This window comes from Aeromonas sp. R1-1, from assembly GCF_040908495.1.
Taxonomy (GTDB): Bacteria; Pseudomonadota; Gammaproteobacteria; order Enterobacterales; family Aeromonadaceae; genus Aeromonas; species Aeromonas veronii.
Genome location: NZ_JBFODV010000208.1, coordinates 1 through 55,778 on the forward strand (window position 1 = coordinate 1; position 55,778 = coordinate 55,778).

Sequence of the window (55,778 nt, forward strand, 5' to 3'; positions counted from 1 at the left end):
GATGCAGGCGGGATTCGGGAATGCGCCACTCGCCCCGCACCGCCTGCCGCTTGTCCCAGGCGTAGGCGGCGACCGTGAGCAGACTCATGAAGAGCAACACGGCCAGCGGCCACCACTGCTGCTCGCCGAGGCCGAGCCAGAGGGCGGCGCCCAGTGGCAGCAGCGCCAGCGCCATCACTGGGCCAGCTCCCAGCAGCGCTCCTCGTCCTGCTTGAGGGTGCGGATCACCTTGGCCGGATTTCCCACCGCCACCGAGTCGGCCGGGATGTCGCGGGTGACCACTGCGCCTGCGCCAATGATGGAGCGCGGCCCTATGGTGACGCCGGGGCAGATGATGGCACCGCCGCCAATCCAGCAGTCGTCACCGATCCGCACCGGCTTGTTGTAGGCGGTCCAGTTGCGTCGCTCCAGATAGTTCATGGTGTGGGTGGCGGTGTAGATCTGCACGTTGGGGGCCAGCAGCACATGGCTGCCGATATGCACTTCACCCAGATCGAGAATGGTGACGTTGAAGTTGAAGAAGGTCTTCTCGCCGATATGGATGTTGCGGCCAAACTCGCAGGTGAAGGGCGTGCTGATCCAGCAGGAGTCGGGGCAGTGGCCGAACAGCTCGCGGCAAATCTGCTGGCGCAGAGGGGCATCGCCTGCAGGTGAACCATTAAGCTGGGCCAGCAGCGCCTGACCGCGGATCCGGTCGTTCGCTATCTCCTCGCTCTGGCCATCCAGCGCCCCGCCTGCCAGTACCTTGTCCCAGTCGCTCGCCATTGCTACCTCCTCATGCTGCAAGAGAGGGCAGTATACGTGACAAGCGCGAGAGGCGTCAGTCTGTCACTTGTTGCAGGTGATCCCGGTCATCCTGCTGGCCAGAGGAGGGGCAGGATCAGCAGGGCCGAGACGAAGTAGGGGAGCAGCACCCGCAGCCCGAGACTGCGGCCGCCAATGCCGAGGGCCAGCAACCCCTTCACCAGCGAGTTGACCAGCCCGGCGAGCAGGATGCCGCGGGCGGCCACCTCCAGCGCCAGCTCCTTGTGGGAGAGCTGGGAGAGCGACAAGGTGATGGCGTCCACGTCGGTGATCCCCGACACCAGCGCCAGCAGATAGACCCCCGAGTTGCCCACCCTGTCTTGCAGCAGGGTGGCCATAAAGCCGATCAGCGCCAGCAGCAGGCCGAACTTGATGGCGGTGGCAAGATCGAGCGGGTTGCTGGTTTCCGGCTTTACTGGGCCGTCAATCAGCTCCTCACGCTGACGCCAGAACCAGAGGGCAAAGCCATAGACCGTGGCCGCCAGCAATACGAACGGGGCGGCGAGGCGCATCGCCAGTTCGCTGTGAATCAGCAGCACCAGTACCAGCAGCCGCAGCCACATGGTGGCCCCCGCCAGCAGGATGCCGGTGGCCAGCAGTCGCTCCAGCCCCCCCTGCTCCTTGTTGAGGCGGGCAAACTGCAGGGTGAGGGCGGTGGAGGAGGCCAATCCCGCCAGTATGCTGGTGAGCACCAGCCCGGCGCGGGTGCCGAGCAGACGTACTGCGAAGTGGCCACAAAACGAGATGCCGGCGATCACCACCACCATCAGCCAGATTTTGAAGGGATTGAAAGCATCGAGGGGCCCCATCTCCTCGTTGGGCAGCACCGGCAGCAGCACCAGCGAGATAAGCAGAAAGCGCAGGGTTGCGTGGAATTCGGTTTCGCTCAGAAACAGCATCCCCTGCTGGATCTGTCCCTTCAAGCCCATCAACAGGGCAGCCAGCACAGCGCAGGCCACCGCCTCGCTCGGGCTCAGCAGTACCGACATCAGCCCCAGCAGATAGGTGAGCAGCATGGCTACCGAGCTGGTGAGACCGAACTCCCCTTGCCAGCGCTGGGCCAGCCAGACCGAGAGGCCGCAGCCGGTCACCACCGCCAGCAGGCCGAGCAGCGGCAGCCAGGGGCCTAGGGTTGGCAGCAGCAAGCCGCAGACCCCGCCGAGCAGGCCGATAAGGCCGTAGGTCCGCATCCCGGCGATGCGCTGGTTATCCCCCAGCTGGCGCACCTGCCAGCCCCGCTCCAGCCCGATGATAAGGCCGATGGCCAGCGAGACCAGGGCTCCGTTGACCGGTTCTGCATTGATCCACATAACGACTTCCTTTTCGTCATCTGCCTGCCTTGTTCCCATGATGGCACAGCGAGCAAGGGGCCAGAGGGGCATGGCTCACAGAGTCTGCGTCCGGCTCCCGGTGCGGGTGGCTGAGCTGATATGAGCAAAAGAGATAAGCAAAGAGTTATTTCTTTCTTCTGGGCATAACAACTCCACGGCATGCTGTTCTCAACCCAACAAGATATGGAGTATCACCATGAAACTGCGAATGACCGCCCTGACCCTGCTCTCTCTGCTGGCATTTGGCCAGGCCAATGCCGCCGAGATCCGCCTGCTCAACGTCTCTTACGATCCGACCCGCGAGCTGTTTCAGGAGTACAACGCCGCCTTTGCCAAGGAGTGGAAGGCCAAAACCGGCGACGACGTGGTGGTGAGCCAGTCTCACGGTGGCTCCGGCAAGCAGGCCCGCGCTGTGGTGGATGGACTGGAGGCCGACGTGGTATCGCTGGCGCTGGCCTACGATGTCAACGCCATCGCCAAGGAGGGGCTGACCGCTGCCGACTGGCAGAGTCGCCTCGGCAACAACGCCTCGCCCTATACCTCCACCATTGTCTTCCTGGTGCGCAAGGGCAATCCCAAGCAGATCAAGGATTGGGATGATCTGGTGCGCAAGGATGTCGCCATCGTGACTCCCAACCCCAAGACCTCCGGCGGGGCACGCTGGAACTATCTGGCCGCCTGGGGCTATGCCCTGAAGAAGAGCGGCAGTGAAGAGGGGGCCAAGCAGTTTGTTGGCGATCTATTCAAGAACGTGAAGGTGCTGGACTCAGGCGCCCGCGGTGCCACCACCAGCTTTACCGAGCGCGGTCTCGGTGACGTGCTGCTGGCGTGGGAGAACGAAGCCTTGCTGGTGCTTGGTCAGGCGGGTGCCAGCGACAAGTTCGAGCTGGTGGTGCCTTCGGTCTCCATTCTGGCGGAGCCGCCGGTCGCGGTGGTGGACAAGGTGGCCAAGAAGCACGGTACCGAAGTGGTGGCCAAGGCCTATCTCGATTATCTCTACTCTGACGAGGGGCAGCATATCGTCGCCAAACATCACTATCGCCCCAGCAACCCGGCGATCCTGAAGGAGACGGCAGCCCAGTTCCCACAGCTTGCCTTCTTTACCGTCAAGGATCTGGAAGGGGATTGGGAGAAAGCCCAGAAGAAACACTTCGCCCAGGGTGGTTTGTTTGACCAGATCTATCAGCCGGGTCGTTGATAGCTTCGTTATCCATCACTGAACTGGCCCCTGTGCCAGCCGATAGGAGCACCAAGATGAACAAGATCCTCCTGGTTCCCGGTCTGCACAACAGTGGGCCGGATCACTGGCAGAGCCGCTGGCACGATCATTTTCCCCAATGGCAGCTGATGACCGGGCTGCCGTGGGACAAGCCGGACCTCAGGGTCTGGAGTGCCAAGCTGGCGAGCAAGCTGAAACGTCGCCGCAGCCGGGTCCATCTGGTGGCCCACTCTTTCGGCGCCCTGACCGCCATCGCGGCGGCCCGCTTGCAGCCGGAGAAGGTGGCCTCGATCTTTCTGGTGGCGCCCGCCGATCCCGCCCGTTTTGGCATTGCGGATGAGGCCTTGGCCGGGCCGCTGCAGGTGTCGGCCCAGCTTGTGGCCAGCCGCAACGATCCCTGGATGAGCTTTGAACGGGCCGAGTACTGGAGCCGTCAGTGGCAGGTGCCGCTGTTCGATGCCGGTGAGGCGGGCCATATCAATGCCCAGTCCGGTCATGGGGATTGGCATCAGGGGCTGCATTTGCTGGGGGCACTCTACCGCCGTGGTGAGCTGGTAGTGGCACCGGTCAAGACCGCATCGCCCCGGCCGGTCGTACTGGGCTTTCGCTAGGTATCTGTGAAGTGGTTGGAGGGTTGGCGAGCGCGCTGTTCGCTGGCTACTCCATGCCCCCGTTCTTTGAATGCTCCGCTCCGTATTGCTCCATTTCTTAGGTCTTTTATTTATATAAAAGACCTTTTTTTATTTGGAGTGCCCCAAGAGCCTTGTGACTCTGCGGTTAGACAAAAAAGTGATTAGCAAAGTCGCAATTGATGTTTGTTGCCGATGAGGGGAGTGCGCAGAATCACCATATCGAAAATTCTTCATAACAGATGGATGTGTTATGCGATTTGGTTCTTATTCTGTCCTGCCCGGTTTTGGCCCCACCTTGGGGTTCAGCCTGCTCTATCTGGGCCTGCTGGTGCTGTTGCCGCTCTCGGCCCTGGTACTGTTTGCGATCAACAACCTGACCGCCGCCGAGTTCTGGCAGGTGATCGGTTCCCCCCGGGTGCTCGCCTCCTTTCGCCTGAGCTTCGGTGCGGCCTTTGTTGCGGCGCTGCTCAACAGCCTGTTTGGCCTGATCCTGGCCTGGATCCTGGTGCGCTACACCTTCCCCGGTCGTCGTCTGGTGGATGCGCTGATCGACCTGCCATTCGCCATGCCGACCGCCGTCTCCGGCATCGCCCTGTGCGCCATCTTCGCCCCCAACGGCTGGATCGGCCAGTTGCTGGCGCCGCTCGGCATCCAGCTCGCCTATAACCCCATTGGGGTGGTGATTGCCCTCACCTTTATCGGATTGCCGTTTGTGGTGCGTACCCTGCAGCCGGTGCTGCGGGAGGCTGAAACCGAGCAAGAGAAGGCGGCCGCCAGCCTCGGCGCCGATCGCTGGCAGACCTTTCTGCGAGTGCTCTGGCCCACCCTGGTGCCTGCCCTGCTGACCGGTTTTGCGCTGGCGTTTGCCCGCGGGGTGGGGGAGTACGGCTCCGTCATCTTCATCGCCGGCAACCTGCCGATGGTCTCGGAAATCGCGCCGCTGATGATCATGAGCCACCTGGAGGAGTATGACTACGCCGGTGCCTCCGCCATCGCAGTGGTGATGCTGCTGATCTCATTCATTTTGTTACTGCTAATCAACAAGTTGCAGGCCTGGAGCTGGTCTCGCATCGGAGGGAGCCGGATATGAGTTCATCTGCTATCGCCATTGAGGCGGCCTCTGTAGAGGCGACCCCCGCTCGCAAGGCACCGGTCGTGATCCGTGAACCTCAGTGGGTCAAGTGGCTGCTCATCACGGTCGGTTTGGGCTGGTTTGCCGCCCTGTTGCTGCTGCCGTTGGCCACCGTCTTTATTCAGGCGCTGACGCCGGGGCTCGCCTTCTTCTGGCACGCCATCAGCGAGCCGGATGCTCTGAGCGCCCTCGGTCTCACCGCACTGGTGACCCTCTGTGCGGTTCCACTCAATCTGCTGTTCGGGATCGCGGCGGCCTGGGCCATCGCCCGTTTCCGCTTCCCCGGTCGGCAGCTGCTCATCACCATCATCGATCTGCCCTTCTCGGTGTCGCCGGTGATCGCCGGTCTGATGCTGGTGTTGATGTTCGGCAGCCGCGGCTGGTTCGGTGACTGGCTGAGCGAACATGACATCAAGATCATCTTTGCCACCCCGGGGATCATCCTGGCCACCACCTTCATTACCGTGCCCTTCGTGGTGCGCGAGCTGCTGCCCCAGATGGAGGCGCGCGGCCCGGAAGAGGAAGAGGCGGCCATCATGCTGGGGGCGAGCGGTCTGCAGATGTTCTGGCGTGTCACCCTGCCCGGCATTCGCTGGAGCCTGATGTATGGCCTGCTGCTCTGTACCGCCCGTGCGGTCGGGGAGTTTGGCGCGGTGTCGGTGGTTTCCGGTCATATTCGCGGCCAGACCAATACCCTGCCGCTGCATATCGAGATCCTCTACAACGAGTACCAGACCGGCGCCGCCTTTGCAGTGGCAAGCCTCTTGGCTCTGTTCGGGATCTTCACCCTGCTGGGTGAAACCCTGTTGGCCCGGCTGCGTGCCCAGCCCACCAAATCTCACTGAATCACCGTTATAAAGAGGCAGCCATGAGCATTCAGGTTCAACAACTCAACAAGTATTTCAATCAGTACGCGGCGCTGGCAGACATCAACCTCGACTTTCACGACGGTGAGCTGGTGGCCCTGCTTGGCCCTTCCGGTTGTGGCAAGACCACCTTGCTGCGGATCATCGCCGGGCTGGAGCAGGCCGACAGTGGCAGCGTCATCATCCGTGGTGAGGACGCCTCGGATCTCCATGTGCGCGAGCGCAACGTCGGCTTCGTGTTCCAGCACTATGCCCTGTTTCGCCACATGACGGTGTTCGAGAACGTAGCGTTTGGCCTGCGGGTCAAACCGCGCAGTGAACGCCCGGCCGAGGCTGCCATTCGTGCCCGGGTCAAGGAGCTGCTGGATCTGGTGCAGCTCAGCCACGTGGCCGAGCGCTACCCGACCCAGCTCTCCGGCGGCCAGCGTCAGCGGGTCGCGCTGGCTCGCGCGCTGGCGGTGCAGCCCAAGGTACTGCTCTTGGACGAGCCCTTCGGTGCCCTCGATGCGCAGGTGCGCAAGGAGCTGCGTCGCTGGCTGCGCGAGCTGCACGACGAGCTGCACGTCACCAGTCTGTTCGTGACTCACGATCAGGAAGAGGCGCTGGAGGTAGCGGATCGGGTGGTGCTGATGAATGCCGGACGGGTCGAGCAGATCGGCACCCCGGCCGAGGTCTACGACCAGCCCGCCAGCTCCTTCGTCCACAGCTTCCTCGGCAGTGTGAACCAGTTCCGCGGTCGGGTGGCGGAGCAGGGATTCGGTGTCGGCAAGCAGCTGCTCGGCGGGCCGTCGGCTTCCCATCTGGCTCACGGCAGTGCCGCCATCGCCTATGTCCGCCCCCATGAGCTGGAGATCTTGCCAGCCGATGCGCCGGGCGGGATCCGCGCCACCATTACCCGCCTGCTGCCCATGGGGCCGCGCATTCGGGTGGAGCTGCGCGGTGACGGTGAGACCAAAGGGGCTCACTATGAGGCGGAGCTGACCAAGGAGGCGGCCAAGCTGTTTGCCCCGGGTCAGGGGGTGAAGCTGGTGGCCAGACAGGCGCAGTTCTATCCCGACTATCAGATTTGATGCTGTGTTACGGGCGGTGTGGCCGCCCGGTTCAGGCTGTCAGCCGGGCATGATCCGGCCAAATAACAAAAATGAGAGGGGCGAGCAGATTGTGTCGCCCACTCTTCGCAGGAGGCGACAAGGTGAATTTCCAGCAGTTACGTATTATCCGGGAGGCAGCGCGGCGGGATTACAACCTGACCGAGGTGGCCAATGCCCTTTTTACCTCGCAATCCGGGGTGAGTCGCCATATCCGCGAGCTGGAAGAGGAGCTCGGTATCGAGCTCTTTATCCGCTACGGTAAGCGGCTGCTCGGTATGACCGAGCCTGGCAAGGAGCTGCTGGTGATTGCCGAGCGCATTCTCAATGACGCCAACAACATCCGCAAACTGGCCAGCACCTTTGCCAACCGCGACTCGGGCCGCTTGCTGGTGGCGACCACCCATACCCAGGCCCGCTATGCCCTGCCGCGGGTGGTGAAGGCGTTTCGCGAGCAGTTTCCGCTGGTGCAGCTGGAGCTGCGTCAGGGCAGCCCGGAGGAGATAGTGCGGCTGGTGCAGACCGGCGAGGTGGATATCGGCATCAGCAGCGAGCAGCTCGACAAGAGCGAAGGGGTGGTGGCATTCCCCTACTACCGTTGGCACCACAATATCGTGGTGCCCGAGCAACATCCGTTGGCAGGCGAGCGGGATCTGACGCTGGCGGCGCTGGCCAACTGGCCTATCGTCACCTATCAAGCCGGGTTGACCGGGCGGGTGCGGGTGGATGAAGCCTTTGCTGCGGCTGGCATCGAGCCGCAGATCCTGCTGACGGCGCAGGACTCCGATGTCATCAAGACCTATGTCGAGCTGGAGATGGGGGTCGGCATACTGGCCGACATGGCGTTCGACACCCAGCGCGATCAGGGGCTGGTGCAGCTCGATGGCAGCCATCTGTTTGCCCCCCATACCGCCTGGATTGGCCTCAAGCAGGGGCAGTTCCAGCACAACTTTGCCTGGCAGTTTATCCAGCTCTGCAACCCCGAGCTGGCGCTGGCGGATATTCAGGCCCGCGCCATGGGCAGCGAGCCAGCCATCGACTTCCAGATTTGAATCGGAAGAGAAGAGCAGAAGGGGAGCCAATGGCTCCCCTTCCTTATTGCTGGCAGATGAGATTGCCAGCGAAAACAGACGGCTTCATATGAATTTTTTCACTTAGGTTTGCCAGTTAATTTTGTTTGTTATCCGGTACTTGGGTTGCAGGATGGAATAAGTGACTGACCAAAGTCGATCCATTCAGGATAAAGCATGCCGTATAGCTACCTATCACATCTGCGTTGCAGCAAGAGTGGCGAGATCCATGAGGCTGACCAGCCCTGGCAACTGAGCCGGGCAGGTGCGCCACTGCTGGCCAGCTACGATCTCGATGCGCTGAAGCGAGCATGGCACCCGGCGGCATTGCTGGGGCGCCCGGCCAGCCTGTGGCGTTATCACGAGTTGTTGCCGGTACGGGATCCCGCCCACGTTGTGACGCTGGGGGAGGGATTCACCCCACTGCTACGGCTGCCTACGCTGGGCAAGCAGATCGGTATTCCGGATCTCTGGATGAAGGATGAGAGCGTCATCCCCACCGGATCTTTCAAGGCTCGTGGTGCCGCGGTGGGCATCTCCCGCGCGCGTGAACTCGGCGTCACTCACTTCGCCATGCCGACCAACGGCAACGCAGGGGCTGCATGGGCGCTCTACGGTGCCCGCGCCGGACTGCGCAGCACCATCGTCATGCCGCAGGCAGCTCCCGCCATCACCCGACTGGAGACCTCCCTCGCCGGTTCCCGTCTCTATCTGGTGGATGGCCTGATCAGCGATGCCGGTCGTCAGGTGGCGCAGGCGGTGGCGGAGCACGCCCTGTTTGATGCCTCAACCCTGAAGGAGCCCTACCGGATTGAGGGCAAGAAGACCATGGGGCTGGAGATTGCCGAACAGCTGGGTTGGACCCTGCCGGATGTGATCATCTATCCCACCGGTGGCGGGGTCGGCCTCATCGGTATCTACAAGGGGTTGCGCGAGCTACAGGAGTTGGGGTGGGTCAAGGGGGACCTGCCCCGGCTGGTGGCCGTGCAGGCGAGCGGTTGCGCGCCCATCGTAGAGGCGTGGCAACAGAGAGCCGCCGAGTCGAGCTTCTGGCCCGACTCCCGGACGCTGGCGTTCGGCATCAATGTACCCAAGGCGCTGGGGGATTTTCTGGTGCTGGACGCCCTCTATCGCACCGAGGGTTGCGCCATCGCGGTGGATGACAAGGCGATCCAGTGCGAGATCCGCTTGCTTGCTTCTCGCGAAGGAAGCTTTGTCTGCCCGGAAGGGGCCGCCGCGTTTGCTGCCGCTCGTCAACTGCGCGAGGCTGGCTGGATCCGGGAGCAGGAGCAGGTTGTCGTGCTCAATACCGGTGCCGGCATCAAGTACCCGGATGCGATCACTGTGCTGCCCCAGCGTCTGCAGCGTGACGGGAGGATCCCGGCATGAATCTGGATCTGCCCTTCATCCTCACGACGCTGCCCGCCTTCGGCAAGGCGGTCTGGGTCACCTTGCAGCTGGGAACCATAGTGATCCTCACTTCGCTGGCGGTCGCCCTGCTCAACGTCGCCCTGTTGAGCCTGCACAAGCGGCCGCTCAGCGCGCTGATCCGCGGGTATGTCGAGCTGGCCCGCAACACGCCGCTGCTGATCCAGCTCTTCTTCCTCTATTTCGGGCTGCCTGCGTTCGGCTTGTCGCTCTCCGGGTTTACCACCGCGGTGATTGCCATGACCTTCCTCGGCGGTGGTTATCTGACCGAGGCGCTGCGTGCAGGCATTCAGGCGGTGCCCGCCAGTCAGCTGGAGGCTGGTAGGGCTATCGGGCTTTCTCGCTGGCAGCTGCTGCGCCACGTGCAACTGCCCCAGGCCTGGCTCGCCAGCCTGCCCGCGCTGTTTGCCAACTTCATCTTTCTGCTCAAAGAGACAACCGTGGCTTCGGCGGTGGCGGTGCCAGAGCTGCTCTACACCACCAAGAATTACATCGCCCTCTACTACAAGACCTACGAGATGCTGGCGGTACTGACCTTGATGTGCGTGCTGATCTTTCTGCCGCTCTCCCTCGCTCTGCGCGTCGTTGAAAGGAGGCTGCAACATGGTCAGTTCGGTCACTGAATCGCTAATGCAGGCGAGGATCCCGATGTGGGCACTTATCTTCCAGCTGCCGCAGCCATTCGCCACCGAGGCGCAGGAAAGGAGGACTCAATATGGTCAATTCCGTTACTGAGCAGCTGACGCAGGCGTTGCCACTGCTGGCGGTGGGCGCAGGCCAGACCCTCGCCATCTCGCTGCTGGCCATCCTGTTTGCCACCCTCGGCGGTATCGCTTACGGCGTGTTGGCACAACAGGGCGGCCGGTTGGTGCGGGGTCTGCTGCGGCTTTATCTCGAGCTGTTTCGGGTAGTGCCGGTGCTGGTGTGGCTCTATCTCTTTTTCTTCGGGTTGCCGATCTTTTTCGGCCTCGATATTCCGGCCTTCTGGTGCGCCGTGCTGGTACTCGCCCTCTGGGGCGCCAGCGAGGTGGGAGAGGTGGTGCGCGGTGGCCTCAACTCCCTCGCCCGTGGTCAGCAGGAGGCCGGGTTGGCGCTCGGGCTCTCGACCTGGCAGCTCTATCGCCATGTGTTGCTGCCGCAGGCGTTGCAGCGGCTGACACCGCCGACCATCAACATCTACACCCGCATCATCAAGACCAGTTCGCTGGCGGTGCTGATCGGGGTGGTGGAGGTGATCAAGGTGGGCCAGCAGATCATCGAGCGCACCTATGGCTCGCTGCTTATTTACGGTCTGCTGTTTCTGTTCTTTTTTCTGGTCTGCTATCCGCTCTCGCTCGCCTCGCGCCGGCTGGAGCAACAATGGGGTAATGCGGTATGACACCTCTGCTTGAACTCGGTTCTGTCAGTAAACAGTTCGGCCCGAATCTGGTGCTGGATCGGATCAGCCTCAGCGTGCGCGCCGGGGAGGTGATCGTCATCCTGGGGCCAAGTGGTTGTGGCAAGAGCACCTTGCTGCGCACTCTCAACGGGCTCGAGCCCATTCAGGGTGGCGAGATCCGCTTCGATGGTGTGCTGCTGGATGGTGCCACCGACTGGCAGCGGGTGCGCCAGCGGATTGGCATGGTGTTCCAGAGCTATCACCTCTTCCCCAACCTGACGGTGCTGGAAAATGTGCTGCTTGGCCCCCTTCAGGTGCAAAAACGGGAGCGAGCAGAGGCGCTGCTGCAAGCCGAGCAGCTGCTGACCCGCATCGGCCTGTGGGAGCGGCGCCATGACTATCCGCGCCAGCTCTCCGGTGGTCAGCAGCAGCGCATCGCCATCGTGCGGGCGCTGTGCATGAACCCGCAGGTGATGCTGTTTGACGAGGTAACCGCCGCCCTCGACCCAGAGATGGTGCAGGAGGTGCTGGAGGTGATCCGCGATCTCGCCGGCAGCGGCATGACCCTGCTTATCGTCACCCACGAGCTGGCCTTCGCCCGGGCGGTGGCGGATCGCATCGTCTTCATGGATGGCGGCCACATTCTGGAGCAGGCCGCCCCCCACCAATTTTTTGACAATCCCAGGAGCCAGCGTGCGCGCCAGTTCCTCGCCAAGTTTTCTTATACAAATGTCATCAAACGAAAGGAGTCAGCATGAAAAAAATCACCTCGGTTCTGCTTAGTGCCTTATTGGGACTGGGTATCGCCAGCGGCGCTGCCCATGCGGCGGACGGTTCCCTCGACAAGATCAAGGCGCGGGACAAGCTCATCGTCGGCGTTTTCACCGACAAGCCGCCGTTTGGCTACGTGGACGAGAAGGGGAACTACGTCGGTTTTGATACTGACCTCGGCCGCCGCTTCGCCAAGGATCTGCTGGGGGACGAGAACAAGATCGAGTTCGTGGCGGTGGAGCCAGCCAGTCGCATCCCCTTCCTGCAGAGCGACAAGGTGGATCTGATCCTCGCCAATATGACGGTGACCCCGGAGCGGCGGGAGGTGGTGGATTTCACCAACCCGAACCTGCGAGTCGCGGTACAGGTGCTGGTGCCGGAAGGGAGCCCGGCCAAGAAGCTCGACGATCTGGCCAGCAAGACCCTGATCGTGACCACCGGCACCACGGCTGACATCTGGCTGACCCGTAACCACCCGGAGTGGAAGGTGCTCAAGTTCGAGAAGAATACTGAATCCCTGCAGGCGCTGGCGCAGGGTCGTGGCGACGCCTATGCCCAGGACAACCTGGTACTGTTCAGCTGGGCCAAGGAGAATCCGGGATATCGGGTACTGCCCGAAAAACTGGGCTCGGAAGATCCCATCGCCCCGGCGGTGAAGAAGGGCAATATCGAGCTGCGTGACTGGGTCAACGACCGTCTCGCCAAGCTGGGGGAGGAGAAGTACCTGCTGAAACTCTATGACCAGTATGTGCGTGACAAGCTGAGCCCTGATACCGATCCGAATGATGTGATCGTCGAAGGAGGAAAATGGCAGGGTTAATGGACAACCCCTGTTCTAAAGAGTGTGTTGAGTGTGTGAAGTAAGTGAAGAGTGAGATCTTGGTTCCGTTGGTATGCAAACCGCAAGGTTTGATTTTTCCGGGCGTCCCCTGCTAGAGAGGACGCCCTTTTTTATTTGCCAAACCGTGGGTTAGTGCACTTCATCCCACGCCATCTGCCAGTGGGAGCCGATGCCCGGCTCGTACTGGGTGGCTGTGGTGGTCCACTGCTGGCAGTAGCCGCTGTAGGGGAAGGGCTTGCACAGATAGACCTTGCCATTTTTCGGCTGCTGCACCTTGGTGCCGGCGGCATAGGATTTGAGCGAGTTCGGGAAGACGAAGTCGTATTCGCCGCTGCTCTGCTCCTTGAACATCAGGTCCATGGTCTGCTGGATGGTCTCGCCGCCCGCTTTCGGGGTGGCCTTGATCACCAGCTGGTGGTGACCTGCCTTGAGCCCTTCCAGCGCCATGGTAAAGGTGTGGCTGCTGTCCTTGATGTCGGCACTGCTTTCACCCTTGGCGACGCCGCCGTGGTCATAGAGGGTGTTGGTGACGGCCAGATCGCCCTGTGCGGTGACGGTGAAATCGAGGGTTGCCTTGCCGTTGTCCAGCACATAGTCGCTGGCCAGACCGCTGACGCTGATGCTGTCCACTACCGGCGGCTGCAGCTGTTGCAGGTCAATCTCGACTCGATCCAGTTTGCTGTCTCGATGCAGATAGACGGGGTTCATACCGTAGACCGGATTGAACTGGCCATCGGCTCCTTGCTGACCGGCGCGGATCAGGCTCTGCTCGGCGTTGATCTTGCTGGCGAGGGCATGGGCCCAGTTGTTCTTCTGGCCCTGCTCGGCGGTGGTGATGGTCAGTACGGTCTGCAGCTCAGGGCGCTCGCCGTTGGCATCGAATACCCGGGTCATTGCCTTGTCACCTGCCGCGAGGTTGATGGAGGGGTAGATGGTGCCGGCCTGACTCCACTCCAGCGGCGGCTGGCTGCCATCTTTGAACTTGGCATCGATGATGTTGTAGAAGCTGTTGCTGGTGTCGCCCACTTCCCACACGCCAAGGATCACTTGATAACCGGTGCGCTCCGGCAGGATGCAGTTATGGGTCACCTGCTTGGGCGGCTGCACCATGTTGCCGTCGATGACGCAGAAGGGGGTCAGGTCGAACGAGGCGCGGGTGAGCGGCTGGTTGGGGTTCCAGTCCTGCTTGGTGAGGTAGTAGCGCCAGTTGCGGGTGACGTGGTTGGCAGTGAAGGTCCAGCTGATGGCGAAGGGGCCGGGCTGTACTTCACGCTTGGTCCAGCGGTCGCTGGTCTGGATGTTCAGCTCGCTCCAGCGCGGCCTGCCCGCCGAGGCGATTTGACCATCCTGCGGGCCGCTCTGCGGGAAGCCTGATGGGCCCTCCACGCTCTGGGGCTCCCACTGCACGCCGCCACACTGGCTGTTGCCACCGGTTTTGCACAGGTAGTTGCGGCTCTCTGGCTGGCTGATGTAGCCGTGGGCCAAGGCGCTGCCGCTGGCCAGCAGGGCCAGCATCGCCGCGATGTGATTGAGTTGGATTTTTGCTGCCATACATTCCTCTGTTCGATAGATGTGGGCAGTCAGTTGGCCGGGGAGTTCCCCGATGCACACTTGCGTGTGGCAACCCCGCTATCCTGGACAAAACGTCTGTAGACCGGAGGCTTTGCGTCCCGACCTTTCGGTCAGTTTGCCAAATGACTAGATGGTTAGTGATGGGCCAAATGTTCGGCCATCAGCATTGTGCACTGCATTGATTAATTACTTGAAGTTAAATGTTTAAATGAGCCATTCAATGGCGCGAAAATCATTCTAACTGGCTGTTTTTAAATTGTTCTCTTATCTGTGAATGGCACCGATTAACGTTGAATATGTCGATAAGACGCATGTTGATTGCGTGTTGCTGACGTAAAAAAAACCTGCCAGCTTGGCTGGCAGGTCGGGTGACAAGGCGACACGGATTGACGCCATCAATGACGGGCGCGCTGTCCTCCGGAGGGGGGAGATACGGGAGTCATCATTGGCGCTGCAGCTGACTCCTTGCCCAGTTTGAACACCGCAAGCCGCTCATCAAGGCTGCGGGAGAGACCGGCCAGCAGCTCGCTCTCCTGCGCCAGTTGCGAGGCGGACTGGGACATCTCCAGCGCCGAGTCGTTGATGCCGCTGACGTTGCGGTTCATATCCTCGGCCACCATGCTCTGCTGCTCGGCGGCGGTCGCGATCTGGGTCGCCATATCGCTTACATGCTGGATGTGGTTGACGATCAGGGTGAGATCCTGCCCCGCCTGCTGGGACTGGTTGACGCTGCTCTCTGCCAGTTTGCGGCTGGTGTCCATGGCATTGGCTGCGGTGACGGCCCGTTGCTGCAGCTGGGCAATGGTGCTCTGGATCTCCTCGGTGGACTGGCGAGTGCGGCTGGCCAGCTGGCGCACCTCGTCGGCCACCACGGCAAAACCGCGGCCCTGCTCACCGGCACGGGCTGCCTCGATGGCGGCGTTGAGGGCCAGCAGGTTGGTCTGCTCCGAAATGGCGCTGATGACGGCGGTCACTTCGCTGATCTGCATCACTCCCTCCTTGAGCTGGTTGACCTGCTGGGTGGCCTGCTCCACCTCGGTGGCCAGCGCCTTGATGCCGTGCACGCTGGCATGAACGTCGCGGTTGCCGAGGCCAGCTTCTCCGGTCGCTTCCTGGGTATCCCGCGCGGTATTTTCGGCGTGCCCGGCCACATCGGAGATGGTGGCGCTCATCTCGTTCATGGCGGTAGCGAGCTGGGCCAGTTGATCCCGCTGGCTGGTGACCGCCTGATTGGTCTGCTCGGCAGAGGCGGCGATGCGCAGGGCGGCATCTGCCACGTTGCGAGCCCCCTGGCTGGCCTCCAGCAGGGCGTGACGAATGGCATCGAGACTCTGGTTGGTGCAGCGGGCGACCACTCCCAGCTCATCCTTGCCCTGTACCGGGATGCTTACCACCAGATCCCCCTTGGCGACCCGCTGCATGGCGTGGTTGATCTGACTGAGGGGGGAGACGATGGAGTGGGTGATGCGCCAGCCCAGCAGCCCCATCAGCAGGATCACGATGGCGGTGGCGGTCCCCATCTTCATGTACTGGGCCCAGATGGTCTGCTGAATATCCTGAAGCAGCATGCCGGAGCCGAGGATCCAGCCCCAGGGCTGATAGCCGGATACCATGGAGAGCTTGTCGGCGGTTTCGCCCGATGGGCCTGTCCAGACATATTGCAGGGTGCCCTGTTTGCCCCCTTTGGCGATATCCACCATCTGATACCAGAACTGCCCGGTGGTGGCGGCGCCCCCTTCACCCATCTTCTGGCCGACCAGTTCGGGGCGGATGGGGTGAACCACCATAGTGCGGTTCTCGTCGATGACGAACAAATAGTTGTTGCCATCAAAGCGGGTATTGGTCAGCAGCTTGCGCGCCTCCTGTTGAGCCTGCTCTGCCGGCAGGGTGCTGGCCAGAAACTGGATCTGGCTCATGGCCTGCTCCAGTACCGCATTGAGCCGCGCCTCTCGCTCACTCATCAGATTGCGCTGGAGCGCGTTGGCCGAGATAAGCAGCAGCGAGACAAAACCGACAAACGCCAGTGCGAGCAGCAAGATCAATTTGCGGCTCACGGTGATATCACCGAGCTTGAACATGACTAAACCCTCATTTCCCTGTTGATTTTATGTGGCTCTGTACCGCGGCAGCCAGTTCGTAAGACTTAACAACTCATTTACTTTCAGTCTCTTGCCGACCTTTCTCAAATGAGCGTTTTAACATCAGTATAGTCAGCAGACAGCAACCCCCACTTTTTGGTAGCGTGTTGATGCGCATCCCTGCGCAATTTTTGCCAAAGAGTGTGAATGGTTTGGCATTTCTTCAAAAAAAGGAGTGGGCCCCGCTGCGGGTGACCCTATAACAAGAGGGAATTTATGAGTTCCATTGCCAGGAATTACTTCAACCAGCTCAACGCCGACTACCTGCAGGTGCACAGGCGCAAGGAGGATCTCTTCTGGTCCACCTATATGGGCACCAGCGACGATCAGGCCGGTTTCACCGCGGCCGAGCAGGCCTACAAGGCCTTTTGTGCCAATCCGGCCCGTCTGCCCAAATTGCGGGAGATGTTGGCGCAGGCCGACGAGGATGATCTCAAGCGCGGCCTGCAAGGCTGGATCGCCTTCTTCGAGTGCAATGTGATTGAAGATCCCGCCGCATCCGCCCTGATGGATGAGCTGGTAGCTGCCGAGGCGGCGCTGTTCGCCCGCCGCAAGGGGCTGAAACTGACCCTGCTGGATGAGCAGGGCCAGCAGGTCGCAGGCAGCCTGCCTGCCGCCAGTACTTCCCTTGCCGCCAGCCCGAACGAGGCGGTGCGCCAGAGCGCGCTCGCCATGTTCCGCACCCTGGAGCAGTGGGTTGTCGGCAACGGTTTTCTCGAGGTGGTGGCGCTGCGCAACCGCTTTGCCCGCGCCATGGGTTATCGCGACTACTTCGACTACAAGGTGCGCAAGAACGAGCAGATGAGCCCGGAGCAGCTGTTCGCCATCCTTGACGACTTTATCGCCCGCACCGATGCCCGCTTGCAGCAGAGTCTGGAAGAGCTGAAGGTTGCCAAGGGGGAGGCGGCCCTGCTGCCCCACAACCTGCGTTACAGCGTGAGCGGCGATGTGACCCGCCAGCTCGATCCTTACGTGCCCTTCTCGCGGGCGCTGCGGGATTGGGTCGAGAGCTTCCGCCGGCTCGGCATCCAGTATCGCGGGGCGACCCTGACCCTGGACTTGCTGACACGGGAGGGGAAGTATGAGAACGGCTTCTGCCACGGCCCGGTTCCGAGCTTCTTCCAGCAAGGGGATTGGGTGCCTGCGGTGGTCAATTTCACCAGCCTGGCCGATCCGGCGCAGGTGGGCAGCGGCTGGAGTGGCCTCAACACCCTCTTCCACGAGGGGGGGCACGCCGCGCATTTTGCCAATGTCACCGGCAACGCCCCCTGCTTCTCCCAGGAGTTCCCGCCAACTTCCATGGCTTATGCCGAGACCCAGTCGATGTTCTGCGACAGCCTGCTGGACGATGCCGACTGGCTCAAACGTTACGCTAGAAATGCGGCAGGAGAGGCGCTCCCCGATGCGCTTATCAAGGCGATGATCGCCGCACGCCAGCCGTTTCGTGCCTTCAACGAACGCCAGATCGCGCTGGTGGCCTACTTCGAGCGGGATCTCTACGCCATGGGTGAGGCCGAGCGCACCCCCGAGGCTGTGTTGGCGCTGGCCCGCCAGTGGGAGCGTAAGATTGTCGGGGTCGAGAGCCCGCGCCCGTTGCTGGCCATTCCGCACCTTCTTAATCAGGAGTCGGCCTGCGCCTATCACGGCTACCTGCTGGCGCTGATGGCGGTGGAGCAGACCCGCGCCTACTTCCTCAAGCGTGATGGCTACCTCACCGACAACCCGCGCATCGGGCCGGATCTGGCCGCCCACTACTGGGGGCCTGGCAACGGCATGGGTCACGATGAGACCCTGCGCAGCCTGACTGGCGAGGGGTTTAGCGCGGTGCCGCTGGCCGAGGCATGCAACCTAAGCGCCGCCGAGGCGTGGCAACAGGCTCAGGCCTGCATGGCTGCCGCCCAGCAGCGCCCCGCGGCTGGCGATGGAAGCCCGCTCGACGCCCATATCCGGGTGGTACACGGCGCCGAGCTTATCGCCGACAACAGCGAGTCGGAGGCGCGCATGCTGTCCGATTTCGAGGCGTGGATCCTGAGCCACAGCGCACGAGCCTCTGTTGCGTAAGCTGGAATGCTCCCGGTTTTTGAGCCGGGGGCACTCTTGGCGTGGTTCTGATGTCTGTTCGCTGCGATGGCTGGTACAGCTGTAGAAATGTTGACGACACAGACTGTCGCATAATGCTTTTGGTATGCGGATTTCAGATTAAATATGTATTCATATGAATAGGCCTGTGCAGAGCAGGTCATAAGCTCATGGAACCTTATCGCCTCGGGTTTTTGTTTGTTTTGTTAATAGTGTTTTCTGTAGTTATCTTTGTGCATAAAGATTGATCTATTCACCCGCTTGAGAACCATTCCCATCTTGTCGGATTGACTAAATTGTCCACAGCTGCAAAATCGCCCACCTTGCCACTCCCGATGTGAATCGGGTTCGGAAAGCCTCAGATCTCCGCTCGGAGATGGCTGGGCCGCACATAGGAAAGGTGTGGCCGTTGCCCGCCTTTCACCCTCGAAATCAGCACACAAGTCAGGAAGCCCTCTTGCTCGTCAGGCAGGAGCGGACGGGTGTGTATATCCGCATGGCCGTGCAGGGACGATACGACCAGCGTTTGTTATGGGTGGTATGTTGCGAATGAATCGCATCTTTTTGATGTTGGCGCTGCTGCCCCTGCTGGTGTGCGCCAGTGAGGTGGACAGAGTGCGTGAAGCCTGGGTGATCAAGGCCCGGGCGGGAGAGCTGGATGCGGCAGCGCACGGGCTGGATGCTCTCTATCGACAAAGTGGTGATGGCAAGGTGCTCGATGACCTGATTGCCGTGCAGCTGTGGCGGGGTGATCGCAAGGGGGCGCTGGCCGCCTGTGAGCCGTGCGAGCTCAGCCCCATCAGCAACAGTACGCTGGAAGGGGTGGCACGTGCCGCCCGCGACGAGAAGCGCTACTCCGAGGCGATCAGCTATTACCGCATCCTGCAGGGACGCGATCCTGCCAACCGCAATGGCTGGCTCGGGCTGTTTCTCACCGCCAGTGATCAGGGCAACCGCGAGCTGGCCCGCCACGCTGCGGGTGAATATGAGGCCAACTTTGGCCGCGATCAGGCGATCCTCGAGGCTCGCATCTATGCCGCCCGTCAGGGTGAGGACCCCATGGGTGAGCTGCTGGCCCGTCAGCAGTGGCTGGAGCTGGAGCCGGATAATCCCGAGCAGGTGTTGGCGCTCTATCGGGTAGCGGTGAGCCTGGGGGCAGGCCCTGCGGCTGCAGACCTGATGGGCCGTTACCCCAAGCTGTTCAAACCGGTCGACCGGCTCTGGCTCGACTACTACCAGGCGGTCAATCTGCTGCGGATCTCGGCCCAGACCGAGGATCCGGTGCTGGCCCGCCGCTCCCTGACCCGCACGCTGGCGCTGCAAGAGCGGATCCTGGCCCGCGCCCCCCACGATCATGTGCTCTATATCAGTGCCCGCCGAGATGTCGTGGTGACGCTGGTGGCCCTTGGCGAGTTTGCCCGAGCCGAACGGGAGTCCGCTACGCTGCAGGCCGAGGGGCCATTGCCTGACTATGTGCTGGAGGCGCGCGCCGATGCACTGGCCGGGCTGGGGCGGGTGGATGAGGCCTCCGTGATTTACCTGCAACTAGCGACCCCTGCACGGGCCAAAGACAAACGCCTGCTGGAGAAACGCTTCTATGCCTATTCGGATGGCGAGCGCTATGGTGCGGCACAGGGTCTGCTGGCTGGTTGGCAGGAGCCACCGACTCGCTGGGATTTCACTGGCAACATGCGGATGGCCAATGACGACTACGAGAAGGTATTGCAGCTGAAAACCTTGCTGCAGGCCTGGCGTGGTGAGGCGGGTGCGGCAGAGCAGCAGTTGGAAGGGTGGCTGAAGAGTGCGCCTGCCAATCCCTGGCTCTGGCTGCAACTGGGGGATATTCGCCGCTGGCGGGGTCATCCCGACGGGGCCGAGCAGGCGTATCGGCAGGCCGTGCGCTGGCTGCCAGCAGGACGCACCGTGCTGGCCGAGCCGGGTCGCCTCAACGCCCGGCTCGACAAGGGGGACTGGCAGGGCACGCCGCAGGCCGTGCGCACCCTTGGCAACCTGACCCGGGATCGTCAGGAGTTACAGCAGCGGCTGACTCTGGAGCAGGCCCCGCAATTTGTCACTGACCTGACTCATGGCCGCAACGAAGGGGGCTCGGTGCAGGCCAGCCGTGACTGGAGCTACGACAGCCGCCTCTACAGCGCTCGTACTGATGGCGGTGATCGACTGCTTGTCCGCCGTCAGGGCAGCTTTGGCGAGTTCGACCAGCAGCCCGAGCGCGCCGCCTATACCGGGCTGGGGGCCGAGATTTTTTTCTACCCGCTGCAACTGACGCTGGAGGGGGGCGTGGGCAGTGAGCTCAACCACAAAGGCTATCTCTGGAGTCGCCTCGATTGGCGGCTGGATGATCACTGGACATTGGGTGCAGCCATCAATCTCAACAGTGCCGACACCCCGCTGCGGGCATTGGCGCGTGGCAACTACGCCGATCAATACCAGCTCGATCTGGGTTGGCGTCAGGATGAGACCCGCGAGGGGGCACTGCGACTGGAGCAGATGGATATCAGCGATGGCAACCGGCGACTGACGGCCTCTGGCTGGCTGCGTCAGGATCTCTGGCGCCGGGATCGCTGGTGGTTCGATACCACCTTGCGTGGTGCCACCTCCCGCAACGAGGCGTTGGAAGTCGACTACTTCAATCCCTTGCAGGATCGCAATCTGGAGCTGGAGCTGGCGGGGCGCTACCGGCTGCCGCTGGATGGGCGTCGCTCCCTGCTGCAGAGCCTGATCATGAGTGGTAACCACTACTGGCAGCAGGGCTATGGCAGCGATCAGGGGTGGCAGCTCAGCTATCGCCATGACTGGATCCTCTCTCCCGCTCTCAGCCTGGGCTATGGCCTGGGCCGCCGTCAGGCCATCTATGACGGCAATCCCGAGTTCGGAAATTTCATCTTCGCCAATCTGCAATGGAGTTTCATGTGATGAGACGCTGGCTTGCTCCTTTCGTTTTGCTGCTTGCACTGCTGCCTTCGTTGACGCAGGCAGCCCGGCAACCCGATGACTATGTGGTGCTCTGCTACCACGATATCGTCGATCTGAAATTGACCCCCAACCTCAAGCTCTATCCCCAGACCATCCGGCGCGACACCCTGATCCGCCACTTCAACTGGATCAAGCAGCAGGGTTATCACCCGGTCAGCTTCCAGCAGATCCTGGATGCCAAAGCGGGCAAAGCACAGCTGCCGGAGAAGGCGATCCTGCTCAGCTTCGACGACGGCTACGAGAGCTTCTACCGGCTGGTCTATCCGCTGCTCAAGCTCTACAACTATCCGGCGGTCTTTGCGTTGGTGGGCAGTTGGCTGGATGTTGCCGATGACAAGATGGTCCCGTACGGCAATGACAAGCTGCCACGCAGCTACTTCGTCGGCTGGCCTCAGATCCGCGAGATGCAGGACTCCGGACTGGTGGAGCTGGCCTCCCACACTTTCACCTCCCACTACGGGCTGCTCGCCAACCCGCAGGGCAACGTGCAGCCGGCGGTGACCACCGCAGGCTGGAGCCAGAATGGCTACGAGAGCATGGCTGACTATCGGGCCCGGATAAAAGCCGACTTCGACGCATCGGCCAGTCAGCTCAGGGAGCAGACCGGTCGGGCACCACGGATCCTGGTCTGGCCCTACGGTGCCTTCAACCAGACTGCGCTGGATCTCGCCCGTGCGGCGGGGATGCCCTACACCTTCACCCTGGCGGAAGGGCTCAACAAGCTGAGTGACTCGGGCAGCACGGTGCGCCGCTATCTGCTGGAGGAGGACACCAGCCTCGAAACTCTGGACGAGATCATGGGGGGCAATACCTGGGAGCGGCAGGTGGAGCGGTTGGTGCACGTGGATCTGGACTATGTCTATGACAAGGATCCGCAGCAGATGAACAAGAATATCGACATGCTGCTGGACCGGATCAAGGGTTACGGCATCACCACCGTCTATCTGCAGGCCTATGCCGATGACAACGGCGACGGGGTAGCGGAGGCGCTCTATTTCCCCAACCGTCATATGCCGGTCAAGGCAGATCTCTTCAATCGGGTCGCCTGGCAGCTCAAGACCCGGGCCGGGGTCAAGGTGTTCGCCTGGATGCCGGTGATGGCCTACGACATGGGGCCGAACCATGCCTATGTCACCGACAGCCGTACCGGCGCCCCGGCCAAGGGGCAGTATCTGCGCCTTTCGCCCTGGGATCCTGCCAGTCGTCAAATCCTTTTGGATATCTACGAGGATCTCGGTTTTTACACCAAGTTCGATGGCCTGCTGTTCCATGACGACGCCTTCCTCAGCGACTACGAGGGGCCGATGTCGCTGGCTCGCACCCCGGATGCGCTGCAGGCGCAAGGGGAGCAGAAGACGGATCTGCTGATCGATTTCACCATGGCGCTGCGCGATGCCGCCGCTCGTTACCGGCAAGGGGGAGCCGACGGTCTCAAGACTGCCCGCAACATCTATGCGGCGCTGGTGACCGAGCCGCAATCCCAGCAGTGGTTTGCCCAGAGCATGGCGGCGTTTGCCAAGGCCTATGACTACACCGCCGTGATGGCTATGCCCTATATGGAGCAGGCAGAAAACCCCGACGAATGGCTGGCCAGGCTGGCGGAAGATTCGCTGGCACAGGTACCGGCCAATCGGCTGGTGTTCGAGCTGCAGAGTCGCAACTGGCGTACCGACCGGCCCATCCCCGATGCCGAGCTGGCGCGCTGGATGGAGATCATCCAGCGCAAGGGGGTGACCAACTTTGGCTACTACCCGGACGATTTCCACAACAACCAGCCGGATCCGGCGGTGCTCAAGCCGGTCTTCTCGGTGCAGACCCAGCCTCAGCCGGCCCAGCTGCCGGCGACGCCGGTTGCTGTCAGCGGCGCTGCGGCCACCCACGGGGAGGCGATGCGGTGACGGCGCTTCTGGAAGGGATCGCCATCTTTACCCTGGCCTATCCCAGTCTGATGGCCATGGTGTGGGTTTGTGGCGGTCTCTATTACTACTTCCAGTGGGAGCGGCGGGATATCGCGCTGGCCAAGCGGGGGCTGGAGCTCCCCTATTACCCCAGAGTGACCCTGATGGTGCCCTGCTACAACGAGGGGGCCAACGTCGAGGAGACCATCGGCCACCTGCTGCGCCAGCGCTATCCCGATTTCGAGGTGCTGGCCATCAACGACGGCAGCAAGGACGACACAGGCGCGCGGCTGGATCGATTGGCACAGCAGGATCCGCGCCTGACCGTGCTCCACCAGCACAATCAGGGCAAGGCGATGGCGCTCAACAACGGGCTGGCGGTGGCCAGCGGGGAGATCCTGGTTGGCATCGACGGGGATGCGGTGCTCGACTATGACGCGGTGCGCTGGATGGTGAAGCACTTCATCGAGAGCCCGAGAGTCGGGGCGGTCACCGGCAATCCGCGGGTACGCACCCGCTCCACCATCATCGGCAAGATCCAGACCGGCGAGTTCAGCTCCATCATCGGCCTCATCAAACGGGCCCAGCGGATCTATGGCACTGTCTTCACCGTCTCCGGAGTGGTGGTGGCTTTTCGCAAGCAGGCGGTCGAGGCGGTCGGTGGCTGGAGCAATGACATGGTGACCGAGGATATCGACATCAGCTGGAAGCTGCAGCTTGCCGGCTGGCTCATCCACTATCAGCCCCAAGCGCTCTGCTGGGTGCTGATGCCGGAGACGGTACGCGGTCTCTACAAGCAGCGGCTGCGCTGGGCGCAGGGGGGGGCCGAGGTGTTTCTGCGCTACGGGTTGCAGGCGATGCGCTGGCGCAACCGCCGCTTCTGGTTGCTGCTGCTGGAGTATCTCTCCAGCGTGGCCTGGTGCTACAGCATGTTGCTGCTGGCGCTGATCTGGCTGATTGAGCCTAACGTGAGCGGACTGGCAGTGGGTCATCTGTTCCAGTGGACCGGGGTGATGATGACCGCGATTTGTCTGGTGCAGTTCGGGGTCAGCATCTTTATCGACAACCACTACGACAAGAGCATGGCCCGCAGCTTTATCTGGTGCGTCTGGTATCCGCTCATCTACTGGCTGCTCAATCTGTTGACCGTGGTGGTGGCGGTGCCCAAGGCGATCCTGCGTCGTCGTGGCCAGCTGGCGGTGTGGGAGAGTCCTGACAGGGGGGAGTCGTTCCGTGACAAAACATAAGCTGGCGAAGGAGATGATCATCAGCAACGGTACCCGGCGCAGCTGGAAGTATCGGCTGCGGGATCTGCTGATCCTGCTGGTGACCTGGGTCGGCTGGATTTTTCTGGCCCTGCAACCCTGGCTCAACTATCTGGAGGCGGAGGAGGATGAGAGCTTTATCGGCTCGCAGGATGCCATCGAAGTGGGGCAACTGTTTCTTGCCCTGCTGTTCGGCATCTTCCTGCTGATCCACTCCTGGGCAAAATACAACAGGCTGCTGCACCGGTTGGTGGGCAAGCGAACGGCCTCGAAAGCGCCGTAATCATGAGGGGCCATTCGGCCCCTCTTTTGTTGCCGTTTGTCACACATTGCCACACAAGCTTCCCCCTCTGGCAAAGTCTTGTGACCGGACGGGTGTGCAATGGTGCCATGAGCAGGGAGATGAGGCCCTGCCGCGATGGAACCAGGGAGCATGTTATGACGAACAAATGGATGTGGTGGCTGTTGCCGCTGCTGGCGGTCGGGGTCTGGTGGCTCGGTTATGCGGGGGATGCCAACGGGGTGTGGCCCTGGCGCCATGAGATGTTGTTACTGACCGGCCTGCTGGGGATGGCCTATATGGCGATTTCGCTGTTGCTGGCGTTGCGCTTGCCGCAGTTGGAAGTATGGTGTGGCGGTCTGGACCGGATGTTGCGATTGCACCGCCAGACGGCCATCGGCGGCGCATTGGCACTGACCGTTCACTGGCTGCTGGTGGAGGCCCCCAAGTGGGCGGTCTCGGCGGGTTGGCTGAGTCGTCCCGCCCGGCGTGGGGCCAGTGCAGCTGGAGCTGGCACAGGCAATGGCATCTCGCTCCATGCCCTTGGCGATACCCTGGGTGAATGGAGTTTCTATCTGCTGATCGCGCTGGTGGTAGTGAGCTTGCTGGCGCTGGTGAGTTATGGCCGTTTTCGGCTGATCCACCGGCTGGCCCCGATCATCTATTTGGCGGGGTGGGGGCACGGGCTCTGCCTGCTGCCTCAGGTGGGAGTCATGACGCCTGTTGGGGTATCGATCTGGTTGATCGGCGGGATCGGTGCTATCGGGGCCCTCTACTCCCTGCTGGGACAAGTGGGGGCGCGGGATCGCCATCCCGGCCGGGTCATTGCGGTGCGGGCGCTGGCGGATCAGACCTGCGAGCTGACCATGCAACTGGAGAGGCCGCTCGCCCATTACCGCCCGGGTCAGTTTGCCTTTTTCGAATTTGACGCCAAAGAGGGGCCGCATCCCTTTACCCTGGTGCGGGTGTCGGCGGATCGGCGCCAGCTGGTGATCGCGGTGCGGGCGCTCGGGGATCATACCCGTCAGCTGGTGGCAGAGGCGCGCATCGGGGATGGGGTGGTGGTGACCGGGCCCTATGGCGCCTTTGTCGCCTCGCAAGTGGGAGGTAGAGCCCTCTGGCTGGGGGCCGGGATAGGTATCACGCCGTTCGTCGCCTGGCTGGAGGGGCTGGCTGCCCGTGGGGAGCGGGGCGAGGGGATCACCCTGATCCAGTGCGCGCCGGATCTGGCGGGCGCCGTCTACCACCAGCGGTTGGCCGAGCTCTGTCATCGCACCGGTGTGCGCTACCAGCTGCATCTGGACAAGGCTGCCGGGCGGCTGGATCTGGCTCGCATCGCGCAGGATGCGCCCGAGCAAGTGTGGTTTTGCGGGCCGGAGGGGATGGCAGATGCCCTGACCCGGCTGTTGCCGGACGGGCATCTGCATCGCGAGCTGTTTCGCTTTCGTTGAGCGCAGTTATTTGGTGCTGGCTGGCAACTGCTTGAGGGCGGCCTGTACTGCGGCTTCCAGTTGCGGGTCGCGTCCCGCCACCATGTCGGCGGGGGTGAGGGGCACCTGCAGGTCCGGGATCAGCTCCTGATTTTCGTAGAAGGTGCCGTCCGGTTTGCGCAGCCCCAGGGTCGGAATGCCGTAGGAGAGTCCCGGGATCAGCCTAGAGTCGTGGCTGTAGACCATGGTGCCGGTGCCGGGCACCGGATCGCCGACGATGGGGCCGACCTTGAGGGCACGGTAGTACTCGGGGAAGGCGGAGCCTTCCGAGTAGCTGCCAGCGTTGACCAGCACCACCGAAGGCTTGGTCCACTGGCGAGTGGCGGCATCGGTTTCCCCCTTGCCCTGACGGGGCCAGCTGCTGGCCATCCCCTTGGCGCTGCTGCTGCCGGTCAGAAACTCCACCAGTGTATTGGCGAGATAGCCACCGCTGTTGAAGCGGACATCGACGATCAGCGCATCGCGATTGCGCTGTCTGCCGAGGGCATCCGCCACCACCGCATCGTAGACCTCGCTATTCATTGCCGGCAGATAGACGTAGCCGACCCGTCCTCCGCTCAGCCTAGCCACCAGCTCCCGCCGTTTCTCAATCCAGCGATCCTGTTGCAGCTGGTACTCCTGCTGTTTGTCGATGGCGGTGAGCACCACCTCGTCAGTTTGCTTGTTGCCCTCCTGCTGGAAGGTGAGGGTGAGCCGGGCACCGGCCTGATGGTTAAGGGCTCGATCCAGCTCGGCCAGATTGGCAATCGGGCTGCCGTTGATGGCGAGCAGGCGGGCGCCCGGGGCGATATCGCTCTCCTGATCCAGCGGGCCGCCAGAGAGCAGGGCGGTGAGCATCACCCCTTGCTCGCCATCCTGCCAGTAGCCGCCCAGGCTGGCGGTCTCGTCCGCCATGCGCGGGAAGGGGGCGGGGCCGCTGCCCCAGGTGTGGGAGACATTGAGCTCGCCAGCCAGCTCCGCCAACAGGTTGCCAAAGTCCCGCGGGTTGCCGATGCCCGGCAGCAGGCGGCGGTAAGCGGCGACATAGCTATCCCAGTTCACCCCGTTCATATCGTCCAGATAGAACTCGTCCCGGGTGAGTCGGGCGATCTGATCGAAGGCGGCGGTCATGCGTTCCTGCCAGCGGCTGGTGGGCTGCAAGGCGAAGGGGGCGCTGGTGGCCTCGCCGGAGTCGAGGTGGATCCGGGTGATCTCCCCATCCCGCACCAGGGTAGCCAGGGTGCCCTGCTGGTTGAGGCTTGCCAGCGCTGGGCCGGGCTGCTCGCCAAACAGTTCGCTGGTTTTGCCTTTGCGCAGATCCTGGCTGTAGCCCTTGATCTCGCTCTCGCTGTTGACCCCCATCTCCTCCACCAGATAGATCAGCTGGTCGCCGATGATGCGGCTGGCGAGCAGGGTACCGGTGGGTTGCAGCAGCAGCGCTTCGCGATGGTTGAGACGATCGCTCTCAAAGCCGTATCCCCCTTTCGGCGGCTCCAGCTCGGCAATCGCATCGGCTCTGGCGGCGCGGCTGCTGTAAATGCCGAGCAGGTTGGTGACGAGGGGCTCGCCATCGGGCCCCAGTGCGCCAAATCGGGTCGATTGCCAGTAGAGGATGGCGCCATCCTGGCTCCAGCCCGGTTGCCCATCCTGATAGCCGTTGAGGCTGACATTGACCGGTTTGGCCTTGGAATTGGCCGTGTCGATCACCGCGATCTCCTGCTCTGCCGCATCGGGGCGGAAGGTGAGCGCCAGATGGCGGGAGTCGGGGGCAAAGGCGAGATGCACCTCGTGGCGCGACGGGTTGAAGCTGGCAGGCACCAGCTCCTGCTGCTTGTTGCTCGCCAGATCCAGCAGGTGGATGGCCTGGCCATCCACCACGAAGGCGAGTTGCTTGCCGTCGGGGGAGAGCACCGGACGGCTGATCCCCTTGTCGGGAATGGCCAGCAGCAGACTCTCGGTCAGAGTGCCGGGATCGCTGAACAGCAGATCCGGATCCCCCTTGCGCAGGCGATAGAGGGCGGCGTGCCCCTGCTGCTCCGACAGATAGATGAGGGCGCGCCCCTGCTCGGCGAAGAGAGGGCTGGATTGCTCGCTCGGATCGCGGGTCAGCTGGCGCACCCGCTCCCGCTCGGGGTCGACGGCAAACAGGTTGCCCTCGCTCACCAGGATCAGCTCGTCCGCCTCTTCGCTGACCAGCGCTTCGTCTGCCAGGGTCAAGGTCTCGCTCGCCTCATCTGGCGTGCTCGCCACTTGCGGGGTGAGGGTCAATTTGCGCGGCTCGCTGCTACCGGCATCGAGGCGATAGAGTTCACCCAGCCATGACCAGACCAGATCACCATTGCGAGAGGCACTGAGCCCCCTCACCGGATGGCCCTGATAGTGGGTCAGCTGTTGCTCCTTGCCGCTGGCGAGATCCCGGCGCCAGACGTTGAAATCGCCGCTGCGCTCGCTCAGGTAAAAGAGGGTATCTCCCTTGTCGCTCCAGACCGGATCGGTAGCCGCCACCCGATCTTCGGTCAGCTGCTTGTGCTGCTTGCCATCAAACAACCAGAGACGGGGCACCGCGAACGAGTGCTGATGCTTGCGAAAGGGTTGATCCACCGCGGGCATCTGATAGGCGATCCGCTCTCCGTGGGGGCGGGCGAGAGTTGCAGGCAGCGGCAGATCGGCCTGCAAGGTGCCGCCGGTGATCGGGGTCCAGTAGAGCTCGCCCCATTGGTAGCCTTCCGCGACAAAATGGTCGGCATCGGGCGCCCCCAGGCGCTGGCTGCTCAGCAGCAGCCGTTTGCCATCGGCGCTGAAGGCTTGCGGCAGATCGGTGCGCGAATCGCGGGTGAGGCGCACCATCTCGCCGCCGTTGGCGGGTACCACGAACACATCTTCGTTGCCGTAGAGATTGGCGGCAAAGGCGAGCTGTTTGCCATCCGGCGACCAGATTGGCCGCTGGCTCAGGTAGTCGCTGCCGGTGAGCGCTGTAGCGGGGCCACCCTCGGCACTGGCGACAAAAATGCGCCCCTGCCAGGTGAAGGCAAGCTGCTTGCCATCGGGGGAGAGGGCGGGCTCGCGCAGCCAGAGTGCATCGGCGGCGACACTGGCGGGCAGCCAGAGCAGGAGTGGCGAGAACAGCAGGGTGGCGAGGCGGCACGAAGAGCGCATGGCATGATCCTGTCGGGGAGTGGAGTGTTATCTTCGCCGATCATTGCCCCGGGTGCCAGCGCGATAATTTTTTGTATCTTGTTGTTTTAACTGTTAATTACCAATGCCAAATGAGGGCGTTCAAGGAAGATGGCCTTGCTGCGGCAAGATATGTTTTGCCGGGCATATTGAGTATTGATGGCGATCCAATATCATGGCGCTCGCTCGCCGCTCGGCGGGCATCGTTCAGATGATCTGGTAACAAGAAAAGCCCGCACCAGAGGCTTGTCGAGGGATGGAATGAGAGCCGTATTACTGTGTTTGTTGGGGCTTTGGCCCGCATTGAGTTTTGCCTTGACCGAAAAAGCCGATTTGGTGGTGGTCAAGAAGTCGACCTATAGCCTGACCCTGATGAAGGATGGCAAGGAACTGAAGCGCTACTGGATTGCTCTGGGCCCGGCACCCAAGGGGCACAAGCAGCAGGAAGGGGATCAGCGTACGCCGGAAGGGCGCTACACCCTCGACTACAAGAAGACCAATTCCGGCTACTACAAAGCCATCCATATCAACTATCCGAACCTGGATGACATCAAGCGCGCCAATGAGCTGGGTGTTCGTCCGGGTGGCATGATCATGATCCACGGCCAGCGCAACAGCATTGGCAACCGCAGGGTTCAGCCCTCCAACTGGACCAATGGCTGCATCGCCATGCTCAATCACGAGCTGGATGAGGTGTGGGACGCCGTTGACCCGGGTACGCCCATCGTCATCGAGCCCTGATCCCCTTGTGCACGCCCGCGACTCCGCGGGCGTTTTATTTCCCGCCAGTGATGACGTGACAGCGCTTGCTGTCCCGTGCTAGTTTTTTCGGCTCGCTTTGGCTGTGACAAGGAAGATCACATGATGTCAGTAACGAGCGTGCCCGAGCGAACGGGGATGCTCTGGTGGCGTGCCACACTGGATATGCTCCCGCTCTCCATTTCGGTGATCCCCTGGGGGATCCTGTGTGGCGCTTTGGCGTTGCAGGCAGGGCTGAGTCCGCTTCAGGCTCAGCTGATGTCGTTGCTGGTCTACGCCGGAGCCGCCCAGCTCTCGGCCACGACCCTGTTCGGGGCGGGCACGCCCCTGCTGCCCATCATGGGCTCCACCATGGTGATCACTTCCCAGCATCTGCTATACGGCTTCACCTTCCGCCGTGACGTATTGCCGCTCTCCCTGCGCTGGCGGGCCAGCCTTGCTTTTTTCCTGACTGATGAGATGTTCGCTGTGGCGCTGAAAGACCGGGAGCGCAGCGGCCACTTTGATCCGGCCTACGCGCTAATCGCGGGATTCGTCTTCTATCTGTTCTGGAATCTGGCGACCCTGCTCGGCATCGCGGCCGGCCAGTACATCGATGGACTGGACAGCATGGGGCTGGATTTTGCCATCGCGGCCACCTTCATCGCCATGACCATTCCCGCCATGAAAAACTTGCCCATGGTTGCGGCCACTCTGGTGAGCGGCGGCACAGCGTTGCTTACCAAGCCGCTGCTGGCGGAGATCCACATCATCGTCTCGGCTCTGGCTGGCATGGTGGTGGGCTATGTGTTGCACCGGATGAGGAGGTAGCGTGAGCTGGCTGATGATTGGCCTGCTGGCCCTGATCACCTTTTTCAACCGCTTCGCCTTCTTTTCTCGGTTGACCCGATATCAGCCGGGTGCCGAGATGGGGGCGTTTCTCGGCTTCTCGGCCCAGTCGGTGCTGGCTGCAATCTGGTTGCCCATCGTCTTTAGCTACGAGCCGGGGATAGGTCTTGACTGGGATCCTGACTACCTGACTGCCACCCTGTGGGTGATGCTCTTGACCCTGTTGCGGCTGCCGACTCTGGTTGTGGTGGTGGGCGGAATGGGGGGGCTTCTTTCTGCTGCGCTGGCTGGGAGGTATAGCCGAGCTCTTGCCTTTGTGAAGCGCGAGCCGTGATCTTGTGTAATGGATGTCATTATTCGACATCCGTCATGTCATGAATGTCACTTCAAAAAAAGCCTGCAAATGGTGAGGATATGGGTTCTATCCGTGAAGGAGTGTCCCATGTCTTTGATCGAAACCTGTCAGCGCATCGTGCGCGATCCCCATCTCTCCGCCGCCCAGAAAAGCCACGCGCTGGCGCTGGCCGCCGAGAATGCGTTGCCCTACCCCGACCTGCCTGCCGCAGTCGCCGAGGCGATGGCGCAGGGATTTATCTGCGACATGTTCGAAGGGCACGCCCCTTACAAGCCACGTTATGTACTGCCGGACTATGAAAAATTCCTGACTCAGGGCTCTGCCTGGCTGGAGTTGGCGGCGCCGCAGGATTTCGACGAGGCGCTCAACGCCCTGCGCATCCTCTATCACCATGTCCCCTCCGTCACCGGCATGCCGGTCTGGCTGGGGCGGCTCGACCATCTGCTGTTGCCGTTTGTTGGCGAACTGGATGACGAGACCCTCTATCGCAAGCTGAAGGGGTTCTGGGTCTATCTGGATCGGGTGCTGCCGGACGCCTTCATGCACGTCAACATCGGGCCGGATGACAACCGCATCTGCCGTCTGATCCTGCGTATCGACAACGAGCTCAAGCAGGTGGCGCCGAACCTCACCTTCTTCCACGATCCGGAGCAGACCCCGGACGATCTGCTGCTGCAGGCGGTGAAGAACATCGCCGAGTGCAGCAAGCCGCACATCGCCAACTACCCGATCCACCGCGACACCTTCGACAATCGCGGCTTTGGCATCGTCAGCTGCTACAACGCCCTGCCGCAGGCCGGTGGCGCCAATACCCTGGTGCGCATCTCCCTTAAGCGGGTCGCCGAGCAGTGTCAGGGGATCGATGACTTCCTCGGCTGCCTGCTGCCCCACTACTGCCGCTTGGCCTCTCAGCTGATCGAAGCGCGGGCCGCATTCCTCCACGAGGAGTCCGGTTTCTTCGACAGCTTCCTGGTGAAAGAGGGGCTGCTGGATGAGGATCGTTTCGTCCCCATGTTCGGTATCTACGGCATGGCGGAAGCGGTCAATATCCTGATGGATAAAGAGAATCTGCCGGATCGCTACGGCCATGGCGAGGAGGCGAACCAGCTTGGCTATCGCATCTCGGCCCAGCTCTCGGAATATGTCACTGCGACGCCGCAAACCCATGCCTGGGGTGGTCGCGCCCTGCTGCACTCGCAAGGTGGCCTCAGCATCGATGTGGCCGTCACCCCCGGGGTGCGCATTCCTTACGGCCATGAGCCGGATCCGGCCAGCCATGTGCTGGCGCTGGCGCCGCACCACACTTATTACCACTCGGGGATCAGCGAGATCCTCACCCTGGATCCCACCATACGTCAGAACCCGCAGGCGCTGCTGCAGCTCTGCAAGGGGGCGCTCGCCATCGGCATGCGTGAGTTCACCGCCAACGTGGCCGACAGCGATCTCGTGCGGGTGACCGGCTACATGATCCGCAAGAGCGACGTGGCTCGCTTCGCAGAGGAGGGATCGCGCTTGCAGACCACCTGTCTCGGTGCCGAGGCGAGTGAAGTGACCGCCATTCGTCAGCGGGCACCGCGAGTGGTCGCCCACGAGTCGACCATCTGCGAGTATTGAGTTCGTCCTGATGGCTGATGTTTTGCCAACACGCAGCGCCCTGGTGAGCAGGGTGCTGCCGTTCTCCTGTGTCGACGGGCCGGGCAACCGGCTGGTGCTGTTTCTGCAGGGCTGCAACTTTCGCTGCCCCGGCTGCCATAACCCCCACACCATCGGGCTGTGCGACGATTGCGGTGACTGCCTTGCGGTCTGTCCGAGCGGCGCCCTCGCCATGAGCGAGGGCAAGGTTCATTGGCAGGCGGCGCTCTGCACCGATTGCGACGCCTGTCTGGATGCCTGCCCCCGCAGTGCCAACCCCAAGACCGCCATCATGACGGTGGCCGAGGTGCTGGCGCTGCTGCGCCGCTACGGCCCGCTGTTGAGCGGGATTACCGTCTCCGGCGGCGAGGCGACCACCCGGCTTCCTTTCGTGGCGGCCCTGTTTCGCGCCATCAAGGAGGCGCCGGATCTGGCCCATCTCAGCTGTCTGCTCGACAGCAATGGCTCGCTCGCGGAGACTGGCTGGCAGCGGCTGCTGCCGCAGCTCGACGGCGCCATGATCGACCTCAAGGGGTGGCGTGACTCGGTACATCTCTCCCTGACCGGCTATGGCCGCGAGCGGGTGCTGGCCTCGCTGCAACTGCTGGCACGCCACGGCAAGCTGACCGAACTGCGGCTGCTCCATGTGCCGGGCAAGAGTGATTTTCTGGATGCGAGTGGAGAGCTGGAAGCGGATCTTGCCGCCTTCTTGCAGCAGCTTGGGCCTGTGCCCATCCGCATCAACGGCTTTCGCCATCACGGGGTGCGGGGGGAGGCCGCGCAATGGCCAGAGGCCAGCCATACCGAGCTGGAAGAGCTGGCCAGCCGCTTGCGCACAGCGGGGCTGGGGCCGGTGTCACTGCCTGCTTTGATGGGCTGAGTGGCTGCGTCATCCGGTGACCGTCATGGTGTGAGGTGCGGCATGGAAAGGCCGCAACTGTGATTTCTGTCTATTGGAGGGGGCGAGAACGGCGGCTAGAATAATGGCCATCTTCTTACCCCTCAATGACAGATAATCATGAGTGAAAGCAAGGCGTTATATCGGGTTCAGTTTATTTGCCACAGCGAGCGCTACGAAGTCTATGTGCGCGAAGTCAATCAGGGCCAGCTGTTCGGTTTTATCGAGATTGCCGACTTTGTCTGGGACAACCATACGGCGCTTATCGTCGATCCCAGTCACGAGAAGCTCAAGAGCGAATTTGCCGATGTGCGCAAGACCCTTATTCCCATGCATCAGGTGCTGCGCATCGATCAGGTGAAAAAGCAGGGGGCTGCCCGCATCACGGATCTGGGCAGCAACGTCGCCTCCTTCCCCAGCCCCATCTATACCAAACGTCCCTAGTCCCTACTTGCCGTTGATGTTTCGCCGCGGTGAAACATCAATCTCTTCTCGTTGTCGTCCGGCTCAGGGCTCAATCAATTCGCGACCCAGTTGCAGGATCCGCTGGCGGAACCAGTGGCGGGCCGAGCCGTCACCGGCCGGGCCGTACCAGACCAGGCTGTGGCTTACCTTGCCGTAATCGAACGGGGCCGGACGCATTACCAGGTCCGGCTGACTGGCCATGCAGGCTGCCCAGCCACCGATGGCGGTAAGGATCAGGTCGGTTTGGGGCAGCAGGGCCGCCGCGCTGGAAAAGTCTGGCAGGGTGGCGCCAATCTGGCGGCGTCCCTGCTGCTGGGCCAGGCTCTGTTCGAAGAAGGGGTTGGCCAGCTCCTGATCCCGAATGGCGATATGGCGCCCGCTCAGGTAGGCATCGAGATCCCAGGGCTTGGCCAGCGCAGGGTGATCTTTGCGCAGCAGGCAGACCAGCTTCTCCTCCCGCAGGGTCTCCCACACCAGCCCCGGCTGACGGGGCAACGGCTGGCTCTGATCATGGGGCAGGATCACGAAGTCGAGTTTGCCCGCCGCCAGCGCCTCCAGCCCTTGCTCATCCTTGTTCCAGATCTCCGGCACCATGCCCGGCACCTCTTTCATCAGCTGACCCAGAATGGGGCCCACCGGCCAGGTCATCACACTCTCGCGCAATCCCAGTCGCAAGGTGCCCTGCCACTGCTGCGGGTTGAAGGCGTTCTGGCGGGTGAGACCGTTCAGCTCCCCCAGTAGCCGGTGCAGGGTCGGGGCCAGTCGCTCGGCCATGGGGGTGAGCAGCAGCTGGTTGCCCTGGCGGTAGAGCAGTTGATCCCCCAGCAGATCCCGCAGCTGGTTGAGGGTTTTACTGACGGTGGAGGGGGTGGTACAGAGCCGCTCGGCGGTGCGGGTGACGCTCTGGTTGTCGAGCAGCAGGTGCAGGGTGACCAGATGGCGACCTCCCAGCCGAGAGAGAGCGATCAGATCCATAGTGGCTCCTGAAGATAAGTAGATGAAATAAACAGGCTCGGAATCAGGGAGACTCAGCGTGACCCGTTGGCATTCTCTCACAGCAGGGGGAGGGTGAGCAGACCCATCAAGAGGTGACTGTGAACGCAACAGACAAAAAAAGCCCCGCCAAAGCGGGGCTGGTGCTGATTAGCCCTTGAGCACCGCGGCCATAGCGTCGGCCACATAGTCAACGTTGCGACTGTTGAGGCCTGCCACACACATACGACCGGAGCGCACCAGATAGACGGCGAACTCCTCGCGCAGGCGATCCACCTGCTCCGGGGTGAAGCCGGTGTAGCTGAACATGCCGCGCTGGTTGATGAAGTAGCTGAAATCGCGGCCCGGTACCTTGGCGCTCAGCACCTCATAGAGCTTCTGGCGCATTCCCTTGATGCGGGTGCGCATTTCGGTCACCTCGCCGACCCACATGGCGTGCAGCGCGGGCTGGCTCATCACCGCCGCGGTGATCTGACCGCCGTGGGTGGGGGGGCTGGAGTAGTTGCGACGCACGGTGGCCTTCATCTGCCCCAGTACGCGGCTTGCCTCTTCGGCATCTTTGCAGATGACCGACAGGCCGCCGCAGCGCTCGCCGTAGAAGGAGAGGTTCTTGGAAAACGAGTTGCTGACGAAGAAGCTGACGCCCGCGGCCACCATGGCGCGAATGGCGTAGGCATCCTCTTCCAGCCCGTCACCGAAGCCCTGATAGGCGATATCCATAAAGGGGATCAGGTTCTTCTCGACCACCAGCGTGATGACCTGATCCCACTGAGCGCGGGAGAGATCCACCCCGGTCGGGTTGTGGCAGCAGGGGTGCAGCAGCACGATGCTCTTGGCCGGCAGAGTGCTCAGGCAGTCGATCATCGCATCGAACTGCACGCCGCCGGTGGCCGCATCGTAGTAGGGGTAGTCATGCACCTTGATGCCGGCTCCCTCGAACATCGCCTTGTGGTTGTCCCAGGTCGGGTTGCTGACCCACACCTCGGAGGTCGGGAAGTAGCGCTTGAGCAGATCGGCGCCGATCTTCAGGGCGCCGGAGCCGCCGATGGTCTGGATGGTGGCGATACGTCCCGCCTTGACCGCTTCATGGTCGGCACCAAACAGCAGGTGTTGCACTGCGGCGCGGTAGTTGGCGGCACCCTCCATCGGTTGATAGGGGCGCGGGGCCGGGGCGGCTGCGCGCTGGGCTTCGGCCTGCTGCACCGACGGCAGCAGCGGAATGCGCCCCTGCTCGTCGTAATAGAGGCCGATCCCCAGGTTCACCTTCTGCTCGCGGGTGTCTTTGTGGAAGGTCTCGACCAGGGTCAGGATGGGGTCGCCAGCATAGGCATCGACGTGTTCAAACATGGGGGGTCCTTGCGAAATGGAATCCAGAGTATGGCGATCAATGATCGGCGCTCATCATGGCGTAAAGCCGGCGAGGGCTCAAGTCAGAAAGGGGCAGGGCTGGCGGGCCGACACTGGTCTGCTGTAAACGGGATGATGCGGGGCTGCCCGCAGCCCCATTCTCAGGCCTTACTTCAGATAGGATCGCAAGACCCGCACTACCTGATCCAGATCCTCCAGCCGCTCGGCGTGGGTCGCCTCTTCGGCGCCCAGGTGTTCGCGCATGTGCCCTTCCAGCACCTCCAGCATCAGGCCGTTGACGGCACCGCGGATGGCGGCGATCTGCTGCAAAATGGCGGCGCACTCGCTCTCCTGCTCCAGCGCGCTCTCCAGCGCACCGGCCTGTCCCTTGATGCGGCGCACCCGTGCCAGCAGCTTCTTCTTGTCGTGGATGGTGTGGGACATGACGGATCCTCTCGATCAATAAAACTATACTGGGGTATAGTATATTGCATCATCGCTCTCAGGAGAAATCCATGTCATCCCTCGCTCAATCACACTGCCATCAACCCGTCATCCACGAGGGCAATCCGCTGGCCGAACAGAAGACCCGCTGGGCCGTATTGCTGACCGTCATCATGATGATGGCGGAGATTGGCGGCGGCTGGTTCTACAACTCCATGGCACTGTTGGCGGATGGCTGGCACATGAGCTCCCACGCGCTGGCGCTTGGTCTCTCGGTGCTGGCCTATCGCGCCGCACGCCACTTCGCCCGCGACCACAGATTCAGCTTCGGCACCTGGAAGATCGAGGTGCTGGGTGGCTTCACCAGCGCCCTGTTACTGGTGGGAGTGGCCGGATTGATGCTGTTCGAGTCAGTGTTCCGGCTGCTCGATCCCAGCCCGATCCACTATCAACAGGCGATCGCTATCGCGCTGGTGGGGCTGCTGGTAAACCTCGCCTGTGCCTGGCTGCTCAAGGATGATCACGGCCACCATCACCATGGGCATGACCACCGTCATGAGCATCACGACCACGATCATCATCATGACCATGACGATCACCACGGCCATCAGGATCTCAACCTGCGCGCCGCCTATATCCACGTGCTGGCGGATGCGGCCACTTCCGTGCTGGCGATTCTGGCGTTGGTAGGGGGCATGCTGTGGGGCGCTGACTGGCTGGATCCGCTGATGGGCATAGTCGGTGCCGGACTGGTCGCGGTGTGGGCCTGGGGTCTGTTGCGCGACTCTGGTCGGGTGCTGCTGGATGCCGAGATGGATACCCCGCTGGTGGCGGAGATCCGCGAGGTCATCGCCGAGCTGCCGGGCACTGATATCCGCGATCTGCACGTCTGGCGGGTAGGTCAGCAGCAGTATGCCTGCGTGCTCTCTCTGCTGATGGTCAATCCGCTACCGGCGCAACAGATCCGCGAGCGGCTGGCGATCCATGAAGAGCTGGTGCATGTGACCATCGAGATCGCCAGCGAATAAGTAACGATCGGGCTCATGTTGAGTACAAACATTAATGAGAGATTTATGTTGGTAAAAATAACCACTTGGTTGGCTATTTTCACCAATAAACGCTTCTTGACTTTCCTTAGTAAATTCCCATCTATCTGTAAAACAACAATAATTTTTCTTGGCACGGCTCTTGTAATGCTATGGGAAGAGATAGCCATCCCATCAACAAGGAGCCAGACCATGAGCGTATTCAGCCGCCTGACCGACGTGATTAATGCCAACCTGCACAGCCTGCTCGACAAGAGTGAAGAGCCGGAGAAGATGCTGCGCCTGATGATCGAAGAGATGGAGCAGGTGCAGGTCGAGATGCGTACCCAGGCCGCCCGCGTGATTGCCGAACAGAAACAGCTGGAGCGTCACCAGCAGGCGTTGCAGGCGCAGATCCTGGAGTGGTCGGCCAAGGCCGAGCTCGCCATCCAGAAGGGGCGTGAGGATCTGGCCCGTGCCGCCCTCACCGAGAAGCTGGCGGAGGTCAAAAAATGTGAACAGCTGGAGCAGGAAAAGGCCCGGGTCGCCGAGGTGCTGGCCCAACTTACCGCCGACAGCGAACGGCTGGCTGCCAAGCTGACCGAGGCGCGCGAGAAGCAGAAACTGCTGACCCTGCGCGAGCAGACGGCCCACAGCCGCATTCGTGCCCGCGCCCAGGTGGACAACCAGCGCATGCATGAGCTGATGGCGCGCTTTGATGGTTTTCAGGGCCGGGTCGATCAGCTGGAAGCCCAGTTGGAGGCGGCCACCCTGGGGCAGAATCCCTCGCTGGAGGCCCAGTTCCGCGAGCTGGAGCTCAATGACGAGATCGAGCGCGAGCTGGCTCGCCTCAAAGGCCAGAAGGCGGAGGTGTAATCATGAGCCCCTGGCCCAAGGATCTGGTGCATCGCAAGCTGACCGGGGTCTGCGCCGGTATTGCCAGGCGGTTGGGGGTCTCCAGAGTCACGGTGCGGGTGGTGGCACTGCTCGCCCTGATCCTGATGCCGCCGCTGGCACTGGCCGCCTATCTGCTGGCGGTGCTGGTGATGCCGCCCCGTTATGAATTGAAGCGCTGGCTGGATTGACCGAAGGGTTGATCAGCCGGCAGAGAAGGTACTGATAAGGAGCAAGTTATGCTGGAATTTTTCATATTGCTGGTGGTGCTGCTGGTCATGGCTCTGACCGGTTTTACCCTGGTAGCCATGTTGCTGGTGAGCGGCCTGTTCGTGCTGCTTGGGGCGCTGGGTGGCATGCTTGCTTTGATCATCAAGCTGGCTCCCTGGTTGCTGCTAGTGCTGGCGGTTTGCTGGCTGATCAGCAACCGCAGCAAGCGTTCCAATACTTACCTCTAACCCGCCTGAGATTGTGCAAGACGTTGTGTGATGCTCCCTGATTTCCCCTTTCCGGCCACTCATAGAGTGGCCTTTTTTTGCCTGTCGTCCTCAAGGCTGGGTGGCTGCGGGTAACCACTGGTGGCTCCAGTTCTGCCAGAGTACCGGGCTGTGGATCAGCTGCTCCTTGAAGGATTTCGGCTGCTGCTTGAGGCGATATTCGATGCGCAGGGCCACCCCCTTCTCGCCGACTTCCTGTTGCCACGCCAGCGTCAGTGGCCCCTTGCCGCGCAGGGCGCGAGCGCCCTTGCCACTCTGGTGCTGGCGCAGGCGGCGCAGCGGATCCGTGCTGATCCCGGTATAGAGCAGGCCGGTGGCAGTACGCACCATATAGACAGACCAGCGGGAAGGGGCGGATGGTTGCTGTGCCGGTGTGGTGGTCGCGGGTTCTCTCATTCAAATTCTCTGTGCCAAACTCAGAGGCAGCTCAAGGAGGTGCGATGAGAGTCTGGTTTTGGTTGTGGTTACTGTTGTCGGTCCCGGCTCTGGGGGAGACGATCCGTCTCTACGATTACCATCAGCATCCCCCCTTCAACACCGGAGTGGATGCAGGGCTGAGCCGCGAGCTGGTCAAGTATCTCAATGAAAAGCTGGGGGGTGAACCCAGAATCGAGCTCTGGCTGGTCAATCGCGCCCGACTGGCGCTGGAGATGGCGGATCCCGACTTTGACGGTCTGGTGGTCTGGGTCAATCCCGCCTGGGTGGGGGATCCCCATCGCGAGCGCTATCTCTGGACTTTCCCAGTGATGCGCGACACCAACGAGCTGGTCTCGAACATTGACAACCCGGTCACCTATCGCGGGCCAGACTCCCTCAAGGGGCTGGTGTTTGGCGGGGTGGAGGGCTACCGCTATCAGGGGATCGATGATGCAGCTGGCCGCGGGGAGCTGGTACGTCAGGATGCCAAGAAGGTGAAGACCAACCTCGAGCTGCTGGTGCGCGGCCGCATTGATGTGACGCTGGTGAGTGGTTCATCGCTGGGCTTTTTCATCGACTCACAGCACTATCAGGGCAAGCTGTTTATCTCGCCCTTCCCTCAATCCAGCTATACCCGCCATATCCTGCTGCCCAAATCCCGTCCCGAGCTGCATGCCACCCTCAACGACATCGCCGAGCAGATGGACAGGGATCCCCGCTGGCACAAGGTGTTGGAGTCCTATCGCGGTACGCCCTGAGGGCGGCGCTTGAGCCGATGCAGTGGCAACAGGCTCACCAGCAGACCTGCCCAGACAAAGGCGAAACCGACTGCCTTGATGGGGTCCGGCGCCTCACCAAACCAGTAGATGGCGAGCAGGAAGGCGAGGCTGGGCTCGATATATTGCAGCAGCCCCACCGTGCTCATCCGGGTTCTCGCCACCGCATAGCAGAACAGCCCCACCGGCAGCAGAGTAGCGGGCGCACTGCCCATCAGCAGCAGCTTGTCAGCCAGATCTCCGTTCACGAATGCCCCTTCCCCGTGCCATGCCAGCGTGCCGATGATGATCAGCGCGACGGGCAGTTGCACCATGGCTTCCAGATAGAGGCTGGTGCCGGTGTCGTAGTGGCTCTTCTTCTTGATAAGGCCATAGCAGGCGAAGTTGGCCCCCATGATGAGGGAGAACCAGGGGAGCTGGCCGTAGCAGAAGAGCATGTAGGCGAGACCCGCCAGTGCCAGAGCGACTGCCAGATGCTTTTGCGGGGTGAGCCGCTCTTTGAGGAAGATGACGGCGAATACGATATTGAACAGCGGGGTCATAAAGAAGGCGAGGCTGGTGGTCAGTACCTGTCCGGTGGTGAGGCACCAGGTGAACATGCACCAGCTGATCGACATCACTGGACCCGCCAGCAGAATGAGGCCGAGCTGGCGCGGCTCGCTGCGCAGTTGTGCCCAGGGCACTTTGTGGCCAAGCAGCAAAAACAGGGCACCCAGCAGCACCACAGACCAGAGCACCCGGTGGGAGATCAGCTCCCACATGTTGACCTCGGGCATGAATTGATAATAGAGCGGCAGCATCCCCCACAGGATGAAGGAGAGGGTCGCGGTGCCGGTACCTAGCCAGTTTTTCATTATTATCCGTTTATTAAATTAAACATCCATGGCGATAGTAGGGGGCGCGCCCTGTTTCCACAAGAGGGAAAACAGGGAAATGCTGGTACTATCAACGTCATGCAGCGAATCGATAAGTTGTTTGAGCAAATCAGGGCCTGCCGTCTGTGCGAGGCTCATCTGCCGCTGGGGCCTCGTCCGGTGATCCGCGGGGCCGAGAGTGCCCGCCTGCTGATCATCGGTCAGGCGCCTGGCACCCGGGTGCATGCCAGCGGTATCCCGTGGGATGACCCCTCCGGTGACCGGCTGCGCCAGTGGCTCGGGGTCGATAAGGCCACCTTTTACGACCAATCCCGCATCGCCATCATGCCGATGGGGCTCTGTTATCCCGGCAGGGGAAAATCCGGCGATCTGCCACCCAGACCCGAGTGCGCACCCACCTGGCACGACAAGGTGCTGATGCTGCTGCCCAATATCGAGCTGACCCTGCTGATCGGCCAATATTCACAAGCCTACTATCTGCGGGGGGCAGCCAAGGGATCGCTCACCGATACGGTGCACAGCTGGGCCGACTATGGCCCCGGCTGGCTGCCGTTGCCGCATCCCTCCCCACGCAACACCCTCTGGCTCAGGAAGAACCCCTGGTTCGAGCAGGAGATCGTCCCCCATCTGCAGCAAAGGGTCGCCCCTTTGCTGGAACGACCCTGAGCGTTTAAACCGCTGGCTCGGCCAGCGGTTTTGGCTTGCTGCGCGCCATGGCGATGAGCGGCAGGACGATGCAGATACAGCCCAGCAGCAGCGGCAGACCGGGCTGCTCGTCAAACAGCCACACCCCGATGGCCACCGCCATCAGCAGACCGGTGTACTCCGCCGAGGCGATCTTGCTCGCCTCCGCCTTGCGATAGGCCACCACGCACAATCCCGCATAGACCATGATCAGCGCCGAAGAGCCGAAGGCGGGCCACCACATCTGCCACTGCCAGTCGCCCCCTTCCCACAATGCCAGCGCCAGGATAAAGGGCATGCTCAGCACGTTGGTGAAAAACAGGGTCTGGGCGATGGGCTGCTTGTGCGGGATCCGCTTGATCAGCAGATTGTTGAGCGCCATCGACAGCGCCACCCCGAGCGCCGCCAGTGCGGCCCAGTTCACTTCAGTCGGGCGCAGCACGATCAAAACCCCGATAAATCCGATGACTGCGGTCAGCACCTTCTGGCGCGAGATCGCTTCCCCCGCCATCCACACTGCCAGCGGCACCATCATCAGGGGGGCGGCATAGAAGAGGGCATTGGCAGTGGCGAGCGGCAAGCGGGTGAGGGCCACCACCATCAGGCAGACGCCGACCGCCCAAATATGGGCCCGCAGCAGGTGCCACTTGATGGCCACCGGTGGGTTGCGGCGCCATGACCAGAGCAGCCAGGGCATCAGCAGAATGGCGGCCGAGAGCTGGCGGAAAAAGACAAACTGGAAGATGGGCTGATCTGGCTCCAGCACCTTGACCAGTGCATCGGAAAAAACCGCCACCATATTGCCCAGCACCAGATAAAGGATGCCGATCCCTACTGCATTCATACCACCTCCCACTTCAGATGAGCGGAGGGTAGCGTGCCGGTTGATATCCAGTAAAATGATAAAAAATGACCACTCATGAGATATTTAGATAATGAAGCTTCCTCCTCTGCGTGCGGTGCAATATTTCGAGGTAGTGGCCCGGCTGCTCAGCTTCTCCCGTGCCGCCCTTGAACTGAACGTCAGCCAGAGTGCGGTCAGCCACCAGATCCGCCTGCTGGAGGATTTTCTGGGTGAGCGCTTGCTACTGCGTCAGGGGCGGTTGCTCTCGTTGACTCCACAGGGGGAGAGCTACTTCGAAGGTATTGCCGCCGGGCTCAGCCAGATTGCCCAAAGCAGCGAACAGCTGCGTGGTGGTGGCGAGATGCGAGTCCGGCTCGCGGTCTACAGCTCGTTTGCGGTGAAGTGGTTGATCCCCCGCCTGGCGGGATTGCGCCAGCTCTACCCCGAGCTGGATTTGAGTCTGGAGATGGTGGCGGAAGACCCCGAACTCTCCGATAGGGTGGCGGATTGCTTTATCACAGTCTCACCCCACGGGCGTGGCTACTGTCACGATCTTATCTATCAGGAACGGCTCTTTCCGGTCTGCAGTCGCCGCCTGTTGCAGCAGGTCAGCGGGGAGTGGCCTGAGGCCATTTGGCAGTTGCCATTGCTGTCGGTTCAGTCCATTTACAAGGCGCGGGGCGAGGATTGGCAGCGCTGGGCCAAGGCGGGCGGGCTGGTGATCCCGGACGAGGCGCGGATGCACCATTTCAGCCATGTGCTGCTGGCGATGGAGGCGGCGGCCTGGGATCAGGGGGTGGCGTTCGTGAATGACTACATGCTGCGGCCCGATGATCCCCAGCTGGTGGCCTTGCCGGTACACCAGCTGGAGACGGGGGATGCCTTCTACTTTACCTGCAAGCGCTCGCGGGCCCATGAGCCCGCCATCAGCCGATTGCGCCAGTGGCTGGTGATGGAGACACGCCAGAGCATGCCCTTGTAATTGCCCGGGTTATCAGGCTTTTTTGAACTGGCTCAGCACAAACAGGCTGGTGGCGCAGACGACGACAGAAGGCCCTGCCGGAGTATCTTGATACCAGGAGAGGGTCAATCCACCCAGCACGGCGAGGCAGCCAATCAGCGCGGCAAAGCCCGCCATCTGCTCCGGCGTCTGGCTGAAACGGCGGGCGGTGGCGGCGGGGATGATCAGCAGGGAGGTGATGATCAGTGCCCCGACAAACTTCATCGCCACGGCAATCACCAGCCCGATGAGCAGCATCAATACGCAGCGCAGCAAATCGACCCGGATCCCCTCTACCCGTGCCAGCTCTTCCGAGATGGTCATGGAGAGCAGGGGATCCCACAGTCGCCACAGGGTGAGCAGTACCAGCGCGCCACCGCCGTAGATCCAGAGCAGATCCATCGGTTGTACCGAGAGCAGGTCGCCGAACAGGTAGGCCATCAGATCCACCCGCACGTTATCCATAAAACTCAAGGTAACCAGACCGAGGGACAGGGCACTGTGGGCCAGAATGCCGAGCAGGGTATCGGTGGCCACCTGCTGGTTGCGACTCATGATCACCAGCAGCATCGCCATGGCGAGGCAGCAGACCACCACCGCCAGGGTGAGATCGACCTGCAGCAGGATGCCCAGCGCGATGCCGAACAGGCAGGCGTGGGAGAGGGTGTCGCCAAAATAGGCCATCTTGCGCCATACCACGAAGCTACCGAGGGGACCGGCCAGCAGGGCGATGCCGAGACCGGCCGCGAGGGCGTATAACAGAAAGCTGTCCACTTGAATGTCCTGTTGCTTGCGCTATTTGCTGTGAGCGTTGTTGCGAGAGGGCAGGCGGATGACGGGAGCCTGCGGTTCATGATGATGGTGTTCGCCGTCGCAGTGGTGATGGTGGGTATAGACCGCCAGCACCTCCTGCTCCGGTCGCCCGAACAGGCGGGCAAATTCGGGGTGGCGCGCCACGCTTTCCGGCTCGCCATGACAGCAGACGTGGCGATTGAGGCAGATCACCTCGTGGGTGCTGGCCATCACCAGATGCAGGTCGTGGGATACCATCAGCACGGCGCAATTGAACTCGGCGGCGAGCTGACCGATGAGGGCGTAGAGCTCGATCTGGCCAGTGATGTCCACGCCTTGAACCGGCTCGTCCAGTACCAGCAGCTCGGGTTTGACCAGCAGGGCGCGAGCCAGCAGCACCCGCTGCATCTCACCGCCGGAGAGTTTTTGCATCCGGTTTTCCAGCAATCCCTCTGCGCCCACCCGGGCCAGAGCTTCCTCGATGGAGAGGCGGCTATTTTTGCCCAGTTGCAGGAAGCGACGCACCGTCAGCGGCAAGGTGGGATCCAGATAGAGGCGCTGCGGTACATAGCCGACTCTCAGATCGCGGCTGCGGGTGATCTTGCCTGAATCCGGCGTGAGCAGGCCCAGCACCAGCTTGCTCAGGGTGCTCTTGCCCGCCCCGTTGGGGCCGACTAGTGTGGTGATTTTGCCTTTATTGAGGGTAAAGGAGACCTTGTCGAGCACAGAGCGTCCATCAAACGAGAGAGAGACCTCTTTCAGCTCTACCAGTTGGCTCATGACAACTCCGGGGTTTACAGCCAGTGAGAGTTATAATATAACAAAAAGCGGCTGTTATATTATCACATACTCACCCCCTGACGAGATTCACCAATGAGAATTATTGCGCTTTTCACTGCCCTGCTGGCGGTGAGTTTGCCTGTTCGTGCCATTGAGGTACTGACCACCATCAAGCCCCTTGGCTTCATCGCTGCGGCGATCACTGACGGGGTGAGCGAGCCCAAGGTATTGCTGCCGACCGGTGCCTCTCCCCACGATTTTTCCCTGCGCCCTTCCGATATTCGCAACATCAACAGTGCTGGGCTGGTGGTGTGGGTTGGCCCCGAGCTGGAAGGTTTTATGGCCAAGCCGCTGGCTAATCATCCCCATGCTCTGGCCCTGACTCAGGTTGAGGGGATGCCGCTGTTCAACTACGCGACTCAGGATAGTCACGATTCCCATGATCATGATGATCACGATCATGCCGCCCACGAGCACGGTGACCATGATGAAGGGCATGAGGGACATCATCACGAAGGGGTCGATCCCCATATCTGGCTTGGCCCGACGCAGGCCAAAGTGATTGCCAAGGCGATCGCAAGTGAATTGGGCAAGCTGGATCCGGCCAATCAGGCTCGCTATGACGCCAACCTAGCGGCATTTGATGCCAAAGTGGATGCCAAAGACAAGGTGATTGCTGGCCAGATGAAGGCAGTGAATGAGAAGGGGTACTTTGTATTCCACGAGGCGTATGGCTACTGGGAGCGCCACTACGGCATGAGTTCAAAGGGTCACTTTACCGTGAGCCCTGAGCGTCGCCCGGGCGCCAAGACCCTGGTGGATATTCGCAAGGCACTGGAAGAGAAGCAGGCGAGCTGTATTTATGCCGAGCCGCAATTCTCACCGGCTGTGATTGAGTCGGTGGCACGCAATACTGGCGCCAAGGTACTGTTGCTGGATGAGGTGGGTGAACAGGTGCCACTCGGCCCGGATGGTTATCCCCAATTCATGCAACAACTGGCAGACGCATTCGCCCAGTGTCGCTGATCGCCTGCTGAGCCTCTCATCCGGAGGGACTATACTGACCTCCAGCATCTGACATGGAGTGTCCGGTATGAAATGGTTGTTGATCCCGGCTTGCACGTTGGCGCTATGTTGCGCCAACGTGCAGGCTTCGCGTCTTTCCGAATATATTGCCAGTCCGGACCTGCGGGCCAAGCTGCAGGAAGTGTATGGTGGTCGGGCCATCCAGCGGGCCGAGGCATTTTCTCGCCTGCTCACCCCCAGAGCGGGTACAACCGACCAGCAGAAGATCGAGCTGGTGAACAACTACTTCAACAATCTGACCTACAGCGAGGATCCCAAGCTGTGGGGGGATGAGGATTACTGGGCCAATCCGCTGGAGTTCATCGGTGCCCGGGGTGGGGATTGCGAGGATTACAGCATCTCCAAGTACTACACCCTGATGGAGCTGGGGGTGGATGAGAAGAAGCTGCGGCTGGCCTACGTCAAGGCGGTGCGTTACAACCAATTCCACATGGTGACGCTCTACTTCCCGACGCCCAAGGCTGATCCACTGGTGCTCGACAACATCAACAGCCGGATCCTGCCAGGCAGCAAGCGAACCGATCTCATCCCCGTTTACAGTTTCGATGCCAAAAGCATCTGGATAATGAAGTCACGGCGGGAAGGGACGCTGGCGGGGAGTGCCGATCGGTTGGCGCAGTGGACATCGATGAAGACCCGTTTCTCCAGCGAGCAACTGCGCTCCCCTCGTCGTCAGTTATAGCTTGCCCGCCGCCTTCAACTCATCGAAATATTTCGCCGCGCCCGGATGCTGTTCAATACTCAGCACCGGGCCGGTTTTATTGCGTGCCCGGTGAAACATATTGGCGTAGCCATAAGTCTGCTCATTGAACTTGGTCTGCTGGGTCAGCATGGCCTTGGTCAGACGATAGACAGACTCTTCCGGCATGGTGGCATTGGTAACCAGGGTGGCGGCAATGGCAAAGGTGGGCGTCGCCTTCAGATTGCCGGGGTAGATGCGGGCAGGCACCTGACTGCGTTGGTAATATTTGACCCCCTTGAGTAGCTGATCCCGGGTGGCCCCATCGATGGGGAGGAAACTGACTGCGCAACGTTTGGCGGTGTCGAGCACAATCCGGTTAGGGTGTCCCATCACCAGTGCAAATGCGTCGATCTGCTTGCTGCAGAGCGCATCCGGCAGGTTGGCCATGCTCTTCAGATCGAGATCCTGCTCTTTCGCTCCCAAGATGTTGAAGAGGGTCAGCGCCGTCTGGCGGGTTCCCGAGCTCTTCAACCCCATGTCGATGGGGGCGAGCTTGAGCTGTTCCAGTGAAGTGATATCGCCATCGGCACGGATCACTATGGTGAAGGGCTCGGCATGGGTGGCAAACAGGGCGCGCAGCTCAGGTTGCGGCTGGGTGGTAAAAGGGCCCAAGCCCTGGCTTGCCTGATATAGCCAGTCTGATTGCACCATGGCGTAGGAGGTCTCGCCACTCTTCAGCCGCTTCAGGTTTTCTATTGAACCCGATGAGCTTTGCAATGTGCACGCAAGTTGCTCATCGACCTCATGGGCCAGACGGCAAAACTCTTTGATTATCTGGTGATAAATCCCCTGCTCACCCCCGGTGGTGATAGTCACGGTTTCAGCCATCAGGCCGGGTTGCCACAGCAGGGGCAACAGCATGGCGAGCTTCTTCATGATTGCGCCTCCTTGGCATAACCATCGATACCCCAGGTCCGCAGTTTGTCGATGTCGCGACACTCTCCCGATTCTGCCAGCAGGGTATAACCGGCGGCATGCATGGTTTGGGAGAGCAGATTCCAGTAGAGCGGTTCATCGGTCAGCTGACAGCTGATAAAGATGGGATTGAGCGGGTCAAGTTGATTGAAGGTATCCGCATTGAGGGGAATGGCGCTGAAGGCGAGCTCACACCCCTGTTCCTGCAACGCGGCCAAGGTAGACTGGCCGTGGGCGGGGAATGTGGCTACATCCCAGCGCCAATCCAGAGTTTTTCCTCGCCCCTGGCTTAGCATAGGGGCGATCTCGGACCATTGCGGGTGATTGAGCAGGGAGAGGGGCAGCAAGACCCCTTCTATATGAGAGTGCTGCCACTGTTGCAGGGCGCTCTGGATGGTTGCGAGATCGCTGTCGGCACCGAGGGGTTGGCTGGGCAAGAAACGCTGATAGAGCGCGATCTCCCCTTGTGTGGAGACAAATTTTTGCAGTTGCCCGCCTTCCGGCAGTGGGCTCACTCCTTGCAGCGGCTGTGGGGTTGTCAGTGGCAGCTGTTTTCCCAGCTGGGTGATTTTGAGTCGTTGTTGCAGCAGATCCCGTTTGCGTTCGGAAACCAATTGGTTGATGGAAAGTGCCACTTCTTTGAGGTCTTGCAACCAGGGAGTGGGCAGGGTGCTGTTGAACTGGTGTTTGCGGATACGGATCAGCTGCAGGTTGATCTGCTCCAGGGGCTGCAGCAGGCGTTTGCACACCAGGGAGATGATCAGGGTAAATACGACGAGGCCCGCCAGCAGCGCCAGACCGGTGCGACTGATGGCATTCCACAGATGTTGATAGGCGTAGCCGCTATGTCCTTCAAGGGTCAGAGTGCCCAGCATGCGCCAGCCATCGGTCAACTCTTGCTCAATCTTGACGGGGGGCATGCCGATAACCGAGGGAAGCCAGCCGGGGACATTTTGCTGGGTAGAGTGGAATACCTTCTGAAACAGCAACTGGCCATCAGGATCGATCAGGGTGACCGAGCTGACGAAGCCGCCGTCGAACATGGCATTGACAATGGTCTCGGCCAGCACATTGTCGTCATTGAGCAGGGTTCCTTGCAGCACCAGCCCGAGAGCGGTGATGGCGGTTTCCAGGTTGGCTGACATCTGGTCGAGGATGGATTGGCGGACCGTCGTGACTTCCAGTGCAAACAGCAGCGCTGCACCGATCAGGAACAGGACGACAATTATTCTGATTAACAGTTTTGCTAACGACATATCCACTCCATGGAAAAGTTATCGCAACATTTTAGGTTTCTATTCAGTAGCGAATCCGACCCGGTTCTTAAAAATAGGAAAAAATGGTTAAAAAAGACGATCATTTCTGCCCATCCGGGCAGGTTATGCATAAAATGTGAGGTTCATGCAGATTGTGATGAACTATTTGTAACTATTTGTGTCCAACAAACAGTTTTATACGGTTTTGTCACAACTGACATCGCAACTCACACTCTTTAGATCTAAATACAGGATAGCGGATGAAACGTCTCCGTCCCTTGGTAGTACAGGCTGCCAATTGGGAACCACCGGTTCCCCGCAAACACTTTTACGCCATGCTGATGCTGACGGCCATGACCCTGTCAGCAGTGGCATTATTGCCAGCTCCGGGTGACATCCTCGAGCGGCCGCTGCGTCTTGAGTTGCCCATTGATACCGCAGGTACGGCAACCAACGAAAACAACACCGACTTTAACGAAATTCCCGATCACGAACTGGTTGATCAGAGTGCGCCGGATGACGACATCCCGGTCGACACCACCCCCCAGTGGCAGGATTACCGGGTCCGCAACGGCGAAAACCTGACCGCTATTTTTAACAATCTCGGTCTATCCACCACCACCCTCTACAAGGTGCTGGACGCGGACAACAAGAACTATCTGGCGCGCCTCAAGCCGGGCCAGAATATCGAGCTGCTGATCGATCAGGACAACATCCTGCAGCAACTCAAAATCCGCCTGAACATCAAGCAGACGCTGGTGATGGCGCGCAGCGATGATGCCTATACCGCCTCCATGATTAATGAGAAGGTCGAGTGGCAACCGCAGCGTTACAACGGCGTGATCAACGGCAGCTTCTATGTCAGTGCCCGCAATGCGGGGATTCCGGCCAACCATATCCAGAAAATTGCCAACCTGTTCCAGTGGCGAATGAATTTCGCCAAGGATCTGCAGAAGGGCGACAAGTTCAAAGTGCTGGTACGCCAGGAGACGGTGGAAGGCAAGAGCACTGGCAACAGCCAGCTGCTGGGTGTGGAAGTGACCAGCCAGGGCAAGACGGTGTCGGCCTGGCTCTCCGATGACGGCAACTACTACGACGGTCAGGGCAACAGTCTGGAGCGCGGATTCCGCCGCTACCCGACCCACAGCCGCTATCGGATCAGCTCCAATTTCAACCCGGCGCGCAAACATCCGGTAACCGGTATGGTGCGTCCTCACGAGGGCACTGACTTTGCGGTGCCGGTGGGCACGCCAGTGCTGGCGACTGGCGATGGTGTCGTCCAGAAGGCAACCAGCCACCCGCTGGCGGGCACTTATATCGTCATCAAGCATGGCCGTACTCTCTCTACCCGTTATCTGCACCTGAGCAAGCTGCTGGTCAAAACCGGTCAGCGAGTGAAGATGGGCGACAAGATCGGCCTCTCCGGCAACACAGGTCGCTCGACCGGTGCTCACCTGCACTACGAGCTGCGGATCAACAACCGCCCGGTCAATGCCATGACCGCCAAGCTGCCGATGGCTGAACCGCTCAGCGGCAAGGAGCGTCGTCAGTTCCTTGCCAAGGTGAAGAGCTACCGCAAGGAGCTGGCCGCGGGTTGATTCCTGTCGCCACAGCCTGAAATGAAAGGCCCCGCCAGATTGGCGGGGCCTTTTTACATGCGCAGTGAGGGTTAGTAACCCTTGTCGAAGTCGATCTTGCCATCCAGTGGCTGGCCATCGATAAAGCGGATGTAGTTGCGCACAAAGATCTGGGCTACATCATCCGGGAAGCTGTAGGCGCTGTTGTGGGGGGTGACGATGAGGTTGGGTTGGCCCCACAGTGGACTGTCGGCGGGAAGCGGCTCCTGCTCGAACACATCCAGCACCGCCATCGCCAGCTTGCCGGTACGCAGTGCGGTGAGCAAATCGCCCGAGTGCACGGCGCTGCCACGACCGACGTTGAACAGGATGGCGCCCGGTTTGCAGTGTTCGAAGCGGGCGGCATTGAACAGATGACGGGTATCGCGGGTGGCTGGCAGCACGCTGACGATAACATCGGCCTGCGCCAGCATCTTGTTGAGCGCAGGCAGTTGATAAACTTGATCAAACCCGGCCCGCTCCCGACCGCTGCGGCTGATGCCCAGCACCTTCATGCCAAAATGTTTGCCGGTGTGGGCGATATGCTGGCCAATGCTGCCGGTCCCCAGGATCAGCATGGTGCGCCCCTTGAGGCCCTGATAGGGGTGACTCTGCCACAGTCGCTGTTTCTGCTGTTCCCGATAAAGGGGAATTTGGCGCATCAGGCTGAGCAGATGACCAAAGACATACTCGCTCATCAGCGGGCCGAAGATGCCGCGGACATTGGTGAGCTGGTAGTCGCGGCGACTGTCAGGGTCGAGCAGCACATCGACTCCCGCATAGGTGGACTGGAACCAGCTCAGCTTGTTGGCTTTGGGCAGCAGCGGTTTGGCACGGGCCGGTTCGGCCATCAGAATATGGGCTTCGCCGATCAGCTTCTCGGCATCGCTCTGGTTATCGGCTCGCAGAATGCGCAGATGGGGGAGATTGGCGGCCTTGAGCAGCCGTTCGTAGTGAGCATTATCCTGGCTGAGCAAAAGAAGGGTACGTTGGCTCATACTCTTGTTCCTTATCAGAATTTGCGGCGCAACAAGATGCCGCTCTCGACCCATCTTACCTGACTTCATATCGCAACATAGCCGACCAGGGCGCTTTTTCGTTTTCGCCGCGCCCCTCGTGGGCTACAATCTGCCCCACATTTTGCAAAGGATCCGACTCCAGTGTTTGGTGACAAGTTTTATAAGCGACTGGCCGAGCTACAGCCTTGGCAACAGACCGTCTACACCCTGGCGCTGGCAGAGCGCATGTACCCCAACTATGCCCTGTTCTGTCAGGCTTCCGGCTTTGGCAATGCTGGTGCTTTCCGGCATGCGCTGGATCAGATGTGGGTCTACCTCACCGTCAAGGGATCCCGGGTCAATCTGGGTGCCATTCTCGAAGAGTTCGAGTCTCACATTCCGGATCCCCGCAAGTTTGAATCCTACGGTGCCTATCCCGCGCTGGATGCCTGTGTTGCGCTGGGCTGCGCCTACAACTCGGTGATCTGCCGGGTCGGCGAAGAGGCCAACGATGCCAGTCATGCCTCAGTCGGTACTGTGGCCGGTTTTATCGAGCTGCTGGAAGAGCGGGATCTGACCGAAGAGGAGCTCTACGAGCACGAGTACATGGAAGCCGAGCTGGAGTTCCAGGTTGAACTGCTCAAGCGGGTTGCTCATGAGCGCGACAGCGAGCGTATTTTGGCCATCAGAGTATTCGCCTCTCAGGATGGCGTCTCCAATATCGGGATCAGCCTGGAAGAGTAATCCTCTGCGGCTCCTGATCGGAAAAAGCTCCCGTTCGGGAGCTTTTTTTATGCCTGAAATTGTTCAGCAGCTTATGCCTGCTCTTCGGTGAGGGGTCTGACGCTCAGCACCGGGGCCGCGTCGATTTCGTCTGCATTCATCATGGATGAGATGCGTTGCAGGGAGGAGAGCAGCAGGGTCTGTTCCCACGCTTCCAGCGCCTGAAAACGCTGGATGAAGCGCTCTTGCAGCGGGGTCGGGGCCTGGGCCAGCAGGGCGCGGCCTGCGTCAGTCAGTGTCGCGTGAACCTTGCGCTTGTCGGTATTGCTGCGAACGCGCTGCACCAGTTGGCGGCTCTCCAATCGGTCCATGATGGTGGTGGCGGTGGCCTGGCTCATGTTGGTGTGATCGGCCAGCTGACGCATGGAGATCTGTCCCAACTCATCGATCCCTTTGAGCAGCAAGAGTTGCGGGGAGGTGAGCCCGGCTTCTTTGATCAAGCGCCTGGAGTGCATGTCGATGGCACGAATAATCTGGCGCAGGGCGACCAGCACTTCATCATGTTTTTCCATGGGGTGTGCGTCATTGGAGGGCTATGGAGAGGGGCAAAATTTTCCGCCTAATTCGTCACAAGGTCAATATGGTTTTTGCTGTAATAATTTCTGCTCTAACTAATTTTGTGTTAGGTTGACGGGCATTTCACGGAATTCACCCTGACATTTGAGGAGCGAAATGATGAATGACGAGCTGGATATCAAGTCTCTGGTGGCCGAGTTACGTGTGGTCAGAGTGCGCTATGAACTGCCTGATACCTCGGCATTTGTGCGCTATCAGCCTGCCTATGATGAAGACCCCAACAACCTCAAGGTACACCACTATGATGGTGAGTTACCCCTCTCTTGCAGTGAGACAGGTACTTTCAACCTAAAGGAGTTGGTGAATGAATTACGCTACGCCTATGTGCTGGTGCACCTCTTTCCTGACGAAAGTGCCATGAACTTCTATCTGACCGGCCTCGATACCGGCCTGGCCCAGCTGGAGTTCATTGGTGGCTCTTACGACTTCAACCGCCTCTGGATCACCAGCGGTATCTCCAATCTGGGCGTCCCCATGGCCATCTTCCTTGGCAAGCGTCACGCCGTGAATGGCCAGCCCTCGGTTTCGCTGGTGGATCACCGCGAACAAGCGGCTGGCAAACTGGTCTATCGCGCCATCGGCGGGGCCGGTGATCATGTGGGCGAAGACTTTTTCAACAACGACTAAGGAGGCTGGATGCGAGCAAGCAAAGGGCTATTGAAAGGCCTCAATCCCACCATGGCCATGACGGCCCTCACCGTGATCACCCTGTTTTTGCTTTTTGGCGTATTTGTTCCCGATACCGCGGCCGCCTGGTTTGTCGGTGCCAAGGATCAGATTATTGCCGGGTTCAAGTGGTACTACATTCTGGTGGTCGCCCTGTTCCTGCTCTTCGCTGTCTACCTGATGTTCAGCCGTTTTGGCAGCATCCGGCTGGGTGACGACGACCAGGTACCGGAGTTCGGCTACTTCGCCTGGTTCTCCATGCTCTTTAGCGCAGGCATGGGTATCGGTCTGGTGTTCTGGAGCATCGCCGAGCCGATGAACCATCTACAGGGCAATCCGTTCATTTCCGAAGGGATGACCCCGGAAGCGGCCCAGATCGCCATGCGCCTCACCTTTTTCCATTGGGGCCTGCACCCTTGGGCCATCTATGTGATCGTCGGCCTGTCACTGGCCTTTTTCAGCTATCGGCGCAAGTTGCCGCTGGCGATCCGCTCTGTGCTTTACCCTATCCTCGGCGAGCGGATCTACGGCTTCTGGGGCCATGCGGCCGATGTACTGGCCGTGTTCGGCACCGTCTTCGGGGTGGCGACTTCCCTTGGACTGGGTGTCTCCCAGATGAATACCGGCCTCAACCAGATGTTTGGTATGGCGGTGTCGCAGTCCAACCAGCTCTGGCTGATTGGCGGCATCAGCCTGATCGCCACCCTCTCGGCGGTTTCCGGGGTCGGGCGCGGAGTGAAGCTCCTCTCCGAGCTCAATATCTGGCTGAGTGTTTTCGTGCTCGAGCTCTTTCTGGTGCTGGGGCCGACTACCTATATCCTCAACGCCTATGTACAGAACATCGGTGATTACCTGCAGAACATCGTCAAACTGAGCTTCTGGACCAACACCGAGGCCAACGGCACTTCGGCCTGGCAGTCGAGCTGGACTGCGTTTTACTGGGGTTGGTGGATTGCATGGGCGCCGTTTGTCGGCATGTTTATCGCCCGCATCTCCAAGGGGCGTACCATTCGCGAGTTTGTGCTCGGTGTGCTGCTGGTACCCTCGCTGCTCGGCATGTTCTGGCTCACCGTGTTTGGCGGTACGGCGATGAATCTGGAGCTGTTTGGCGGTGGTGGCGTGGTCGCTGCGGTCAATCAGGATGTGACGCAGGCGCTCTACAAGACGGTCGAGCTGCTGCACTGGGATACCTTCGGCTGGATCGCCAAGGCCGTGTTGACCCTGCTCATCTGCACCTACTTCATCACCTCCAGTGACTCGGGCACGCTCGTGATTACGACCCTGCTCTCCATCGGTGATCAGGAGCCGCCGGTACTGCACCGCGCCGTATGGGGTCTTGGGCAGGGGCTGGTTGCCGCTATCCTGCTGGTCTCCGGCGGCCTGGCAGCCTTGCAGGCGGCCAGCAT

At 61.0% G+C, this 55,778-nt stretch carries 53 protein-coding genes, 1 pseudogene and 1 riboswitch (1 of these 55 running past the window's edge); of the genes and pseudogenes, 36 read left to right on the forward strand and 18 right to left on the reverse strand.

The features are described 5' to 3' along the window. The 3 genes from AB5Y92_RS13325 to AB5Y92_RS13335 form a co-directional block, all read right to left on the reverse strand. Window positions 1–178: DUF1294 domain-containing protein (locus AB5Y92_RS13325; protein WP_368226973.1), on the reverse strand; the 178-nt coding region annotated here is incomplete at its 3' end. Beyond that, window positions 175–765 (reverse strand): sugar O-acetyltransferase, encoded by a 591-nt coding sequence (locus AB5Y92_RS13330; protein ID WP_164536014.1) that lies wholly within the window; start codon window positions 763–765, stop codon window positions 175–177. The genes AB5Y92_RS13330 and AB5Y92_RS13325, both read right to left, overlap by 4 nt. A gap of 86 nt (window positions 766–851) precedes the next feature. Next, window positions 852–2,114 (reverse strand): MgtC/SapB family protein, encoded by a 1,263-nt coding sequence (locus AB5Y92_RS13335; RefSeq protein ID WP_368226948.1) that lies wholly within the window; start codon window positions 2,112–2,114, stop codon window positions 852–854. 217 nt (window positions 2,115–2,331) lie between these two features. Between AB5Y92_RS13335 and AB5Y92_RS13340 the strand changes: the two genes are divergently transcribed. The 11 genes from AB5Y92_RS13340 (at window position 2,332) to AB5Y92_RS13390 (ending at window position 12,539) form a co-directional block, all read left to right on the forward strand. Then, entirely contained in the window at window positions 2,332–3,333 is a 1,002-nt protein-coding gene (locus tag AB5Y92_RS13340; RefSeq protein WP_064337396.1) for a sulfate ABC transporter substrate-binding protein, read from the forward strand. A 56-nt stretch (window positions 3,334–3,389) separates the two neighbouring features. After that, window positions 3,390–3,965: an RBBP9/YdeN family alpha/beta hydrolase gene (locus AB5Y92_RS13345; RefSeq protein ID WP_368226949.1), complete on the forward strand. Its 576-nt coding sequence runs from the start codon at window positions 3,390–3,392 to the stop codon at window positions 3,963–3,965. Between the two features lie 271 nt (window positions 3,966–4,236). After that, window positions 4,237–5,076 carry a sulfate ABC transporter permease subunit CysT gene (gene cysT, locus AB5Y92_RS13350; RefSeq protein ID WP_368226950.1) on the forward strand — a complete coding sequence of 280 codons (840 nt, stop codon included), beginning with the start codon at window positions 4,237–4,239 and terminating at the stop codon, window positions 5,074–5,076. Continuing rightward, a complete protein-coding gene (gene cysW / locus AB5Y92_RS13355; protein ID WP_005343065.1) occupies window positions 5,073–5,963 on the forward strand; it encodes a sulfate ABC transporter permease subunit CysW in 891 nt (296 codons plus the stop codon). The genes cysT and cysW overlap by 4 nt, the downstream gene beginning before the upstream one ends. Window positions 5,964–5,986: 23 nt before the next feature. Then, window positions 5,987–7,054 carry a sulfate/molybdate ABC transporter ATP-binding protein gene (locus AB5Y92_RS13360; RefSeq protein ID WP_368226951.1) on the forward strand — a complete coding sequence of 356 codons (1,068 nt, stop codon included), beginning with the start codon at window positions 5,987–5,989 and terminating at the stop codon, window positions 7,052–7,054. A 122-nt stretch (window positions 7,055–7,176) separates the two neighbouring features. Further along, window positions 7,177–8,124, forward strand: coding sequence for an HTH-type transcriptional regulator Cbl (cbl, locus tag AB5Y92_RS13365; RefSeq protein WP_139441228.1), 948 nt, complete (start codon window positions 7,177–7,179; stop codon window positions 8,122–8,124). 195 nt (window positions 8,125–8,319) lie between these two features. After that, the gene (locus AB5Y92_RS13370; protein ID WP_164536018.1) at window positions 8,320–9,531 is read left to right on the forward strand and encodes a threonine synthase; all 1,212 of its coding nucleotides are present in this window, start codon (window positions 8,320–8,322) and stop codon (window positions 9,529–9,531) included. Then, window positions 9,528–10,193 carry an amino acid ABC transporter permease gene (locus AB5Y92_RS13375; RefSeq protein WP_164536019.1) on the forward strand — a complete coding sequence of 222 codons (666 nt, stop codon included), beginning with the start codon at window positions 9,528–9,530 and terminating at the stop codon, window positions 10,191–10,193. The genes AB5Y92_RS13370 and AB5Y92_RS13375 overlap by 4 nt, the downstream gene beginning before the upstream one ends. Before the next feature lie 92 nt (window positions 10,194–10,285). Beyond that, window positions 10,286–10,948, forward strand: coding sequence for an amino acid ABC transporter permease (locus AB5Y92_RS13380; RefSeq protein WP_159142968.1), 663 nt, complete (start codon window positions 10,286–10,288; stop codon window positions 10,946–10,948). Further along, window positions 10,945–11,706, forward strand: coding sequence for an amino acid ABC transporter ATP-binding protein (locus AB5Y92_RS13385; RefSeq protein WP_040067361.1), 762 nt, complete (start codon window positions 10,945–10,947; stop codon window positions 11,704–11,706). Before AB5Y92_RS13380 ends, AB5Y92_RS13385 begins: the two co-directional genes overlap by 4 nt. Then, window positions 11,703–12,539 (forward strand): transporter substrate-binding domain-containing protein, encoded by an 837-nt coding sequence (locus AB5Y92_RS13390; protein ID WP_040067363.1) that lies wholly within the window; start codon window positions 11,703–11,705, stop codon window positions 12,537–12,539. The genes AB5Y92_RS13385 and AB5Y92_RS13390 overlap by 4 nt, the downstream gene beginning before the upstream one ends. Before the next feature lie 150 nt (window positions 12,540–12,689). Here the strand turns inward: AB5Y92_RS13390 and gbpA are convergent, their stop codons facing one another. Next, the gene (gbpA, locus tag AB5Y92_RS13395; RefSeq protein ID WP_368226952.1) at window positions 12,690–14,111 is read right to left on the reverse strand and encodes an N-acetylglucosamine-binding protein GbpA; all 1,422 of its coding nucleotides are present in this window, start codon (window positions 14,109–14,111) and stop codon (window positions 12,690–12,692) included. A 65-nt stretch (window positions 14,112–14,176) separates the two neighbouring features. Next, a riboswitch (cyclic di-GMP riboswitch) is annotated at window positions 14,177–14,262 on the reverse strand. Window positions 14,263–14,527: 265 nt separating this feature from the next. After that, on the reverse strand, window positions 14,528–16,210 hold the full coding sequence (locus AB5Y92_RS13400) for a methyl-accepting chemotaxis protein (RefSeq protein ID WP_368226953.1): 1,683 nt from the start codon (window positions 16,208–16,210) through the stop codon (window positions 14,528–14,530). A gap of 276 nt (window positions 16,211–16,486) precedes the next feature. Between AB5Y92_RS13400 and AB5Y92_RS13405 the strand changes: the two genes are divergently transcribed. The 6 genes from AB5Y92_RS13405 to AB5Y92_RS13430 all read left to right on the forward strand — a co-directional run bounded on the left by AB5Y92_RS13405 (window position 16,487) and on the right by AB5Y92_RS13430 (window position 26,237). Further along, on the forward strand, window positions 16,487–18,331 hold the full coding sequence (locus AB5Y92_RS13405) for a M3 family metallopeptidase (protein WP_368226954.1): 1,845 nt from the start codon (window positions 16,487–16,489) through the stop codon (window positions 18,329–18,331). 567 nt (window positions 18,332–18,898) lie between these two features. After that, a complete protein-coding gene (gene pgaA, locus AB5Y92_RS13410) occupies window positions 18,899–21,283 on the forward strand; it encodes a poly-beta-1,6 N-acetyl-D-glucosamine export porin PgaA (protein WP_368226955.1) in 2,385 nt (794 codons plus the stop codon). Then, complete coding sequence (pgaB, locus tag AB5Y92_RS13415; RefSeq protein ID WP_164536025.1) at window positions 21,283–23,241, forward strand: poly-beta-1,6-N-acetyl-D-glucosamine N-deacetylase PgaB; 1,959 nt, start codon at window positions 21,283–21,285, stop codon at window positions 23,239–23,241. The genes pgaA and pgaB overlap by 1 nt, the downstream gene beginning before the upstream one ends. Next, window positions 23,238–24,488 (forward strand): poly-beta-1,6-N-acetyl-D-glucosamine synthase, encoded by a 1,251-nt coding sequence (pgaC, locus tag AB5Y92_RS13420; protein WP_368226956.1) that lies wholly within the window; start codon window positions 23,238–23,240, stop codon window positions 24,486–24,488. The genes pgaB and pgaC overlap by 4 nt, the downstream gene beginning before the upstream one ends. Then, window positions 24,475–24,789, forward strand: a complete 315-nt coding sequence (locus AB5Y92_RS13425; protein ID WP_368226957.1) for a hypothetical protein — start codon at window positions 24,475–24,477, stop codon at window positions 24,787–24,789. Before pgaC ends, AB5Y92_RS13425 begins: the two co-directional genes overlap by 14 nt. Window positions 24,790–24,944: 155 nt before the next feature. After that, on the forward strand, window positions 24,945–26,237 hold the full coding sequence (locus tag AB5Y92_RS13430; RefSeq protein ID WP_368226958.1) for a ferric reductase-like transmembrane domain-containing protein: 1,293 nt from the start codon (window positions 24,945–24,947) through the stop codon (window positions 26,235–26,237). A 6-nt stretch (window positions 26,238–26,243) separates the two neighbouring features. Here the strand turns inward: AB5Y92_RS13430 and AB5Y92_RS13435 are convergent, their stop codons facing one another. After that, window positions 26,244–29,411, reverse strand: coding sequence for a S41 family peptidase (locus tag AB5Y92_RS13435; protein ID WP_368226959.1), 3,168 nt, complete (start codon window positions 29,409–29,411; stop codon window positions 26,244–26,246). 279 nt (window positions 29,412–29,690) lie between these two features. Between AB5Y92_RS13435 and AB5Y92_RS13440 the strand changes: the two genes are divergently transcribed. The 6 genes and pseudogenes from AB5Y92_RS13440 to AB5Y92_RS13465 all read left to right on the forward strand — a co-directional run bounded on the left by AB5Y92_RS13440 (window position 29,691) and on the right by AB5Y92_RS13465 (window position 34,345). Beyond that, window positions 29,691–30,170: a murein L,D-transpeptidase family protein gene (locus tag AB5Y92_RS13440; protein WP_031227763.1), complete on the forward strand. Its 480-nt coding sequence runs from the start codon at window positions 29,691–29,693 to the stop codon at window positions 30,168–30,170. 120 nt (window positions 30,171–30,290) lie between these two features. Further along, window positions 30,291–30,998 (forward strand): AzlC family ABC transporter permease, encoded by a 708-nt coding sequence (locus AB5Y92_RS13445; RefSeq protein ID WP_005348822.1) that lies wholly within the window; start codon window positions 30,291–30,293, stop codon window positions 30,996–30,998. A 1-nt stretch (window position 30,999) separates the two neighbouring features. Further along, window positions 31,000–31,336: pseudogene (locus tag AB5Y92_RS13450) on the forward strand (AzlD domain-containing protein). A 122-nt stretch (window positions 31,337–31,458) separates the two neighbouring features. Further along, window positions 31,459–32,985 (forward strand): YjjI family glycine radical enzyme, encoded by a 1,527-nt coding sequence (locus AB5Y92_RS13455; protein ID WP_201986199.1) that lies wholly within the window; start codon window positions 31,459–31,461, stop codon window positions 32,983–32,985. A 10-nt stretch (window positions 32,986–32,995) separates the two neighbouring features. Further along, a complete protein-coding gene (locus AB5Y92_RS13460; RefSeq protein WP_368226960.1) occupies window positions 32,996–33,883 on the forward strand; it encodes a YjjW family glycine radical enzyme activase in 888 nt (295 codons plus the stop codon). A gap of 138 nt (window positions 33,884–34,021) precedes the next feature. Continuing rightward, window positions 34,022–34,345, forward strand: coding sequence for a DUF1820 family protein (locus tag AB5Y92_RS13465; RefSeq protein ID WP_204385000.1), 324 nt, complete (start codon window positions 34,022–34,024; stop codon window positions 34,343–34,345). A 63-nt stretch (window positions 34,346–34,408) separates the two neighbouring features. Here AB5Y92_RS13465 and AB5Y92_RS13470 read toward each other — a convergent pair whose 3' ends face one another. From AB5Y92_RS13470 to AB5Y92_RS13480, 3 genes are all read right to left on the reverse strand, one after another. Further along, a complete protein-coding gene (locus AB5Y92_RS13470; RefSeq protein WP_368226961.1) occupies window positions 34,409–35,341 on the reverse strand; it encodes a LysR family transcriptional regulator in 933 nt (310 codons plus the stop codon). Between the two features lie 168 nt (window positions 35,342–35,509). Beyond that, on the reverse strand, window positions 35,510–36,706 hold the full coding sequence (locus AB5Y92_RS13475; RefSeq protein WP_368226962.1) for an aromatic amino acid transaminase: 1,197 nt from the start codon (window positions 36,704–36,706) through the stop codon (window positions 35,510–35,512). A 168-nt stretch (window positions 36,707–36,874) separates the two neighbouring features. Then, window positions 36,875–37,150: a metal/formaldehyde-sensitive transcriptional repressor gene (locus AB5Y92_RS13480; protein ID WP_033114018.1), complete on the reverse strand. Its 276-nt coding sequence runs from the start codon at window positions 37,148–37,150 to the stop codon at window positions 36,875–36,877. A 71-nt stretch (window positions 37,151–37,221) separates the two neighbouring features. Between AB5Y92_RS13480 and dmeF the strand changes: the two genes are divergently transcribed. The 4 genes from dmeF to pspG all read left to right on the forward strand — a co-directional run bounded on the left by dmeF (window position 37,222) and on the right by pspG (window position 39,527). Further along, window positions 37,222–38,178, forward strand: coding sequence for a CDF family Co(II)/Ni(II) efflux transporter DmeF (gene dmeF, locus AB5Y92_RS13485; RefSeq protein ID WP_201986202.1), 957 nt, complete (start codon window positions 37,222–37,224; stop codon window positions 38,176–38,178). 210 nt (window positions 38,179–38,388) lie between these two features. Then, window positions 38,389–39,051 (forward strand): phage shock protein PspA, encoded by a 663-nt coding sequence (pspA, locus tag AB5Y92_RS13490; RefSeq protein ID WP_368226963.1) that lies wholly within the window; start codon window positions 38,389–38,391, stop codon window positions 39,049–39,051. 2 nt (window positions 39,052–39,053) lie between these two features. Next, window positions 39,054–39,260, forward strand: a complete 207-nt coding sequence (locus AB5Y92_RS13495; RefSeq protein ID WP_005335873.1) for a PspC domain-containing protein — start codon at window positions 39,054–39,056, stop codon at window positions 39,258–39,260. 48 nt (window positions 39,261–39,308) lie between these two features. Beyond that, a complete protein-coding gene (gene pspG, locus AB5Y92_RS13500; RefSeq protein ID WP_005335871.1) occupies window positions 39,309–39,527 on the forward strand; it encodes an envelope stress response protein PspG in 219 nt (72 codons plus the stop codon). Window positions 39,528–39,617: 90 nt separating this feature from the next. Here the strand turns inward: pspG and AB5Y92_RS13505 are convergent, their stop codons facing one another. After that, window positions 39,618–39,962, reverse strand: coding sequence for a GIY-YIG nuclease family protein (locus AB5Y92_RS13505; protein WP_368226964.1), 345 nt, complete (start codon window positions 39,960–39,962; stop codon window positions 39,618–39,620). A 44-nt stretch (window positions 39,963–40,006) separates the two neighbouring features. Here AB5Y92_RS13505 and AB5Y92_RS13510 point away from each other — a divergent pair, with 44 nt between their 5' ends. Continuing rightward, entirely contained in the window at window positions 40,007–40,741 is a 735-nt protein-coding gene (locus tag AB5Y92_RS13510; RefSeq protein ID WP_108541231.1) for an ABC transporter substrate-binding protein, read from the forward strand. Here AB5Y92_RS13510 and rarD read toward each other — a convergent pair. Further along, entirely contained in the window at window positions 40,723–41,613 is an 891-nt protein-coding gene (gene rarD / locus AB5Y92_RS13515; protein WP_368226965.1) for an EamA family transporter RarD, read from the reverse strand. The two genes, AB5Y92_RS13510 and rarD, sit on opposite strands and share 19 nt — an antisense overlap. 99 nt (window positions 41,614–41,712) lie before the next feature. Between rarD and AB5Y92_RS13520 the strand changes: the two genes are divergently transcribed. Next, complete coding sequence (locus tag AB5Y92_RS13520) at window positions 41,713–42,300, forward strand: uracil-DNA glycosylase family protein (RefSeq protein ID WP_247823502.1); 588 nt, start codon at window positions 41,713–41,715, stop codon at window positions 42,298–42,300. 4 nt (window positions 42,301–42,304) lie between these two features. Here AB5Y92_RS13520 and AB5Y92_RS13525 read toward each other — a convergent pair whose 3' ends face one another. Further along, the gene (locus AB5Y92_RS13525) at window positions 42,305–43,162 is read right to left on the reverse strand and encodes a DMT family transporter (RefSeq protein WP_368226966.1); all 858 of its coding nucleotides are present in this window, start codon (window positions 43,160–43,162) and stop codon (window positions 42,305–42,307) included. 91 nt (window positions 43,163–43,253) lie between these two features. Between AB5Y92_RS13525 and AB5Y92_RS13530 the strand changes: the two genes are divergently transcribed. Further along, window positions 43,254–44,144, forward strand: a complete 891-nt coding sequence (locus tag AB5Y92_RS13530; RefSeq protein WP_368226967.1) for a LysR substrate-binding domain-containing protein — start codon at window positions 43,254–43,256, stop codon at window positions 44,142–44,144. A gap of 12 nt (window positions 44,145–44,156) precedes the next feature. Here the strand turns inward: AB5Y92_RS13530 and znuB are convergent, their stop codons facing one another. Then, complete coding sequence (znuB, locus tag AB5Y92_RS13535) at window positions 44,157–44,936, reverse strand: zinc ABC transporter permease subunit ZnuB (protein WP_270656555.1); 780 nt, start codon at window positions 44,934–44,936, stop codon at window positions 44,157–44,159. Window positions 44,937–44,957: 21 nt separating this feature from the next. After that, window positions 44,958–45,734 (reverse strand): zinc ABC transporter ATP-binding protein ZnuC, encoded by a 777-nt coding sequence (znuC, locus tag AB5Y92_RS13540; RefSeq protein WP_005354861.1) that lies wholly within the window; start codon window positions 45,732–45,734, stop codon window positions 44,958–44,960. Between the two features lie 93 nt (window positions 45,735–45,827). Between znuC and znuA the strand changes: the two genes are divergently transcribed. Both znuA and AB5Y92_RS13550 read left to right on the forward strand, forming a co-directional pair. Next, window positions 45,828–46,760, forward strand: a complete 933-nt coding sequence (gene znuA, locus AB5Y92_RS13545; protein WP_164536042.1) for a zinc ABC transporter substrate-binding protein ZnuA — start codon at window positions 45,828–45,830, stop codon at window positions 46,758–46,760. A gap of 67 nt (window positions 46,761–46,827) precedes the next feature. Beyond that, a complete protein-coding gene (locus tag AB5Y92_RS13550; protein ID WP_005335848.1) occupies window positions 46,828–47,502 on the forward strand; it encodes a transglutaminase-like cysteine peptidase in 675 nt (224 codons plus the stop codon). On the opposite strand, the gene AB5Y92_RS13555 is transcribed toward AB5Y92_RS13550, so the two are convergent. Both AB5Y92_RS13555 and AB5Y92_RS13560 read right to left on the reverse strand, forming a co-directional pair. Continuing rightward, a complete protein-coding gene (locus AB5Y92_RS13555; RefSeq protein ID WP_164536043.1) occupies window positions 47,497–48,438 on the reverse strand; it encodes a TAXI family TRAP transporter solute-binding subunit in 942 nt (313 codons plus the stop codon). The two genes, AB5Y92_RS13550 and AB5Y92_RS13555, sit on opposite strands and share 6 nt — an antisense overlap. Further along, a complete protein-coding gene (locus AB5Y92_RS13560) occupies window positions 48,435–49,733 on the reverse strand; it encodes a LapD/MoxY N-terminal periplasmic domain-containing protein (protein ID WP_368226968.1) in 1,299 nt (432 codons plus the stop codon). Before AB5Y92_RS13560 ends, AB5Y92_RS13555 begins: the two co-directional genes overlap by 4 nt. A 260-nt stretch (window positions 49,734–49,993) precedes the next feature. Between AB5Y92_RS13560 and mepM the strand changes: the two genes are divergently transcribed. Then, entirely contained in the window at window positions 49,994–51,331 is a 1,338-nt protein-coding gene (gene mepM / locus AB5Y92_RS13565) for a murein DD-endopeptidase MepM (protein ID WP_042081590.1), read from the forward strand. Between the two features lie 71 nt (window positions 51,332–51,402). Here mepM and AB5Y92_RS13570 read toward each other — a convergent pair whose 3' ends face one another. Then, window positions 51,403–52,347 (reverse strand): D-2-hydroxyacid dehydrogenase, encoded by a 945-nt coding sequence (locus AB5Y92_RS13570; protein WP_005363043.1) that lies wholly within the window; start codon window positions 52,345–52,347, stop codon window positions 51,403–51,405. A 162-nt stretch (window positions 52,348–52,509) separates the two neighbouring features. On the opposite strand from AB5Y92_RS13570, the gene AB5Y92_RS13575 reads away from it, so the two are divergent. After that, window positions 52,510–53,091 (forward strand): YjaG family protein, encoded by a 582-nt coding sequence (locus tag AB5Y92_RS13575; RefSeq protein ID WP_111900243.1) that lies wholly within the window; start codon window positions 52,510–52,512, stop codon window positions 53,089–53,091. A 71-nt stretch (window positions 53,092–53,162) separates the two neighbouring features. On the opposite strand, the gene AB5Y92_RS13580 is transcribed toward AB5Y92_RS13575, so the two are convergent. Next, window positions 53,163–53,642, reverse strand: a complete 480-nt coding sequence (locus AB5Y92_RS13580; RefSeq protein ID WP_013723454.1) for a MarR family winged helix-turn-helix transcriptional regulator — start codon at window positions 53,640–53,642, stop codon at window positions 53,163–53,165. Window positions 53,643–53,805: 163 nt separating this feature from the next. Between AB5Y92_RS13580 and AB5Y92_RS13585 the strand changes: the two genes are divergently transcribed. Together AB5Y92_RS13585 and AB5Y92_RS13590 are read left to right on the forward strand one after the other, a co-directional pair. Then, entirely contained in the window at window positions 53,806–54,333 is a 528-nt protein-coding gene (locus AB5Y92_RS13585; RefSeq protein ID WP_005335836.1) for a hypothetical protein, read from the forward strand. 9 nt (window positions 54,334–54,342) lie between these two features. Beyond that, window positions 54,343–55,778, forward strand: partial view of a BCCT family transporter gene (locus tag AB5Y92_RS13590; RefSeq protein WP_368226969.1) — the 5' portion only. 163 nt of this gene lie beyond the right edge of the window; the window shows 1,436 of its 1,599 coding nt (coding positions 1–1,436); the start codon lies at window positions 54,343–54,345; the stop codon falls past the right edge of the window.

Coding starts and splice junctions, on each gene's coding strand:
- AB5Y92_RS13330 (WP_164536014.1), bottom strand. CDS start 765: ATGGCGAGCGACTGGGACAAGGTACTGGCAGGCGGGGCGCTGGATGGC.
- AB5Y92_RS13335 (WP_368226948.1), bottom strand. CDS start 2,114: ATGTGGATCAATGCAGAACCGGTCAACGGAGCCCTGGTCTCGCTGGCC.
- AB5Y92_RS13340 (WP_064337396.1), top strand. CDS start 2,332: ATGAAACTGCGAATGACCGCCCTGACCCTGCTCTCTCTGCTGGCATTT.
- AB5Y92_RS13345 (WP_368226949.1), top strand. CDS start 3,390: ATGAACAAGATCCTCCTGGTTCCCGGTCTGCACAACAGTGGGCCGGAT.
- cysT (WP_368226950.1), top strand. CDS start 4,237: ATGCGATTTGGTTCTTATTCTGTCCTGCCCGGTTTTGGCCCCACCTTG.
- cysW (WP_005343065.1), top strand. CDS start 5,073: ATGAGTTCATCTGCTATCGCCATTGAGGCGGCCTCTGTAGAGGCGACC.
- AB5Y92_RS13360 (WP_368226951.1), top strand. CDS start 5,987: ATGAGCATTCAGGTTCAACAACTCAACAAGTATTTCAATCAGTACGCG.
- AB5Y92_RS13370 (WP_164536018.1), top strand. CDS start 8,320: ATGCCGTATAGCTACCTATCACATCTGCGTTGCAGCAAGAGTGGCGAG.
- AB5Y92_RS13375 (WP_164536019.1), top strand. CDS start 9,528: ATGAATCTGGATCTGCCCTTCATCCTCACGACGCTGCCCGCCTTCGGC.
- AB5Y92_RS13380 (WP_159142968.1), top strand. CDS start 10,286: ATGGTCAATTCCGTTACTGAGCAGCTGACGCAGGCGTTGCCACTGCTG.
- AB5Y92_RS13385 (WP_040067361.1), top strand. CDS start 10,945: ATGACACCTCTGCTTGAACTCGGTTCTGTCAGTAAACAGTTCGGCCCG.
- AB5Y92_RS13390 (WP_040067363.1), top strand. CDS start 11,703: ATGAAAAAAATCACCTCGGTTCTGCTTAGTGCCTTATTGGGACTGGGT.
- gbpA (WP_368226952.1), bottom strand. CDS start 14,111: ATGGCAGCAAAAATCCAACTCAATCACATCGCGGCGATGCTGGCCCTG.
- AB5Y92_RS13400 (WP_368226953.1), bottom strand. CDS start 16,210: ATGTTCAAGCTCGGTGATATCACCGTGAGCCGCAAATTGATCTTGCTG.
- AB5Y92_RS13405 (WP_368226954.1), top strand. CDS start 16,487: ATGAGTTCCATTGCCAGGAATTACTTCAACCAGCTCAACGCCGACTAC.
- pgaA (WP_368226955.1), top strand. CDS start 18,899: ATGAATCGCATCTTTTTGATGTTGGCGCTGCTGCCCCTGCTGGTGTGC.
- pgaB (WP_164536025.1), top strand. CDS start 21,283: ATGAGACGCTGGCTTGCTCCTTTCGTTTTGCTGCTTGCACTGCTGCCT.
- AB5Y92_RS13430 (WP_368226958.1), top strand. CDS start 24,945: ATGACGAACAAATGGATGTGGTGGCTGTTGCCGCTGCTGGCGGTCGGG.
- AB5Y92_RS13435 (WP_368226959.1), bottom strand. CDS start 29,411: ATGCGCTCTTCGTGCCGCCTCGCCACCCTGCTGTTCTCGCCACTCCTG.
- AB5Y92_RS13440 (WP_031227763.1), top strand. CDS start 29,691: ATGAGAGCCGTATTACTGTGTTTGTTGGGGCTTTGGCCCGCATTGAGT.
- AB5Y92_RS13445 (WP_005348822.1), top strand. CDS start 30,291: ATGATGTCAGTAACGAGCGTGCCCGAGCGAACGGGGATGCTCTGGTGG.
- AB5Y92_RS13455 (WP_201986199.1), top strand. CDS start 31,459: ATGTCTTTGATCGAAACCTGTCAGCGCATCGTGCGCGATCCCCATCTC.
- AB5Y92_RS13460 (WP_368226960.1), top strand. CDS start 32,996: ATGGCTGATGTTTTGCCAACACGCAGCGCCCTGGTGAGCAGGGTGCTG.
- AB5Y92_RS13465 (WP_204385000.1), top strand. CDS start 34,022: ATGAGTGAAAGCAAGGCGTTATATCGGGTTCAGTTTATTTGCCACAGC.
- AB5Y92_RS13470 (WP_368226961.1), bottom strand. CDS start 35,341: ATGGATCTGATCGCTCTCTCTCGGCTGGGAGGTCGCCATCTGGTCACC.
- AB5Y92_RS13475 (WP_368226962.1), bottom strand. CDS start 36,706: ATGTTTGAACACGTCGATGCCTATGCTGGCGACCCCATCCTGACCCTG.
- AB5Y92_RS13480 (WP_033114018.1), bottom strand. CDS start 37,150: ATGTCCCACACCATCCACGACAAGAAGAAGCTGCTGGCACGGGTGCGC.
- dmeF (WP_201986202.1), top strand. CDS start 37,222: ATGTCATCCCTCGCTCAATCACACTGCCATCAACCCGTCATCCACGAG.
- pspA (WP_368226963.1), top strand. CDS start 38,389: ATGAGCGTATTCAGCCGCCTGACCGACGTGATTAATGCCAACCTGCAC.
- AB5Y92_RS13495 (WP_005335873.1), top strand. CDS start 39,054: ATGAGCCCCTGGCCCAAGGATCTGGTGCATCGCAAGCTGACCGGGGTC.
- pspG (WP_005335871.1), top strand. CDS start 39,309: ATGCTGGAATTTTTCATATTGCTGGTGGTGCTGCTGGTCATGGCTCTG.
- AB5Y92_RS13505 (WP_368226964.1), bottom strand. CDS start 39,962: ATGAGAGAACCCGCGACCACCACACCGGCACAGCAACCATCCGCCCCT.
- AB5Y92_RS13510 (WP_108541231.1), top strand. CDS start 40,007: ATGAGAGTCTGGTTTTGGTTGTGGTTACTGTTGTCGGTCCCGGCTCTG.
- rarD (WP_368226965.1), bottom strand. CDS start 41,613: ATGAAAAACTGGCTAGGTACCGGCACCGCGACCCTCTCCTTCATCCTG.
- AB5Y92_RS13520 (WP_247823502.1), top strand. CDS start 41,713: ATGCAGCGAATCGATAAGTTGTTTGAGCAAATCAGGGCCTGCCGTCTG.
- AB5Y92_RS13525 (WP_368226966.1), bottom strand. CDS start 43,162: ATGAATGCAGTAGGGATCGGCATCCTTTATCTGGTGCTGGGCAATATG.
- AB5Y92_RS13530 (WP_368226967.1), top strand. CDS start 43,254: ATGAAGCTTCCTCCTCTGCGTGCGGTGCAATATTTCGAGGTAGTGGCC.
- znuC (WP_005354861.1), bottom strand. CDS start 45,734: ATGAGCCAACTGGTAGAGCTGAAAGAGGTCTCTCTCTCGTTTGATGGA.
- znuA (WP_164536042.1), top strand. CDS start 45,828: ATGAGAATTATTGCGCTTTTCACTGCCCTGCTGGCGGTGAGTTTGCCT.
- AB5Y92_RS13550 (WP_005335848.1), top strand. CDS start 46,828: ATGAAATGGTTGTTGATCCCGGCTTGCACGTTGGCGCTATGTTGCGCC.
- AB5Y92_RS13555 (WP_164536043.1), bottom strand. CDS start 48,438: ATGAAGAAGCTCGCCATGCTGTTGCCCCTGCTGTGGCAACCCGGCCTG.
- AB5Y92_RS13560 (WP_368226968.1), bottom strand. CDS start 49,733: ATGTCGTTAGCAAAACTGTTAATCAGAATAATTGTCGTCCTGTTCCTG.
- mepM (WP_042081590.1), top strand. CDS start 49,994: ATGAAACGTCTCCGTCCCTTGGTAGTACAGGCTGCCAATTGGGAACCA.
- AB5Y92_RS13570 (WP_005363043.1), bottom strand. CDS start 52,347: ATGAGCCAACGTACCCTTCTTTTGCTCAGCCAGGATAATGCTCACTAC.
- AB5Y92_RS13580 (WP_013723454.1), bottom strand. CDS start 53,642: ATGGAAAAACATGATGAAGTGCTGGTCGCCCTGCGCCAGATTATTCGT.
- AB5Y92_RS13585 (WP_005335836.1), top strand. CDS start 53,806: ATGAATGACGAGCTGGATATCAAGTCTCTGGTGGCCGAGTTACGTGTG.